Origin of the sequence: Streptomyces sp. NPDC093261 (genome assembly GCF_044753645.1) — a bacterium.
GTDB lineage: Bacteria > Actinomycetota > Actinomycetes > Streptomycetales > Streptomycetaceae > Streptomyces.
The window spans coordinates 1-57,242 of the sequence record NZ_JBIVNO010000031.1; the positions used below are offsets into that span (position 1 = coordinate 1).

Here is a 57,242-nt window from a genome sequence, read left to right on the forward strand (position 1 = left end):
CAGTGGGCCCGCGCCGTGCGGCCCATGGTCATGGTCTTCACCCTGATCGCCTTCCTCGTCACCTGGATCTTCGACGCCAACGTCGACGCCCAGGGCGGCGCCTACGCCACCGGTGTGCTGGTGCTGATCAGCTCCGCCGCGATCGCCGTGACCATCGCCGCCCGCAAGGCCCGCCAGCGGCGCTGGGCCCCCGCCTTCGCCGTCATCGCCACCGTCTTCCTCTACACCACCGTCGTCAACGTCATCGAACGGCCCGACGGTGTGAAGATCGGCGCCTGCTTCATCACCGGGATCATCCTCGTCTCACTGCTGTCCCGCCTCGCCCGGGCCTTCGAGCTGCGGGTGACCAGCGTGACCCTGGACGACCTGGCGGAACGATTCGTCCGGGACATCGCCAGCCGCCGGATCCGCTTCATCGCCAACGAGCCCGACGAGCGGGACGCCGCCGAGTACCGCCAGAAGATCGAGCAGATCCGCACCGACAACGAGCTGCCCCCGCAGGAGGACTTCGTCTTCGTGGAGGTGACCGTCACCGACCCCTCGGAGTTCGAGGCCGGCCTGACGGTACGCGGCGAGGTCCTGCACGGCCGCTACCGCGTGCTCACCCTGGAGTCGTCTTCCATCCCCAATGCCCTCGCCGCGCTGATGCTCCACGTCCGCGACACCACCGGCTGCATCCCGCACATCTACTTCGAGTGGACCGAGGGCAATCCGTTCGCCAACTTCCTGCGCTTCTTCCTCTTCGGCCAGGGAGAGGTCGCCCCCGTCACCCGGGAGGTGCTGCGCGAGGCGGAACCCGACCGCAAGCGCCGGCCGCGCGTCCATGTCGGCTGACCAACGCTACGAGGGCCTCACTCGCCCCCGGGCGCGGCTCCCCCGCCGACCGTGAACCCGATCACGGAGCCCCCGCCCTCACGCCGGTAGGCGAACGGCGCTCCCCCGTGCGAGGTCGCCACGTCCCGCACGATCGACAGGCCGAGACCCGAGCCGGGCAGGCTCCTGGCGTCCGCCGCACGATAGAAACGGTCGAAGACCCGCAGAAGGTCGCTCTCCTGGATGCCGGGCCCGCGGTCGAGGACCTCCACCCGCACGCTGCCCAGCGGCAGGCCGGTGTCCGGCTCGTCGGAGTCCTCGATCTGGGGCGGGTGCACCGGTCCGGTGACGGCGATCTCGATGGGCGCCTCACCGTCGCGGTCGAACTTGGCCGCGTTCTCCACCAGATTGGACACCGCCCGCTGGAGCGCCGTAGCGCGCCCGTCGACCGTGGTGTCACCCGTGACACGCACCACGACCTCCCGGCTCGTGCGGCGCCGGGCGAGCGTCGCCGCGTCCTCGGCGATGTCGGCGAGGGTCAGCCGCTGCACCGGTTCCGTGTCCGACTGGCCGGCCGCCAGGGCGACCAGCTCGTTCACCAGGTCGGTCAGCTCGCGGGACTCCTCGGCGAGGTCGGCGACCAGTTCCTCGCGGGCGGCGGGCGGCAGCTCGTCGATACGGCGCAGCAGCGAGATATTGGTCCGCAGGGACGTCAGCGGCGTCCGCAGCTCGTGGCCCGCGTCCTGCACCAGACGCCGCTGGTCCTCCTCCGACTGGGCGAGCCGCCCGAGCATACGGTCGAAGGAGCGGCCGAGCCGGGCCACCTCGTCGTTCCCGGTGAAGGGGACCTGGATGCCGACCCGCCGTGTGCGCGCCACGTCCTCGGCGGCACCGGCGAGCCGTACCAGCCGCCGGGTGATCCGCCGCGCCAGCCACCAGCCGAACAGGCCGGCCGCTATCACGACGCCGCCCATCAGCAGGGCGGTGCGCTGCTGAAGGCTGCGCAGCAGGTCCTCGGTGCTGCTCAGCTCCTGGGCGACCTGCACCGCGCCCTGGCGGCGGCCGAGCGCCACGGTCGCGACCCGGTAGACATCGCCGTCGACGCTGACGTTCGTATGCTCGACCAGCTTGCCCGCCTTGGCGGTCTCGGCGATCCGCCGGTCGCTGTCGTCGACGGGCAGCGCCGGATTGGAGTGGTCGACGACCATGCCACCGGGCCCGAGCACCTGCACCACCGTGCGGCTGGGCCGGATGATGTCGTCGCGGGGGGTGTCGTGGTCCTTGTCGGAGATCGCGAAGTCGTCCGGCATCAGCTGTTTCTGGCTGACCTGGTCCCGTAGATCCGCCACGACCTGCGCGAACACGGTCTGCTGGTCCACGCGCACCAGCCGGGCGGCGGCGTCGTAGCTGAGAAAGCCGACCAGGACGGTGACCCCTGCGGCCACGGCCGCGAAGGACAGGGTGAAGGTGGTCCGCAGCGACGACATCTGGCGCAGCCGGGACCGCAGGCGCAGCCGCCGGCGCAGTCCGACCGGCAGCCGCCGCCACGCACGCATCCCGAATCCGGCGTCGTCCTCGACAGCGGGGTGCGGTGGTGGAGGCACTAGTCCTCCCTCAGGACGTACCCCACGCCGCGCACCGTGTGGATGAGGGCCGGTGCCCCCGGCTCGTCGAGCTTGCGCCGCAGATAGCCCACGTAGACGGCGAGGTTCTTGGAGCCGGGGCCGAAGTCGTAACCCCAGATGCGGTCGTAGATGGTGGCGTGGTCGAGGACGATGCCGGCGTTGCGCGCGAGCAGTTCCAGCAGGTCGAACTCGGTCCGGGTGAGTTCCAGCTCCCGCTCGCCGCGCCAGGCGCGCCGTGCCTGAACATCCATGCGCAGACCGGCGACGGAGACCTGGCCGGTGGGGATCTTCTCCTCCTCCTTCGGTGCCTCGAAGGAGCCGCCGTTGGTCCGGCGCAGCAGGGCGCGCAGCCGGGCGAAGACCTCCTCGACGTCGAACGGCTTGACGACATAGTCGTCGGCGCCCGCGTCCAGTCCCGCGATCCGGTCGGCGGTCTCCACCAGGGCGGTGAGCATCAGGACCGGGGTACGGTCGCCCTCGGCACGCAGCACCCGGCACACCTGGAGGCCGTCGATGCCCGGCATCATCACATCGAGGACGAGCACATCGGGCCGGGTGCGGTGGGCCTGGGCGAGGGCCTCCACCCCATCGGCCACGGCGGTCACCTCGTACCCCTCCAGCGTCAGTGCGCGCTCCAGGGCATGACGGATGGCGCGGTCGTCCTCGGCGAGCAGCACTGTCTGGGTCACCCCACCAGTCTGCCAAGGCCAGCGCGGTGCACGACCGGGTGGACCGAGCCACGGGCGGGCTTCTTACCCGCCTCTCACCGGTGCGGGCGTGGCGGTTTACCTGGTGGGGCCACCGTGTCGGCTAGGTCACATCGCAGCGTCCTGTTCCGGGACGGGGGCGCCGGAGCCGACGAAGCCACGGAGGCGGGATCGGGCACGGCCGCGGTCATCGACGCCGCCGAACGGGTTGGGGCCCGTCGCCGGGCGCGCCGACCGCGCCCCCGGTCCCGCCGCGCCCTCGCCGGACGCCTTGCCCACCGGCTCCCCGCGTACGGCACGACAGGCGCCCTCCGCGAAGCCCACCCGGGTGCGCCGTCCCAGGGCGCGACCCGGGTGCGCCGGCCGGTCCGCAGGGGTCCACCGCGCGGAAGGGGTGGCCGGATCGGCGCGACGGCGGCGGCCCACCCCTCACCCAGGCTCGAGACCGCGGAAGACCGCGGCCGGCTGCCGCGTTCCGCTAGCTCCGCAGCGCGGCGAGCTGCTCCTCGAAGGGAACCACCCGGAATCCGTGCGCTCCGGCCCCGGACTGCTCGCCCGCCCCGCCCGCACGCTCGGGCCCGGCGGCCCTCGGTACGGAACCGGCGGCCTCGGGAAGCGAGCCGGCCACGGCCCGAGCGGGCTCGGGCACGGCCCCGGCGGAGTCCGACCCGGAACCGATGGGCTCCGCCACCGCGCCGCCCCGCTCCCGCGGGGCCCCCGCGGTCATCAGCAGGGCGAGTTCGCCCGCGGCCCGCTCGATCCGCTCGGGCAGACCCTCCGCGCCCCAGTCCTCCGAGGCCGCCTAGACACCGGTCGGGGAGACCACGGCTCGCAGATAGGAGAAGAGCGGACGCAGGGCGTGGTCCAGGACCAGCGAGTGCCGCGCGGTGCCGCCGGTCGCCGCGATCAGGACCGGCGTGCCCACGAGCGCGTCCTTGTCGAGCACGTCGAAGAACGACTTGAACAGCCCGCTGTACGACGCCGAGAACACCGGCGTCACCACGATCAGCCCGTCGGCCTCGGTCACCGCCTCCAGAGCGGCGGCGAGCGCACGCCCCGGGAAGCCGTTGGTGAAGTTGTGCGCGATCTCCACGGCGAGGTCGCGCAGCTCGATCGTCCGGACCTCGACGGGAGCCCGCCGCTCCACGGCGGCGGCCAGCCGTTCGGCCAGCAGCCGCGTGGAGGACGGGACGCTCAGGCCCGCCGAGACGACGACGAGCCTCATGCGGCGCTCACCTCTTCCGTGTCCTCCAAGGCCTTCGGCTCCTGCGCGGCGGCCAGCAGGGACTGGTGGGTCGGCGCCTCCGGCACACCGGCCGGACGGCCCTTGGCGAACTCCTCGCGCAGCACCGGCACGACCTCCTCGCCGAGCATGTCGATCTGCTCCAGGACGGTCCTCAGCGGCAGACCCGCGTGGTCCATCAGGAACAGCTGGCGCTGGTAGTCGCCGGCGTACTCGCGGAAGCTCAGCGTCTTCTCGATCACCTGCTGCGGCGAGCCGACGGTCAGCGGGGTCTGCTCGGTGAAGTCCTCCAGGGACGGCCCGTGCCCGTAGACCGGCGCGTTGTCGAAGTACGGCCGGAACTCGCGCACCGCGTCCTGGGAGTTCTTCCGCATGAACACCTGCCCGCCCAGGCCGACGATCGCCTGCTCCGGGGTGCCGTGCCCGTAGTGGGCGAACCGGCTCCGGTAGAACTCCACCATCCGCTTGGTGTGGTCGGCCGGCCAGAAGATGTTGTTGTGGAAGAAGCCGTCGCCGTAGTACGCGGCCTGCTCGGCGATCTCGGGCGACCGGATCGAGCCGTGCCAGACGAACGGCGGGACCCCGTCCATCGGCCGCGGGGTGGAGGTGAAGCCCTGGAGCGGGGTACGGAACTTGCCCTCCCAGTCCACCACGTCCTCGCGCCACAGCCGATGCAGCAGGGCGTAGTTCTCGATGGCGAGGTTGATGCCCTGGCGGATGTCCTGCCCGAACCAGGGGTAGACCGGGCCGGTGTTGCCGCGCCCCATCATCAGGTCCACCCTGCCGTCCGCGAGGTGCTGGAGCATCGCGTAGTCCTCGGCGATCTTCACCGGGTCGTTGGTGGTGATGAGGGTGGTGGAGGTGGAGAGGATCAGCTTCTGCGTCCTGGCCGCCACATAGCCGAGCATCGTGGTCGGCGAGGACGGCACGAACGGCGGGTTGTGGTGCTCGCCGGTCGCGAAGACGTCCAGGCCGACCTCCTCGGCCTTCAGCGCGATCGCGACCATGGCCTTGATCCGCTCGCGCTCGGTCGGGGTACGACCCGTGGTCGGGTCCGGAGTGACATCACCGACGCTGAAGATCCCGAACTGCATGCTCGCTCACACCCTCCAAGTGGTTTACGATTCAACTATACCCCTGAACGGCACCACCTCTCCCGGTATTCCGCACCCTGCAGACCGCGGCAGGGGCCGCCCACCAGGCCGGACGACCGGCACGGGCGACCGGCACGGGACGCCCAGAGCGGGACGCCCAGAGCGGGACGACCAGAGCGGGACCGGAGCGGGACCGGAGCGGGACGACCCGACGACCAGAGCGGGACCGGAGCGCGACGACCGGCAGGCGAGGGTCGCGGTGCGGGTCACAAGGCGGTGGACAGGACCTTCTCCACCAGGCGGGAGGTCTCCTCCCACCACACGCGCTGGACCTTCGCGCCCCGGCCGGGCGGCCAGCAGGTCAGCGGCCCGGCATCCTTGACCAAGAAGCAACCGACGCCGACGGTGACGAAGACGGGAACGATGGCCAGCCGGACGATGACGCCGGCGCCGCGCCGGGGGTCCCCGGCACCCATGCGGGTGAGCAGCTTCGCCAGGACGCCCGCCCGGGCAGGTCCCGCCCGAGACCGGTGGTGTTTGAAGCCGGGGTCGCAGGAGTTGGCCGTGACTCCGGTGCCCGCGAACCGCCGGGCGAGCTCCTCGCTGAACATGCGGACGCGATGGCGTGACGCAGTGCGTCGGCCTTCGCCCGGCTGTCGGAGCCCTCGACGACGAGCAGGCGTATCTCGCACACGCGCTCGATCCGATCGACAGAGCCGCCTGACTCCGAGGGCCCCCGGCTCACCCCGTCCCCAGCCCGGCGTACGCCTCCGCATGGCGAACCGCCCGGCCTCGGCGCCCCCCCTGGAACGCGAAGGCATCGCCTGGAACGCGAAGGCATCGCCGGCCGGACCGCCACCCCGTCCGTGCCGGTGCGCGCCGACTACGCGCTCATCCTCCTGACGACGCCCGGGCCGCACTCAGAAGGCGTATCGGTCCCCCGTTCCCAGGGCCAGCACCTGCTGGCTGCCCGGGGTGCGGTCCACCGCGCCGCTCCACGGGGAGTCGATCTCCAGCCGCACCTCGTCCGTCGACGTGTCGGCGAGGTGCACCCGCAGATGGATCTCCCTGCCCTCACCCATCGGTGCGACCACCCCCGTGCGACACAGCACCGTGCTCGTGTCGTACCGCGCACAGCCTCCCGGCAACAGCTGCTCTTCCGCCAGCGGCTTGGACCAGCGCAGCCGCACGGTGGCGTCCTGCACACCGGACGGTCCGCGGTTCCACGGGGTGAGCCGTACGTTGACCTCACCGCGGCCCATCGTCACGTATCCGTGATAGGTGAGGTCGGCCTCTCCACCCAGCGCCACGGCGGGCAGGGTCCCGCCCACCACCACGGCCGCACCCAATGCGCCGGCAATCCACTTTCTCATTGTCACTTTCCTCCATATACGGCCCGACATCACCGGATATATCCCACGTGCACGACGTGACAGGCACCGCCGGGCAGGTGACCTGCGAGCCCCGTCCGGCGCGCCGGAGCCCCCGTGCGAAGGTGACCGCATGCTGATCCTTCGCTCCGCGGCGCTCTTCGTGGTCGCCGCCCTCTTCGAGATCGGCGGCGCCTGGCTCGTCTGGCAGGGCGTGCGCGAACACCGCGGCTGGCTGTGGATCGGCGCGGGCGTCATGGCGCTCGGGGTCTACGGCTTCGTCGCGACCCTCCAACCGGACGCGAACTTCGGCCGCATCCTCGCCGCGTACGGCGGCATCTTCGTGGGCGGTTCCCTCGCCTGGGGCATGGTCGCGGACGGCTATCGCCCGGACCGCTGGGACGTCACCGGCGCGCTGATCTGCCTCGCCGGGATGGCCGTCATCATGTGGGCGCCCCGGGGCCACTGACCGCGGGCGCCCCGGGGCCACCGACCGCGGGCGGGCCGGGCCCACTGGACGCGGGCGGACCGGGGCCACCGGACGCGGGCACCCCCGCGGCACCGGCCATCCGCCGGGCACTCCGGCCGGCCGGCCACCCCGCGACCTATCCTGGGCGCACGCCGCCCCGCACCCCCGTGTGCGGCGCCGCACGCCCGAGCCCGCCGTCCGAGGAGCCTCGCCATGACCGCCGCAGCACCCTCCGCCGCCTCCCGCATCGCCGTCGTCACGGGCGCGAGCAGCGGCATCGGCGCCGCGACGGCCCGGCAGCTCGCGGCCGCCGGCTACCGCGTCGTCCTCACCGCCCGCCGCAAGGACCGGATCGAGGCGCTCGCGGAGGAACTGACCACGGCGGGCCACTCGGCGACGGCGTACACGCTGGACGTCACGGACCGGGCCGCGGTCGACGAGTTCGCGACCGCCTTCCGGACGATCGGCGTCCTGGTGAACAACGCGGGCGGCGCGCTCGGCGCCGACCCGGTCGCCACCGGGGACCCCGAGGACTGGCGCCGGATGTACGAGACGAACGTGCTGGGCACCCTCAACATCACCCAGGCCCTGCTCCCCGCGCTGACCGCGAGCGGCGACGGCACCGTGGTGGTCCTCTCCTCCACCGCCGGCCACGGCACCTACGAGGGCGGCGCGGGCTATGTCGCCGCGAAGCACGCCGAGCACGTCCTCGCCGAGACCCTCCGCCTGGAGATCGTCGGCACGCCGGTGCGGGTGATCGAGATCGCCCCCGGCATGGTGCGCACGGAGGAGTTCGCGCTGACCCGCTTCGGCGGCGACACGGCGAAGGCGGCGAAGGTCTACGAGGGCGTCGCCGAGCCGCTGACGGCGGACGACGTGGCCGACACGATCACCTGGGCGGTGACCCGCCCGAGCCACGTCAACGTCGACCTCCTGGTGGTCCGGCCCCGGGCCCAGGCCTCCAACACCAAGGTCCACCGCGAGCTGTGATGACCGACCCGGACCCGGACCGCACCGCGGAACGCGAACGCCTGACCCTGGAGAAGAAGCGCGAACGCTACGTCTGGTACTACCTGGCGTACTTCCTCTTCGGCATCCACATCGTGGCGTTCGTCATGATCTACGCGGTACGGCACGCCAAGTGAGTCCATGGGCGACCGGGGCCCCGGCTCTCGGCCGGGGCCCCTCACGTCAGCCCGTCTGTCGGAACCTGGGGGTGTCTCTTCCCGTAAATCGGTTGAGTGGGTGTCTCGCGCAGAGACCCACTGCGGCGTGCTGCCGTCGCCCCTCTGAGGTGACGAAAGTGTCTCCCGGCAGCGTCCCGGCGTAAGGCTGAGCTGAGAAATGTCCTCTGGTGTACCGGGGAACCTGCTCGGCGCCGATCGACACCACGAGACGGTGGTTCCACTCCGCCAGGCGTGACCCGGGGCACGCGGTGTCAGAACGGGGGCTCGGGGGAGAACGCGCCGGTCTGAACGGGCGTGATCGGCTCGGTTCTGTGCCTCTGAAGAAGCGATATGGCGTCCTCGACGCGGCCGAGGTCGATGAGGTGGCGGGCCAGCTGCTGGCTGTTGGCGGGTGCACACGGTTCGAGTACGGTGACGGCCTCTTCGACCCGACCGGCTCCGGCGAGCAGGTCAGAGATCGCCCAGGCCGCGTACCGGGTGTCACCCTGAGGGTGCGCCTGTGCCTGCTCGATCGCTTCGTCAAGCAGACCGCAGTCGGCCATGAGGGGAAGCCGCAGCCTGAAGAACTCCCATTCCTCTTCGCCGTCATGGCGCGCCTTGAGGGCGTCGAGATAGGCCAAGCCTTCCTGGGCGCGGCCGTGTTGGGCGTAGAGGGTGCACAGCGTGTCGATGATCCAGTCCTCCGCACCGCCGGGTGAGTCCGCGAGCGTGCGCATCACCTCGATCGCCTCGTCACCGCGACCGTGCCGGGTCAGAAGCTGAGCCAGTTGCACCGCACTGTGATGGTGGTGGACTGACGAGTCGTCCGTCTGTCGGTACACGGCGATCGCGCCTTCCACGTCACCGTGCTCCTCCAGCACCTCGGCGAGGCGTTGTGCGGCGTGCCCGAGGTCCTCGGACGCCGCGTACGAGCGGAGTTCCTCGATCCGCTCGTGCCGCGCCAACAGATCGGCCAGCTGGTCGTGGTTGTTGACGGAGGTGATGTTCCGGGTGTGCAGCAGGGCGATCGCTTCGTCGATGCGGCCCTGGCGGTCACGGACCGTGGCGAGCAGGCCGATGGCCGTGTCGGGGTCGAGGCCACTGCAGCACCACGGGCTGTCGCATTGGTGCCCGGCGGGGATCCTGGCGGCCAGCAGCGCGGCGATGTCCTCGTCGCGGCCCATTCCCTCGGTGATGTCGACCAGGGCGGTGGCAAGGAGCCAGTCCTCGATTCCGGCGCTCAGCAAGGTGACCGCTTCGTCCTTGCGTTCGTGCCGGGCCAGCAGGCGCGCGAAGAACTCCAGCGCGGTCCCTCCGACCGCTGCGTACGGCCGGGCCAGCGTTATTGCCTCCGCCGCCCGACCCCAGCTCTCCAGCAGTTCCGCCTGGGCCCGGGCGGCCGGCCACCAACCAGTGGCGACGTATGGAGCGAGCACGTCCAATGCCTGCGCTTGTTGTCCCTGAGCACCGAGCAGCCGCGCCCACTCCCGCGCACAGAACCATTCCCCGCGGCCTGCGTGGAACTCCACCTCTTTGCCGTGCCCTAGCTCAAGAAGCCGGGAGACCAGCGGTGGAGGAATGCAGCCAGACAACGTCCGGGCCCTGTAGTCAAGGTCAGCAGCGTCCATGACAGCGCACCCTAGCCACTGCCCCCCGACATCGGCTTGCGGCCCCTGAGGGAGTGGTCGAACTGCGCCACGCCGCCACGGGCCCTGGTTGACCACTGGCCGTCTTCCCAGGTCAGAGGGCACTCAGCGCATCGGACAGGGACTGAAGCGACTGGAATTTAGACATTCCAATTCGAAGCGATTCGGCATCACCGGGGGGAGTACCGCCACCTACATGACGCGAGCTGTCTGCACCGGGGCTGCCCATCGGCGCTGATCCTGCTCCATTACGGCTCAGTCGCCAGGTAGTGGCCGTAGCGGCAACACCCGTGCGTCGGCGAGGGTGCTGGGGTCCGCGACCGTGCGCAGTCGCTCGTGCAGGGCGATGGCATACGCCTGTGCATGGTGGTTCAGCTCGGCTAAGGTCGCGATCTCCTTGCGCAGGTCGGCGATGGTTTGGTCGCGCTGTGCCAGGGCATCCCGCATCCGGGCGGCCGCTGCCGGGTCGACCGGGTCGCTCGTCATGTCAGCGACGATGTGCGGCATCTTCGTCAGCAGTACGTCAAGGAGGCCGGCGTAGTGGGTGGCGGCGCTCCCGTGGGAGTAGCCGGCGACCTTGCTCATGCCGAGGCGGGTGGGGGCCGCCCCGCGCGAGCACATGACCACGGACGTGATGACGGACCGCCCGCTGCCGACCGGAACCACCGTGAGGTCCAAGTCGAGCAATGGCTTCACCACTGCGACAGTCCGAGACCCATCCGGATCCGGACCCCTGAGAGCCGCCAAAGCCTCGAACAAGGGCCTCACGTTCTCCCATCCCGGCCCCGGCGCGAAGCGCGCCAAAAAGAACGGCTGGTCACAGCCGTACTCACTCAGCTCACCGAGCAAGATGTCACCCTGCAGTAGCTGCCACTGCGTCACGACCTGCCCCCGTCCTCGACCGCTCAGTCGCGAAGGCATCCTCGCAGCGCACAACCACTCGGCCAAACGTCATTCTGAAACGATCAGTAAGCAGCTAGCCTCGCCAGCATGGATGCGAGCCCGTTCGAACCGAGCGAGTCAGAGGAGATCGCCAAGCACTTCGTGCAGGTGTGGGCGGAGGCTGTCATGCGCCAAGCCGAGCGCGCGCGAGCCATCCGCAAGAAGGCCGCGATCGACTCGCGCAACTACGACCGCAATGAGGAGTGGAGCCCTGACGAGCACCAGCTCACGGCCAACTACCGTGTCTGGTGGGCCGAGGAGCACACGCTCGTGTGGTCTGCGTATCAACTGGAGCAGTGGCGTGCTCGTCTGGCGACGGAGCGAGGAGAGCCGGCGCCTGCGGAGAACCGGGATCTCAAACTCGCTCGCGATGCTCTGGAGCATCTCAGCGAAGCTCGCCTCGATGAAGATGCCGCCACACCTCCCTCCGACAAGGGTTATTCGGGAAGGGCGCTGCGGAGTTTCCCGGACAAGATGCTGCGCCTTTCACTTGGTGGCAGGAAGCTCTTCGAGCTTCTCGATCCCCTGCAACTGGACGAGGAAGCCCTCAAGGTCGTGAAGTCGATCGAGGACGAGCTCGACGACCGGGCCCAGGCCGCATACGAGGAGCTGATGAGGGGCCGATGACCTCCCTCTGACCAACTCCAGAGCCGCTCAAGGTTCGATGAGATCGGTGAACCTTCGATGCGACAGGGCAGGGGAACAGTGCTTCGCCAGCGCTTCACAGATGTCCTGTCTCGAAGGATCTGGTTTCCGTCTCAAGTGACCTGGTCTGACTCGTCGTTGATCTCAGTTGATCTGGTTCGTCATCCTGATCGCTGCATTACTCTGTCGAGCCATGAACGCGGACCGCTGGTTGGCAGACACCCGGACCTCCTACGACACGGTCGCGGTCAGCTATGCCGACCAACTACGCGAGGCTCTGGCCGGGGCGCCGTATCTTCGGGCGGCCCTGGCGTTGTTCGCCGACTTGGTGCACGCCGCTGGCGGTGGGCCGGTGGCGGACGTGGGCTGCGGACCTGGACACGTCACCGCTCACCTGCACGAGCTGGGTGTGGACGCTTTCGGCATCGACCTTTCACCTGTGATGATCGACGTGGCTCGGCGTGACCACCCCCGCCTGCGGTTCGAGGTGGGCTCGATGACCGACCTCGACCTCGCCGATGCTTCAGTCGTCGGCCTGTTCGCCTTCTGGTCGTTGATTCACGTCCCCGACGAAGCCGTACCCACGGTCTTCGGCCACTTCCGGCGCGTGTTGCGTCCCGGCGGACCACTGCTGCTCGGCTTTCACGTCGGCGACGGGTCGAGGCTGAAGACGCAGGGCTACGGCGGCCACCCGATGAACGTCCACGTTCACCGCCGCCAGCCTGACCAAGTGGCGGCCTGGCTACGCGATGCCGGGTTCACCGTCGAGGCCCAAATGCTGATCGCCCCGGACGAAAGCGTTCCAGGTGCGATCCTCTTCGCACGCCGCCAGTCCTAGCTTCGCCAGCGGTCCGGTTGCGGCCGACGGCACAGCGAAGTCGGACCACATCAACTGAGACAGCCTCCGGCATCCGCTCGTCCAAGACCACATCACTTGAGATTCCTGGCTCCCCACGTCTCCACTGAACTGGTCGCCGCAGGTCAGCGACCCGACTCGGAACCAGATCATTTGAGACCGGACAACAGACGGAACAGGCAACTGGCCCTGACGTCCCAAGTTCCGGTAGCACCGGAACTGCCGCGAGGTGGCCGTCGGCGCACAGGTAGCGTTCTGGCGCTCCTCGTGGTAATCCCCTGGTGCCCTACAAATGCGCAGCATCAGAACAGTCAGCGGCGCGACCATGCGTCGGTCCAGTGCAGCTTGACCACCCCACGAGCGCCCGCCGGCTTACACCGGGCGTCTCCTGGCGTAAGCCACGGGGTGGATGTCTACCTCTTGCGAGTCGATACAGCATTCGCCTGTATCGACTTCTTCGGGTTCCGAGAAGTGCCAGCTGACGACGAACGAGAACGTACCCAAGACCACTGCGTCACCCTGCAGATCGTCGAGCGCGCTACCGTCGGGGCTGCTTTGGACCAGGGAGGTGGACAGACTCTCCTCGAAGTTGCCCTTGAGGGTGAACTCGACCGACTCCCCGGTGTTCGCGTAGTCGATCGAGTCGACGTCGACCCTTGTGAACACGCTTGTCGGCCAGGCCGCGGTGACCGGCCCAGATGGCCCGTAGCCAGCTTCGAACCTTGCCCGGACGTCCTCACGGATCATGTGCAGCAGCTCTGGGATCCGCTCTTGGAGAATGCCATCGAGTTCGCAGCCGCATAGATCCTTGAGAACGGACACCGCCGTACGCCCTCGGGCGTTGAGCGAGACACCTACATCAAGGAAATCCGCACCGCCGCCCAGCATGACCTCGACCGTCCGAAAAGACGCGACGTCAATTCCTGATACGTCCAACAGCGCCAACTTCTGCGCAACTGCAGGTGCGTACTGCTCGAATGCCTGTCTAATGTTCTTGTCCTTGAGGTCTGCCCTGCCCACTGCCAGCAGGTGCCCAGCGACCGTCATCGAGTTGCCGAAGTTCTGAACCTGCTTGATCACCATCGGCCGGAGCCTGCGAGCCCGCTTCAGTAGGGTGAGCAGGCGAGGGACGGGTCCGTACTCGTCGTTGCCTTTACCTCGTGGTCCATTGCATCCAGAGCAGCACGGGGCGAGGTTCTGCGGGTCGTTGATGTCGAAGTCCGCGGGCAGGCCGTAGACGATCTTGAGCTCTTCCAAGCGCTTCGCGCCGGCGTCCTTCGGAAGGATGTGGTCGATCTGGATAATGTTGAAGTCCGCGGGCCGCCCACACCAGTAGCACCGCTGCTTCCACAGGTTGAACAGGACCCAGCACAAGACTGCGTTGTCCCCGCTGCCGTACCTAACGCCGCTGGCCATCGCGCGCCCCCTCTTCAATCCGCCCCGACAGTTCTACAGCAGAGCGGAGACAAGCCACCACTGGCCGATATCAGAGCTCGACCGGTCCCTTATTAGAGGCATACTCGTCTCTGCTCGTCGCTGAAGCTCGACCGAGCGAGGCTGCCCGCCTCGCCGCAAGGTCGATTACCTGACCGCTCTATCCCGGCTCACTGTCGGCACGAATCGGACGTTGCGACCGTTGCGGTACCCTCCGGCCGGGAATAACGGGGCAAGATGCGCATCTCCTCATACTATTCCATTCTTCAGTCCCTTCAGTCCCTCCCCGCTGCGGCATATCGGCCTTGAGCTGGGAAGATGCGGAGGGACCGAGTGACGGTACCCGAGCCAGACGAGCCGCCACGGCAACCTACAGGCCACCCGGGATTAGTCGACCGAAGAAGCGAAGATGGCCGTGCACCTCGCCGCTTCATTGGTGGAGTGGTCCTGCACCGGAGCTGTCCGTCGTCGCTGATCCCGCTCCCCGGTCACACGGCGGCCCACGTAGCAAGGACGACTGGCCATTGCGGCTGACGCCGTCGACTGTAGGCGGCACGAGTCCATTGCTCGGCTGAGATGCCCACGTCATGACCGCACGCTGGCTGAAGTCCAGCTCAGAGGCTTTGGGGCACTGTTGTCAGTGGGTGGCTCTAGCGTGGTCTCGTGTCGAGAGTTGAGTGGACCCGCCTGAGCGGTGAAGAGGTAGAAGAGGTCGTTGCCGTCCTGCTGTCCCGACGGCATCCGGACTGCGTCCGCATCAGGCCTTCACGAGGGGACGGCGGAATTGACCTCCTGCTCCCGCAGTCGGACGGCAGCCACCACGTCCTGCAAGTCAAAAAGTTCGCTGAGAACCTCAAGGCCAGCCAGAAGACGCAGATCGAGAAGTCACTGAAACGCCTGACCACATACGCTCAAGCGCAGGGGGTCCGGGTCTCCCGATGGGACCTCGTGACTCCACTAGATCCGACGAAGGAGAACCTGCAGTGGCTGCAAGGTCTGCCTACCCTGCCCGACGTGACGGTGGGCTGGCGCGGCCTCATCTTCGTAGAAGGGCTCGTCTCCGAGTTCCCTGACGTCGTCGACTACTACCTGCGGGGCGGCAAAGAACGCCTTCAGGCCGCGGTCGCCGACCTCACCGCGCTCGTTCGTCAGCAGAGCGGGGCAACCGACGGGGCCGAACCGCTCAGCGCAGCCGACGCAGGCAAGACGCTGACCACCTTGTCGAAGCAGATCAACGGCTACGATCCGCACTATTCATACGACTTGCACGTGACAGAGCGGCCACTCGAGCCCAACGCATTCGACCCTGAGCGCCTCATGCTCGTATGCCAGGCGCTCGACACAAACCCCTCGGTGGCCATCGCCGTGCGCGCCCGCTTCGCCGACGCTCCGAGTGTCCGCCCCATTCCGTTGTCCCTGAACATCCACGTACCCCAGGGTAGTGATCTTGAGCAGGACGTGCTCGACTTCCGCGACTACGGAACCGACCTTGTCCTGCCGGCTGAGAACTTTGACCTGACCGCCGACCTTCCCGGCGGCCTCTCCCCATCTCCCGGCACATCAGCGCTGCTCAAGATCACTGCTAATCCAAAGCCGAGCACGGCCCCCCAGGAAGTTCAGTTCACCATCACTGCGCCGGATGGGGAGGAACTGGCGAGCACACTCGTCGTACTGACGTCCAGCACAACCGGGGCGACCGGGGTCGGTGCCGTACTGCATGGCGTCGAGATCGGTGAGGTATTCGACGTCACCTTGCGACTCAACCTCACGACACAGAAGATCAACATCACGACCAGCACCCGCGACCTGGCTGGCAAGCGGTTGGAGAGCGTGCGTGCAGGGGCGGAATTCGTGGCTCACTTCCATGCGCCGAACCGGCTTACGGTCCATAACCCCTACCGGCCCCAGCCTACTCAGGGACCGATGCCGATCGATCATGCCCGCGACCTCGGTGCTGTGCTCCAGCGCGACATCGTCGAAGCACTGCTGGAGATCCAGCGAGCTGCAGGCCGCACTATCCGTGTCCCGCCCCTGCTTGGGCGGCCAGTCGAAGAGTTTGAGACATGGCTGGAGGCTGCGCATCTGCTGCGGGGAGAGGAGTTGCGCGTGCCGTGGAGTGAATTGGCGTTTACGACCGACCAGGAACCGCCACAGGATCTCTTGGCTAACCTGCCGGGTGCCTTCATCGTCCATCAACCGCTGACGGTGTCCATCGGCGGTGAAGTGCTCGACCTCGGGTTGCGACAGTTCTACTCACCCGGCGTGCAACTGAAGGCGGACTCGGAGCGGCAAGCGGACCCAGGAAGTCAGGTGGTGCTGGTGCCTGTGGAGGATCCGATAGCCATTTTCCGCTGGATTCCGCCTGAAGCATCCTGACGGGCTCAGTACCGTCCGCCGTGCCCGAGGCGGCCCGGCCGAGTGCGGCTGCATCTGTGGCTCAGTCGTCAGGTAGCGGCCGCAGCGACAGCACCCGCGCCTCGGCGAGGGTGCTGGGGTCCGCGACCATGCGCAGTCGCTCGTGCAGGGCGATGGCATAGGACTGTACGTGGTGGTTCAGCTCGGCCAGGGTCGCGATCTCCTTGCGTAGGTCGGCGATGGTTTGGTCACGCTGTGCCAGGGCGTCCCGCATCCGGGCGGCCGCTGCCGGGTCGATCGGGTCGCTCGTCATGTCAGCGACGATGTGCGGCATCTTCGCCAGCAGTACGTCAAGGAGGCCGGCGTAGTGGGTGGCGGCGCTGCCGTGGGAGTAGCCAGCAATCTTGCTCATGCCGAGGCGGGTCGGTGCCGTCCCGCGCGAGCACATGACCACTGACGCGATGACCGCTTGAAGCGGCACTGGTAGGGAGTCTCCGTCGAGGGCTTCCCGAAGGGCTTCTGCGAGTTTGCCGCTGGTCACGGTGTCTCCCCGGGCTCGTCTGCCTTGTCGGTGGCGTCGGAGGCGGCTCCTCGGGCGGCGGAGGCGTACCGCGTGGGGAGCGTGTCCAACAGCAGGTGGCGCAGGGCGGCGTCGTCGAGGTGAGCAAACTCTGCCGCGAGGCCTGGATTGTCCTGCTCGATCTTTCGGCGGGCCCGGTCGAACACGCCCGGTCGGGACCAAGCTCGGCGCCGCAGTTCCATGCGGGCCCGGTGGGCGACGGATGTGGCCGAGTTGCCGCATGCACCGGGGCGGCAGAGGGTGAAGTCCGCCTCTGCCTCGCTGCCGCACAGGCCCCCCGGGCCGAAGACGCAGAAGGTGAGCTCGCCGACGAAGATCTTGCCCTGGCTCTCCCTTGCGAGGGCCGTGACCTGCTTCTGGGTGACCGGGCCTGTCGCAAGGGAAGTGGCACCGGAGTCGTCGAGGAACTGGGAGAGGCGGTGTGCGCCCTTGCCGGCGAAGGCGTCGGGGTCGGTCTGGAGATCGGCGGCCGCCTCGAGCAGGGCGGTGACACGGGCCTGATCGCCCGCCTCGGCGATCGCGCCCGGGTCAGCGAGGAAGACATTGCGGGGTAGGTGAGCGAGATAGCCCTCGGCAACGCGGCGGCTGGACCAGTGGGCTTGGCGTGCGGCCAGCGCGTCGCCGTACTCCCGACTGGCGTATGCGTCGATGGCCGTAATGCGGAGCGTTCGGTGTGCCAGCCAGGCCGGCAAGTCCGGCAATGCTGGGACGAGTCCCCGACTGGCAAGATGCGCGCCCGAAGCTCTGAACCAGCGCAGCCACCCGTAGGCGAGCGTGAGTGTCTCGGCCTTCTTGTCGCCGGTCAGGCTCCGACCGAGGCCGGGGTGCAGCAGCACCTCAGTGCCAGTGAGGGGGTGGAGCCGCGGCTCGAGTCGGAGTGCGGTCTTGAGACGGTGCAGCACATGGACGGCGCGCACGACGTCGTCGGCGACGACCCACGTGGCGGGCTGCGGCTCGTCCCGGTTCTTGACCAAGTAGCCGCGCATGTATGTCACGGGCACCTTGATGTCACCTCGGTCGTAGCTGCCCTGGCGCAGGCAGTCATGGGGCAGCGCAGCGAGTTCGCGTTCCCGGACAGTGGTCAGCATGGTGATGACCAGGGCACAGGCGTAGGCGAGTGCCGAGGACCAGTGGTCGAGTCCGAGTTTGAACTTGGTCGGCGGCAAGGAGTCCACCCAGCGGACACGCTCGCCGTCGAGTGTCGGGACGGTGGCGATGGGCAGCGCGAAGCCGTCCTCGGCCGCGTCGACAGCGCGGGTTCTTTTGAGTCGCTCCCACACCGGTGCAGCGGTGAACTTTGGGTTGGAGCACAGTGCGCGGTCCACGCCAGCGAGCCGAGTGAAGACGGCCCAGCCCGGCGCGAGGCCACCCCCGCGGAGGTGGGGCATGCCGGGCAGCGGGCGCCCGGTCTCCTCGTATTGCAGCAGCAGGTCCCGGACCGCTGCATATTGCTCCTCGCGTGGTAGTCCGCTGCGGTCAGGGACGGTGGCAAGCACCTCCAGGCGGGCAATCACGTCGTCGGCGATGTGGTCAAGCATCCACAGCGACAAGCCGAGCAGCGGGCCACAGAGGCCGGCGTCGGGGCCGACACGATTGGCCAGTCGGTCGGGAACGCCGAACAGCGACTCGACGGTCTGGCCATCGAACGGACGGCCGCCGAAGAGGTCCTGCGGCAATCGGAGGAGTCCCCGGTAGCGCCATACCGAGGTGAGCGGCCGGGCGTATCCGGCCAGACTACTGGCGGTCGCCTTTGGCCAGGACACGCGTAGCCGCTGCGCGAAGGTCTGCCAGTAGTCCGGACGCAGGTGCGGGGGCAGGCCGTCCAGCACGCGCAGGCTCTCGCCCAGGCCATGCACATAGGCCATGCCACTGGGAACTCGCAGCCTCCGCTCGGCCGCGGCCGAATCGGCCATGACGTCTGTGGTGTCAAGCCCGGACTCACCTGTGCGGGCCAGGATGGGGTTGAGTCGTAGCAACAGCCAGTCCTGGACTGTGTATAGCCAGCGGGCGGGCACCGCTGAGAAGTCGATGTAACGGACGGTCTGGTTGACCAGCGGGTAGCCCTCGAACTCCCAGCGCCGATCCCCGTAGCGAATGGGGTGGGAGACCTGGTCGCACTCGGGGATGAGCGACCGCAGGTCAGTACCCAGCGGCAGCGTCGGAACAGCTCCCTGTACCGGCAATGTCCGTACAGTGGCGTCAGTCACGGCGGCGACCCTCCAGGTAGACACAGGCGATGAGCGCTCGGGCGTTGTCGACGTCCGTTTGGCTGGCAGCGGCGACGAGTGGGCGGGGGAACTGGAGGAGGGCCTCGCTGGCAAGCCGGTGCAACACGGGAGCCTCGCCAGCCAGCCACTCCTGTGGCGAGTGCTGCTTGATGCCGTCGGTGAATTGCACGGCGGCCAGCAGGCCTGGGATGGTCTCGGGCGTTCGGTAGCCGTTAGGGCAGACGAAGCAGGCCACGGGTCCCAGTCCGCACGGCTTTGCCGGGTCGGTCGGCGACTGCCCGTTCGTGGTGCAGGCGGCGACACCAACGTCGAGGACGGCGGGCGCACGGCGAAGTTCTTCCGCGGCTTCCAGCTCATCTGGGGTCGGGATGTGCACTGTCTGCCCGCGCCAGTACTCAGTCACACTGTTCTGCACGTCCAGCAGCCCGGGAATGAGCAAGACGTCAGGCAAGGCATCGGCCAAATACAGCCGAGCGGTGCGCTGGGACTGCCCGACAATCGGCAGGCCGAGTTCCCGTCGGCTACGCAGCAGCGCGGCCTTGCGTAGCCGTTGAAAATGGAGTCGCCGAGGGCGCGGCACAGCGGGGTCAGGCCAGGCCCTGTCAGTCGTATCCCACCAGGCTCGAACGTGTTCAGAGTCGATCACACGCCTACCTTCGGTGGGCACGAAAAGTAAGCGGGCGAAGTCGCTGCCGTCGTCGCGCAGGTGCCGTGCGACGCGCGTCGCCGCAGTGACAAACTCCAAGAGCCCGCCGTAGGAAAAGAGTCCGCCGGCCGGGGCGGGGCTGCGCTGCACTCGCCGATTGCGCGCCTTGACGCCAGTAGCGAAAGCGGCATCGTCACCGGCACGCTCCACCGAATCGGCGGTGTAGGAGACGATGACCGACCAGTTCGGCCCCTTGTTGTCGATCAGGCTGAGCAGGGCGGCTGCCGCCGCGAGATCGGCGCTGCCGACCACAAAGGCCGACTCCTTCCCACTCACCAAGAGTTCGGTGGCGGATCGGTGCAGCCAGTCCCGGGGCAATCCACCGAGCGCCTGACGCACCGCGGCTCGGTGGCGCTGGTACCAGTCCCCGATACGTCGCCGAGCCACCTTTTCGATGGCGTTGGCGACCTGTGGGGCGTAGCCCTGGACGTCCGCGACTTCGACGGGCAGGGCTCGGCCGTACAACGCGGAGGCGAAGACCTCGCCGTCAGGTCGGAGCAACTTGAGCGTGTCGGCGAGAAAGCTGCGGAAGTTGCGCTGTCGGATGGGACGCCGGTTGCTGGCTAGTACTCCTTGCCATGCGTCGGCGGGGGTGAAGTCCGGACTGGCCAAGTCGTCAACGCCGCTGTGGCTTCCCAACCAGTCGAGGAAACGCCGCGCGGCGTGCACCTGATTCTCCAGCGTCTGGGATGAGGTCCACGTGCCGCCGTGCACGTGGAGGCGGTCCAGGGCGGCTTGGGTCAGTTGACGTCCGGCCTCTCCGGGCAGGGGCGAGAAGATGCACGGATCTACGCTGCCGCGCGTACGGACGGTGATGCGACCTTGATCGTCGGTGGTCGCCTCGGTGATGAAGTGCACGTGTACGCCGCCGTCGCCGGCGGTCCGGCGACGTGGTACGTGCCGGTCGGAGCGCGTGGGCATTAAGTCCGTCCCAGGAAGTCGCTGGTGGTGTACCCGGCTGCGACCATGAGGCCGACCTGTTGGATGTACAGGTGCGTCGTGGCCTCGTCGAGGTGCCCCAGACCTACGCTTGCCATCTTGACGGCCGAGGCGACGTCTAGGCGGGGGCGCTCGCCGTGAAGGTCACGGCCGGCGGTGACGTCGCCGAGCAGGAACACGGCCGCCAGATGAGTCGCGTAGGTGTGCCGGAGATCGTGGGTGTGGACGTGTGGGAACCAGCGTTCGTCCTGTTCGGCCACGGCCTCTGCTCGGCGTGAGACATCGGCTGTGATCTCCCCGACGCTGGTCGCGGCCATCGGCCCGCCGCTGGTCGCGGACAGGAACAGCGTCGCCGGCTCGCCGCCAGGGGTGAGTAACCTGCGCCGGTCGTCGTTGGTCATGTCGTTGAAGGGCAGGAATCGGCCATCGCTCGTGGTGACCCCTGCGGCTGAACGGCTGCCTGGCGGGGTCGCATGGACGACCTGGATCGGGTCGGCCGGGCGCCATCGGCGGAGCAGGGCACGACGTGAGCCGCGCTGCGGATTGGCGTAGTCCCAGACATGCTTCAGGTGGGTGCGGAAGGCGGGGAGGCGGACCTCGCGCCGGTTCTTGTTGACCAGCGCCGGGACTCGCATCTCGATGAGGTCGCCCTGCTGATTCGGGTCTGGGACTTCCCAGATAGTCAGGTGCGCGAGGACGTTGGCGCGGGCTCCGCAGGCCAGGCCGAGGCCGATGACGGCCGCGTCTCGAGGCGCGGTGAGGCTGTCACCGATGACGCCGCCGAGGCCGAGTCGCCAGGCAGCGGCGAGCAGGTAGGGAATCTGGGCGGGCGTGAGCGGGGTGCCCGCCGCAGCCACACGGGCGACGTTGCGCCCCTCACGCATGGACTCCACGCTGCCTCGAGCGGTGGGGATCCGGTCGAGGGTGAACGGCAAGGCGATGCCGTGGGTCTCGCGCAGCCACAAGTAGAACTGCTTGATCGCGCGCCGGTCGATCTGCCAGGTATTGCCCGACACGCGTGTCGCGGCGTCCACGGTCCGGTGGTTCACGTAGGCGACCACGTGCTCGCGGATTGCCCCGCGCAGCGTGGCATTGCGGTCCAGAAGGAAATCGGCGAAGCCTCTGAGCGCCTCGGCGTACGTCGGCGCGGTCTTGGTCCCGCCGGTGCGACCCCAGACCTCCGCTAGCCACTGTGAGGCGTCCGGTTCGACACGGCCGTCGATGAGCAGGACCGGTGACATGACGGACTCCGCGGGAAGCGGGTCAACCCCGAGGGCCCGCTGCACGACCTCAGCGTTCCAGCCGTGCTTGGACTGCCAGACCCGAACCCGGTTCACCCCGCCCACTGCCCGAGAGTGGTACGGGTTGGGGCGAGAGGCATCTCGCCTCTCCCCCCAACCCATCGCATGTTCGGCACCACGTTCTTGCCTCCAGTCTCCTCCGACGGCGCCGCTGCACAGCAGCGGCTACCAACTCGGAGAACGACCGCGAAGGAGACAGGTTTCGCTCCATTCCTATGGCCTTCGGCATGCCGGAAGAGCCACCAGGTTGGAGACACCTCAAGGTTCCGAGAATTCAGCCCTTCACGCACACGAACTGCTTCAGCTTCGCCACCACCTCGACGAGGTCGCTCTGCTGCTGCATCACCTGGTCGATGTCCTTGTAGGCACCCGGGATCTCGTCCAGCACACCGGAGTCCTTGCGGCACTCCACGCCCCTCGTCTGCCGCTCCAGGTCCTGGACCGTGAAGCGGCGCTTCGCCGCGTTGCGGCTCATGCGCCGACCCGCGCCGTGCGACGCCGAGTTGAACGCCCTCTCGTTACCGAGGCCCTTCACGATGTACGAGCTGGTGCCCATGGAGCCGGGGATGATCCCGAAGTCGCCGGCCCCCGCACGGATGGCGCCCTTGCGGGTCACCAGCAGATCCATGCCCTCGTACCGCTCCTCGGCAACGTAGTTGTGATGGCAGGAGATCTCCGGCTCGAAGGCCGGCCTCGCCTTCTTGAACTCCTTGCGGACCACGTCCTTCAGGAGCGCCATCATGATCATGCGGTTGTACCGGGCGTACTCCTGAGCCCAGTACAGGTCGTTCCGGTAGGCCGCCATCTGGGGGGTGTCCGCCACGAAGACGGCGAGGTCGCGGTCGACCAGCCCCTGGTTGTGCGGAAGCCTCTGGGCCACGCCGATGTGGTGTTCGGCCAGCTCCTTGCCGATGTTCCGGGACCCGGAGTGCAGCATCAGCCAGACCGACCCCGCCTCGTCGAGGCAGAGCTCGATCATGTGGTTTCCGCTGCCCAGGGTCCCCATCTGCCTGGTGGCGCGCTCCTCGCGGAATCTGACCGCCTCCGCCACCCCGTCGAACCGCCCCCAGAAGTCGTCCCACCCGGCGGTGGCCAGTCCGTGGAGGCGCCACGGGTCCACGGCGTCGTCGTGCATACCGCGTCCCACCGGGATCGCCTGCTCGATCTTCGAGCGCAGACGGGTGAGGTCACCGGGGAGGTCGTTCACCGTCAGGGACGTCTTCACCGCCGACATGCCGCAGCCGATGTCCACGCCCACCGCCGCCGGGCACACCGCGTCCCGCATCGCGATCACCGAGCCGACCGTCGCGCCCTTGCCGAAGTGGACGTCCGGCATCACCGCGAGGCCCTCGATCCACGGCAGCGTCGCCACGTTCCGCAGCTGCTGCATCGCGGCGTCCTCGACCGTCGCCGGATCCGTCCACATACGGATCGGGACCTTGGCGCCCGGCACCTCTACATACGACATATCAGCCTCTTTCCCCCGGATTTGAACATAAGTCTCTGATCGCAAAACCGGCGCCAAGGTCGACGTATGGGACAACGGACCGGCGTCCACGGCAGCGCGTGCGATAGACATTGTCTCCAGGGAGCCGCCGAGGGCGGCAACCGATTAACCAGGGGCCCCGCACGCCCACGGAACCGTCGAGAGGACCCTCACCGTGCAGCGGAAGGCGTACGTACCGGGCGCCGCCGTGCTCCTCGCGGCCCTGCTGAGCGCCTGCACCTCGGGCTCCGGGAGCGGTGGCGCGGCGAAGGACTCCAAGGCGGGCGACTCCACCGCGAGCGCCACCGCCGCCCAGCCCGGCAAGTACCGCTCCCTCTCCGACGCCTGCGGCGCGGTGAGCCACAACACCCTCGACTCGCTGCTGCCGGGCATCCGGCAGATAGCGGACCAGGGGCAGCGTGACAACGCCTACCAGGGCGACGCCGCGCTGACGTACAACAACGACCGCCGCTCCGGCTGCCGCTGGAAGTCGGAGTCGGCGACCGCCACGGACCATCTGTTCGTCGACTTCGAGCGGGTGGTGTCGTACGACAACACGGTCAGCGACGACGACCGCGCCCATGAGGTCTACGACTCCAAGCAGCGGGCCGCAGGGCTCCCTGAGGCCGGTTCCGCTTCCGGTTCGGCCTCTGGTTCCGCTCCCGCCTCTGGCTCCGGTTCCGCTTCCGGTTCAGCCTCCGGCTCCGCGTCCGCTTCCGCTTCCGGCTCTCCTTCCGCCTCCCCGAGCGGCGGCAGCAGCCCGCACGCCGGTGGGCCCCCCTCCGCCTCCGCGCCCGTCTCCGGGAGCCCGTCCGCCGACGAGACCGAGGCCGATCTCCAGCCCCGCACGCTCGACAACCTCGGCGACGAGGCGTTCCTCGACGACCAGCTCAGCACCTCCCAGCAGCGCACGGTGACTGTGGTGTTCCGCACGTCCAACGTCATCGTCACCATCGAGTACGACGAGCAGCCGGCCGCTGCCGGAATCGCCCCGAGCAGCGAGGACATGCAGGACAAGGCCCGGAAACTGGCCCAGCAGCTGGCCGGTTCCCTCGGCTGAGGCACCCCCGTCGCCCGCCCCCGCGGGGGAACCGAATCCCGCACCGCATGCGTCCCCACCGCGTACCGTGGCCCCTCGGACCCGATCCGACCGCACGAACCACGAGCGTCATTGAGTGAAGGAACCATGCACCGACCTGCACAGCGAGACATGGGGGTACCTCCCACACCGTTCAGGCAGCGGGGGAGAGAGCAGCACGATGAGGGCGTTCAGCGCGTTCAGAACGTTCAGGGCGGCAGTGGGACGGGCGCACGCCTGCGCCGCCTCCTCGTCTGCGCGGCGGCCGTTCCGGCGGTGCTCGTCGCCGCCGGCTGCTCCTCGGACTCCGGTTCCGGCTCGGGCGGCGACGCCAAGCCGCAGGCGCAGGAGCAGCACACCGCCGACGCCAAGCCCTCGCAGAGCGCCTCGGGGAACGCGGTGCAGCCCGCCGCGTACACCACGTTGCCGAAGCCGTGTGCCGTGCTGTCCGACAAGACCCTGGGCGACCTTGTGCCCAAGGGGGTCAAGTCCGGCAAGCAGGGCACGTCGGATGCCGCGGGGACGCGTTCGAGCTGCTCGTGGAGCAGCCTCCAGAACAACGGCGTCAAGGGCTCCCAGTTCCGCTGGCTGAACGTCTCCCTGCTGCGCTTCGCGTCGGACGCCGCACGCGGCACGGGCAACAAGCTCGCCGAGGAGTACTACGGCCGGCAGGTGCAGGACGCGCAGTCCGTGGACGGCGCGAAGAACACCAAGTCGGCGCCGGTCGCCGGGGCGGGCGACCAGGCGACGGCGGTGCGCTACGACCTGACGAAGAAGGAAGGCGCCTTCAGGCAGGAGACGATCGTGGCGCGGGTGGAGAACGTCGTCATCACCGTCGACTACAACGGCGCCGGACTGGCCGGTGACAAGACCCCGGACGCCGACGACCTGGCGAAGGCGGCGGAGAAGGCCGTCAAGGAGGCCGTGTCCTCGGTGGCGGCGGCGAACCACGACGGTGCGAGGTCGGGCTCGTCCCCGGCGCAGGGCGCCTCGAAGAGCCCCTCGCCGTCGAAGAGCGCGTCCGCGAGCCCGTCGAAGAGCGCCTCCCCATCCGCGTCGGCCTCGAAGAAGAGCTGACCCGGACGGCGCCGCAACTGCCCGCGCCACCAGGGATGTCGCGGTAGCCCGGTCCCGTGCGGACCGGGCTACCGCCACACCGGCCGCCCGAGCGCCGCGGGCGTGTGCCACCCTGTTGCGCGCAACAACACGCAACGGGAGGGGAATACAGTGGCCGGGCCACTGCAGCTGACACGGATGCACCGGGTTCTGATCGGCGTGGTCGTCAGCGGTGCCGTCATCATCGCCGGGATCGGCTTCGCGGGCTCGTACGCGGCCGTCCGTGCGCTGGCCCTCAAGAAGGGCTTCGGGAACTTCAGTTATGTCTTCCCGGTCGGTATCGACGCGGGCATCTGTGTCCTGCTGGCCCTGGACCTGTTGCTGACCTGGATCCGCATCCCCTTCCCGCTGCTGCGCCAGACGGCGTGGCTGCTGACGGCGGCGACGATCGCGTTCAACGGCGCGGCGGCCTGGCCGGACCCGCTGGGCGTGGGCATGCACGCGGTGATCCCGATCCTGTTCGTGGTCGCGGTCGAGGCGGCGCGCCACGCGATCGGCCGGATCGCGGACATCACGGCGGACAAGCACATGGAGGGCGTGCGGCTGACCCGCTGGCTGCTCTCCCCGGTTCCCACGTTCCTGCTGTGGCGCCGGATGAAGCTGTGGGAACTGCGGTCCTACGACCAGGTCATCAAGCTGGAGCAGGAACGTCTCGTCTACCAGGCCCGCCTGCGCTCCCGCTTCGGTCGAGCCTGGCGCCGCAAGGCCCCGGTGGAGTCGCTGATGCCGCTGCGGCTCGCCCGCTATGGCGTACCGCTGGCCCAGACGGCCGGGGCGGGGCTCGCGGCGGCGGGCATAGAACCGGCGCTGATACCCCCGGCGCCGCCGCTCCAGGCGGCCGCCGGCACTGCCGCCGCCGGTGCCGCCCAGGCACCGGGACGGGCGCCCGCCGGCGAGCAGCGCCCCCAGCTCGAGGGCAACCGGAACCCCGGGCAGCCGGTCCCCGAGCCGGACCCCGAGCAGAGCCCTTGGTTCACCACCCCCTCGCAGGCGGAATACCACGGCGGCTATGACCCCTCGTTCGAACCGGAGCCTTCCTACGAGCCCGAGGAAGAGCACTGGCAGTGGTACGAGGAGCAGCAGCCGCAGCAGTACCAGGCCCCGTACCCGGACCAGCCGCAGCAGTACCAGGCCCCCGTCCCGGAGCAGTCCCAGGGGCCCTCTTCGGAGGAGACCGGCAGCTTCCCCATCCCGGTCACCGGCAACCGCACCCGTGAGCTGGGGGAGGGCGGGGGAACCCCGGAGCCGGACGAGGAGTCGTACTACCAGGTCTTCAAGCAGTCGATCAACGGCAGCTACCCGACCCCGCGCGAGTTCAGCGACAACGTCGAGGCCGAGTTCCGCATCACCCTCCCCGCGGAGGATGCCAAGCGCATGGTCAACCGGTTCACCAACCGCCACACGGCGGAACTGGAGGAGGACCACATCGCGTAGACGGCCCGGCGGCGACCGCACACGAAGGGGGCGCCCGGTGGTCACCGGGCGCCCCCTTCGTGTGCGCGGACTCCTAGCTCGCGTGCGCGGAACTACTCGCTCGCGTGCGCGGAACTACTCGCCGAGCAGCCTCCGCACCCGGTCCTGCCCCACCGCGAGCAGCAGGGTGGGCAGACGCGGGCCGGTGTCACGGCCGACGAGCAGGTGGTAGAGGAGCGCGAAGAACGACCGCTGGGCGGTCTTGATCTCCGGGGGCAGCTCCTTGGGGGTCGCGTCCGCGGAGAACCCGGCCTGGACCTTGGGCACTCCGTAGACCAGGTGGGTGAGCCCGTCCAGCGACCAGTTCTCCTCCAGGCCGTCCAGCAGCAGCCGCAGCGACTGCTGCGCCTGCTCGTCGAGGGACTTCAGCAGCTCGGCGTCCGGCTCGTCGCGCACGATGGTGCGCTGGTCCGCCGGGACCTGGGTGTTGATCCAGGCCTCGGCCCGGTCGTACCGCGGCCGGACCTCGTCGAGCGAGGCGAGCGGGTTGGCCGGGTCGAGGTCGGACAGGATCCGCACCGCCTGGTCCTGGTGGCCGGCGGTGATGTCGGCGACGGACGCGAGGGTCCGGTAGGGCAGCGGGCGCGGGGTGCTCGGCAGCTCGGCGGCGGCGGTGCCGACGGCCCGGGTGTACGCGGCCACGTCGCCCGGCAGGGCCGACCCGTCGGCGACCTTGCCCGCCAGCTTGTCCCACTCGTCGTAGAGCCGCTGGATCTCCTGGTCGAAGGCGATCTTGAAGGACTGGTTGGGCCTGCGGCGGGCGTAGAGCCAGCGCAGCAGCTGCGGCTCCATGATCTGGAGCGCGTCGGCCGGGGTCGGAACCCCGCCCTTGCTGCTGGACATCTTGGCCATGCCGCTGATGCCCACGAAGGCGTACATCGGGCCGATGGGCTGCTTGCCGCCGAAGATCCCGACGATCTGCCCGCCGACCTGGAAGCTGGAGCCCGGGGAGGAGTGGTCGACGCCGGAGGGCTCGAAGACCACACCCTCGTAGGCCCAGCGCATCGGCCAGTCGACCTTCCAGACCAGCTTGCCGCGGTTGAACTCACTCAGCCGCACCGTCTCAAAGAACCCGCAGGCCGAGCACGAGTACGTCATCTCGGTGGTGTCGTCGTCGTACGCGGTGACGGTGGTGAAGTCCTTGCCGCACCGACCGCAGTAGGGCTTGTACGGGTAGTACCCCGCGGAGCCGGAGCTGCCGTCGTCCTCGGCGGCGGCGCCGGAGCCCTCCTCGGCCTCCAGCTCGGCCTCGTCGACGGGCTTGTTCTGCTGCTTCTTCCCGGCGGCCTTCGGCTTGGTCCGGTACTGGGCGAGGACCGCGTCGATCTCCCCGCGGTGCTTCATCGCGAACAGGACCTGCTCGCGGTAGACGCCGGAGGTGTACTGCTCCGTCTGGCTGATGCCGTCGTACTCGACGCCCAGCTCGGCCAGCGACTCGATCATCGCGGCCTTGAAGTGCTCCGCCCAGTTCGGGTACGCGGAGCCCTTCGGGGCGGGCACGGAGGTCAGCGGCTTGCCGATGTGCTCGGCCCAGGACTCGTCGACGCCCGGCACACCGAAGGGGACCTTGCGGTACCGGTCGTAGTCGTCCCAGGACAGCACGTGGCGCACCGTGTACCCGCGCCGCCGGATCTCGTCGGCGACGAGGTGGGGCGTCATGACCTCGCGCAGGTTGCCCAGGTGGATGGGCCCGGAGGGGGAGAGCCCGGACGCGACGACGACCGGTTTGCCCGGGGCCCGGCGCTCCGACTCCTCGATGACCTCATCCGCGAAACGGGAGACCCAGTCGGTGGTCTCGGTGCTCTGAGCCACGATCGGCACGTCCTCTTTTTCTGGGGGTTCCTCAGGATCAGCCGCGCGGTCACACGGCTGTCCGATCCATTGTCCCTGCCGAAACCGCATCCACGAAAACCGCTTTTCAAGCTCTTACCCGCGCGTCACCGCCCACGCCGCGCCGCTCACGCGCGGCCGCACCCGGAAAAACCGCTTTACCCCCATGGGATACTGGCCACATCCATCCGCACGCACGAGGAGAACGGCACCCACCTCATGGCCTCGGTCACGTCCCTCACCGCCTCCGTCCACCAGCACCTCGCGAACGCCCTCTCGGCCACCCTGCCGGAGGCCGCCGCCGCGGACCCGCTGCTGCGACGAAGCGACCGGGCGGACTTCCAGGCCAACGGGATCCTGGCGCTCGCGAAGAAGGCGAAGGCGAACCCGCGGGAGCTGGCGACCCAGGTCGTCTCCCATGTCGTCACCGGTGACGTGATCAAGGACGTCGAGGTCTCCGGACCCGGCTTTCTCAACATCACGGTCACCGACAAGGCGATCACCGAGAACCTCGCCGCCCGCGCCGCCGACCCCGAGGGCCGCCTCGGCGTGCCGTACGCGGAGAACCCGGGCACCACGGTCATCGACTACGCCCAGCCGAACGTGGCGAAGGAGATGCACGTCGGCCATCTGCGCTCCGCGGTGATCGGCGACTCCGTGGTCAAGCTGCTGGAGTTCACCGGCGAGAAGGTGATCCGCCGCCACCACATCGGCGACTGGGGCACCCAGTTCGGCATGCTCATCCAGTATCTGGACGAGCACCCGCACGAGCTGGACCACAAGGCCGCCGAGGTCACGGGCGAGGAGGCGATGTCGAACCTCGACCGCCTCTACAAGGCCGCGCGCAAGCTCTTCGACTCCGACGAGGAGTTCAAGACGCGCGCTCGGCGCCGGGTGGTCGACCTCCAGGCCGGCGACCCGCACACCCTCGGCATCTGGCAGAAGTTCGTGGACGAGTCGAAGATCTACTTCTTCTCCGTCTTCGAGAAGCTGGACATGGAGATCCGGGACCCCGACATCGTCGGCGAGTCGGGCTACAACGACATGCTCCAGGAGACGTGCCGGCTGCTGGAGGAGTCCGGCGTCGCGGTCCGCTCCGAGGGCGCCCTGTGCGTCTTCTTCGACGACGTCAAGGGCCCGGACGGCAACCCGGTCCCGCTGATCGTGCAGAAGTCCGACGGCGGCTTCGGCTACGCGGCCACGGACCTCTCCGCGATCCGCGACCGTGTCTTCAACCTCAAGGCGAACTCGATCATCTACGTCGTGGACGCCCGCCAGTCGCTGCACTTCAAGATGGTCTTCGAGACCGCGCGGCGGGCCGGCTGGCTGAACGACGACGTGACGGCGTACCAGCTCGCCTTCGGCACGGTCCTCGGCAAGGACGGCAAGCCGTTCAAGACCCGTGAGGGCGAGACGGTCCGGCTGGTCGACCTCCTCGACGAGGCGATCGACCGCGCCTCCGCCGTCGTACGGGAGAAGGCACAGGACCTGTCCGAGGAGGAGATCGCCGAGCGCGGCGCCCAGGTGGGCGTCGGCGCGGTGAAGTACGCGGACCTGTCGACGTCGGCGAACCGCGACTACAAGTTCGACCTGGACCAGATGGTGTCGCTGAACGGCGACACGTCCGTGTACCTCCAGTACGCGTACGCCCGTATCCAGTCGATCCTGCGCAAGGCCGGCGAGGTGCGCCCGGCCGCGCACCCCGAGCTGGAACTGACCGACGCCGAACGCGCCCTGGGCCTGCACGCGGACCAGTTCGCGGAGACGGTCGCGGAGGCGGCGGCGGAGTACGCCCCGCACAAGCTGGCCGCGTACCTGTACCAGCTTGCGTCCCTGTACACGTCGTTCTACGACAAGTGCCCGGTCCTGAAGGCCGAGACCCCCGAGCAGGTCGAGAACCGCCTCTTCCTGTGCGACGTCACGGCCCGCACGCTGCACGAGGGCATGGCCCTGCTGGGCATCAGGACGCCTGAGCGGCTCTGACGCCGCGCCACCGTCGCGAAGAGCCCCGCACCCCGGGCCGGTTCCCGGGGTGCGGGGCTCTCGCGCGTCAGGCGACCGGCCGGGTGATCCACTCCGCGCCGCCGAGCGGGAAGTCATAGCCCGGCCGCCCCGTGTTTCCGCTCGTCCGGAACGGCCTGCCGTGGTCGTCGATCCGCACGGTGCCGTGCCGCGCGCCGCTGGACCACTCCAGTTCCAGGTACCAGCGCACATCGTGCGCGGCGGTTCGGGCCCGGACCTGGAAGACCTCCGGGTCGGACTCACTCACCTTGAACGGGAAGTCGCGCTGTCCCTGGGCGGGCGCCGCCGACGGGCGCCCCGCGTCCAGGTCGACGTCGAACCCGTTGGTCTCCACACCGCCGCCGCAGCCCACGCCCATGGCGTAGTCGCTCCAGGCCAGGGGTGTGTCGGACGAGATCACCCGGACCCTCAGGTCCTCCAGGACCACGGTCGACGCGCCGGTGCCCTGCACCGTGAGCACCACGTACTGCTCCCCGGACGACACCGCGCCGAGCGCCGACACCCAGCCCGGTGCGTCCTGTTCGGCGGGCGGCGGCGGTACCCGCTGCGGCGCCCGGTCGATCAGGTAGTGCTGGCTGCACGGGTCCTCAAAGGCGTACGGACGGGTGTTGACCGTCAGCGGTACGGCGGGGACGGCGGCCGGGGACGTGGCCGGACCGGTGCTCGGGGCCCCGGGCCCGGCGCTCGGCCCCGGGTCCCGCTTCCCGTCGGCCTTCTCGCCCGCGCCCTGACCGGACCGCGACGGCGAGGGGCCCGCGGGGCGTGCCGTGCCGCCCCCGTCCACGGTTCGCCGCACGCCGGACGACGCCCCCGTGGGGCTCTTGGCGTGGTCCCCTCCGAGGCCGAAGGAGGGGGCCCACGCCAGTACGGCGGCGCCCAGCACCGCGAGTGCGCCGACCGGGACGAGCACCGCGGATCGGACGCGCCGACGGCCGCCGGGAGTTGCCGGGGCGCTCGCCCCCACAGAGACGGTCTCCGGACCGGGCTCCGGCTCCCCGGTGCCACCGGACTCCGGTTCCGTCCTGCCGCCGGGCTCCGATCCTTCCGTGTCACCAGGCCGTACGGCGGCCGCCTTGCCCTTCCTCTCCCGCACCGCGTCGGCCAGCACCCATCGCCGGTGCAGCTCGACCAGTTCCTCGGGTGACGCCTTGCAGAGCCGGGCCAGCCGCTCCACGGGCGCGTAGTCCGTCGGTACGACGTCCCCGGTGCAGTACCGGTGCAGCGTCGACGTACTCAAGTGGAGCCGCCTGGCCAGCGTTCCGTAGCTCAGCCCGGACCGCTCCTTCAGTTCCCTCAGCAACTGCCCGAACGCGCCTGCCGCATCCGCCCCCGACACCGTTCCTCCACCCCCCGTGTCCCTGCGCGCGTCCCAGGAACAGCACGTTTCCCCAGCTCAGAGCAGTGCGGGCGTCCCAGCGTCCCTGAAGGTGCGCCGGTCGTGGCGGCTGGGACGGATCACCCCGCAGGCTCCTTGCCATCCAAGCACGCCGCCCCGCCGACCGGCCCGGCGGCACGCACCGACCGGATCCGCGAAGAGGTTTCCCTTCATGCGCACCTTCCGCACCGCCCGCTCCCGCACCGGGCTGCTCACCACCACCGTCGCCCTCGCGGCCCTGTCCCTCACGGCGTGCCAGAGCGGCACGGGCACGCAGGACGAGGGGGCGTCGGCGCCCGCCGCACAGAGCGCCCAGGCCTCGCATACCGCCTCCGACTCCCGCTCCGGCTCGTCGGCCGCGCAGGGCACGGACACGGCGTCCCACACCGGCACGACGGCCGGCAAGGGCACCGGCATGTCCACGGGCCGCGCCTCCGGCTCCGGTTCGGGCCATGGGGCGACGTCCTCGACTCCCGTCCTCTGCAACGGCGCCAACACCCGGGTCACCGCCCAGCAGGTGTCCCGCCCCCTGAACCACATGCTGCTCACCGTCAAGAACACCGGCTCCCGGCCGTGCGACCTGACGTACTTCCCCTATCTGCGGTTCGACGAGATGCAGTGGGCGCCCGGGGCGTTCGAGGAGAGCCGGCCGCAAGCCGTGGTCACGCTCGCCCCCGGCGAGTCGGGCTACGCGGGCGTGCGCCTCTCCGCCGCCGACGGCAGCGGAGAGAACGGAACCACCGGCCACAGTCTGAGCGTCATCTTCCAGGGACGCACCCCGCGCAGCGACGCAGGCCCCACGGCCACCGTGACGCTGCCGGCCAAGGGCGTGTACTACGACAGCAAGCTGACCGCGACGTACTGGCAGTCCAGCGCGGCCGACGCCCTCACCTGGTGACGCCTCCGGGTGGTGCGGTGGCGAACTCGCACCACACCACCTTGCCGGGGTCCCGCTCGTCGACACCCCACTTGTCGGCGAGCGCGGCGACCAGCAGCAGACCGCGCCCGCCCTCGTCCGCCTGCTCCGGGATACGCGGCTCACCGCCACCGCTGTCGTGCACCTCGACGCGCAGCACGGCACCGTCGTACCGCAGGAACACCCGGAACTGGCGGCCGGGCGGCACCCCGTGCACCAGCGCGTTGGTCGCCAGCTCGCTCACGCACAGCAGCACGTCGTCGCCGCGGCCTGCTTCCGCCAGGCCCCAGCCGGCCAGCGTCTCCCGGGCGAACCGCCGGGCGGCGGGGACGGCTCGGCGCTCGCGCCGGAAGAACCTCTCGCGCAACGGCGGGAGTTGAATCGTTTCGTTCACGAGACGAGTGTTGCGGAGAGTGACTAGCGTGGATCACCGAGTGAGCCCGTACAAATTATTTGTACGGGTTCGTTCGGGGTCGCGTACGGGCACGTCTGGGGAGTTGGTCCAGCATGAACTCCAGGAAGCTTTACCCCCCAGGAGTCGAAGCGCCTGCTGGACCGTCTGCTAGGAGAGCAATGAGCACCGCACTTCAGTGGTTCAAGTCGTCCTACAGCGGCAGCGAAGGCGGCGAATGTCTCGAAGTCGCCTATACGTGGCGCAAGTCCAGCTACAGCGGTGACGAAGGCGGCCAGTGCCTCGAAGTCGCCACCTGCCCCCACACCGTCCACGTCCGCGACTCCAAGAACCCCATCGGCCCCACCTTCACCGTCTCGCCGGAGGCCTGGGCCGCGTTCACCGAGTACGCGGCCCGCTAAGGGCGTTGTCAGTGACTGGCCCTACAGTCACTGCCATGGCGACACTTCCCAATCCGCTGCCCAAGTTGGCGGCAGATCCGAGCGGGCGCGCGCTCGGGCTCGAACTCCCCCCGGGGAGCCTGATCGACGCGACGGACGAGGGTCCGTGGCACGAGCCGCTGCTGTGGCATGCCGGGCGCCCCGCGTCCTCCGGGAACTGGGCGCGGCTGGGCGCGCCCGGCGCGCGGGTGGGGCTGCTTCCGGTGCTCGTCGACGTCGGCGGGGAGGGGGGCGCGCCGCAGGAGTGGCTTCTGACGCCCGGCAGCATGTCGTATCCCGGCGATCACGACGCCGAGGAGGTGCTGGCCGAGCTCTGGGACGAGTACGTGGCCGACGCACCCGACGAGGACGAGGACGACGACCTCGCCGAGACGCTCGCGCCCCACGGCCCCGACTGGCCCGGCCTCGCCGAGGCGCCCCGGCTGGAGGCCGACCCCGACAGCCGCGCCGCCGAGGTCGCCGACCGTCTTCTGGACGACGGCTCCTGGTTCAAGGAGCCGCGCCTCGCCCTGGTCCCGGCCCGCCGTTCCGCCGACCTCCCCGCCGCCATCGGCTGGACCGGCCCGGTCAACTACGAGAACGACACGGCCGTCCTCTGCGCCGTGCTCCGCTCCTGGGAGGACCGCTTCGGCATACGGGTCGTCGCCCTCACCTACGACCGGCTGTTCCTGTCGGTCGCGGCGCCGCCCACCACCCAGGCCGAAGCCGAGGCTGTGGCCGCCGAGCACTTCGCCTTCTGTCCGGACAACATCACGCAGGGGTACCGCGAGACCCTGCGGGAGTACGCCGAGCACGAGGTCCTGGGACAGCGGGTGTGGTCCTTCTGGTGGGACTGACCGTCGCCCGTCCCTGCGGTGGAGCCGGCCCACAGCTCGGTGCTGTGGGCCCGGACGAGAGCGCCGGCGCGGAAATCCCGTTTCGTCCTGCGGACGGCCCCGGCGGGGCCTAGCATGCGGCGCATGCTGCCCACCGTGGACACGTACGAGGAGCTGGAAGCGATCGTCTCGGACGAGACGGTGCTGCGTCCGGCGGCCCTGGACCTGTGCGATCAAATGGGTCTGGTAGGGCTTGCGCTGCGGCGCTTCGACGACGGAACCCTGCCGGTGTACGCACTCGGCGGCGACATGGTGCTGAAGCTGTATCCGCGGATCAGGACGGCCGAGGCCATACGCGAGGCACGGGTGCTGAGCCATCTGTGGGGCCAACTGCCCTTGCCGACGCCCCGATTGATCGCCACCGACGAGTATGTGAACGGCTGGCGGTTCGTGCTGATGTCCCGGCTGCCCGGCAGGAGCGTCGCCGAGGCCTGGCCGATGCTCACGCCGGCCGACCAGGACCGGATCGTGACCGAGTCGGCCGAGGCGCTGGCGGCGCTGCACGCGATGGCGTGGAAGCCGCTGACGGACATCGTGGGCCCCTCGGAATGGTCCTCGTTCCTGCGCCGCCAGCGCGCGTGCGTGCTCGAAAGACACCGTGGCACCGGTGTCACCGAGCCCTGGCTCGGCCGCATCACCGGCTTCCTGGACTCGGTGCCTCTGCCCGCCTCCACCGAACTCGCGCTGCTGCACACCGAGTTCATGCTGGAGCATCTGACCATCGACATGCGGGGCGGCCGCCGTCTGACCGGTCTGTTCGACTTCGAACCGGCGATGATCGGCGACCCGGCCTACGACTTCGCGAGCGTCGGCCTGTTCGTCACCCGCGGCGACCCGCGCCAGTTGCGGCGCTTCTACGAGGCCTACGGGCGCGCCCCGCACGACCCGGACCAGCTCCTCGCGTACACGCTGCTGCACGTGTACAGCGATCTGCCCTTCTATCTGCGTGAGCTGCCGGTACCGCCCGAGCCCCGGCTCGACGCGCTGGCCGAGCTGTGGTTCGGCACGAAGGGCTGACGCCCGGAGGCCGGTCACGGCCTCCGGAACCAGGTGAACGGTGGCCGTGGGCTACGCCTTCCTGCCGGTGGCCGCGTACACGTTGATGTCGGCGTCGGTGACGTCGTTGATGTCGTGGTAGCGGACCTTCTCGATGTCGTCGAGGCCGGCGATACGGGCCGGGTCCACCCTCTCCGGGGCGGGCGCCGCGCCGTCCTGGTGCCAGTGGTGGACCGGGACGACCCCCGGCTCGTCGAGCGTCAGGCCCGGGGTCCCGGTGAAGAACCGGGCGACCTCGTCCTGGGAGCGCAGCACGAAGGTGAAGCCGCGCTCGGTGTAGGTGCGCTGGACGGCGCGGATGTTGTGGGGGTTGAGGTCCTCGGTGAGGTGGGAGAGCACGACCCGGCTGCCGGCGGGCAGCGCCTCCACCAGTTCGCGCACGATCGGGTACGCCTCCTCGTCCTCGACGAAGTGCAGGACAGCCACCAGCACGAGGGCGACCGGCTCGGCGAAGTCGAGTGTCCTGGCGGCCTGTTCGAGGATCTGCGCGGGGTCCTTGAGGTCGGCGTCGATGTAGTCCGTACGTCCCTCGGGGCCGCTGGTGAGCAGGGCCCGGGCGTGGGCGAGGACCACGGGGTCGTTGTCGACGTAGACCACGCGTGAGGCGGGGGTGATCCGCTGGGCGATCTGGTGGACGTTCTCCGCGGTCGGCAGGCCGGTGCCGATGTCGAGGAACTGGCGGATGCCGTCCTCGTGGGCCAGCCGGGTCACCGCGCGGCGCAGGAAGTCGCGGTTGTGCCGGACGTCGAGGTATCCGCGCGGGTTGGCGGCGAGCGCGGCGGCGGCGGCCTCCCGGTCGACCGGGTAGTTGTCCTTGCCGCCGAGGAAGACGTCGTAGACACGCGCCGGGTGGGCCTTGGTGGTGTCGATCCGCTTTCTCAGCTCGGCCGGGTCGCGGCTGAGGGCATCGCCGGGCATGGGACTCTCCCTGAAGGTCGGCGTAAGGAGTCGGTCAATCAACGAGCAACCGGTGGTCAACACCGTAACTTCCGAGGCGAGTTGGACGTGCCCACTTCGGCCTCGGGAGATCGCGCGAACCGTCGTCCGCGTCCCGGAGACCGTTCCCGGGGGACGGCGTCTGCCCAGCTCAGCCACCGTCCCCCGATCCCGGCGTCCCGAAAACGGCGGTGGATGTGGCGCCCGGGGCGGCGTTCCGTTCAAGCTGTGACCATCGAGACGTCCGCTCCCGCCCACCGGTCGAGCGGCGGCACCCCCCAGCTCCGCATGTCGAAGGACCGTCCCATGACCGCTGTCACCGCCGTCCGTACCCGTCTGCTCGCCGCCACCACGGTCGCGCTCGCCGCGCTCGCGCTCACGGCCTGCCGGAACGGCGAGGGCGTACGGGACGAGGGGCCCTCGACGGCAGCGTCCTCCGCCTCCCCCCGGCACACGGCGGCGCCCGCGGCCGCCCCCTGCTCGGGCAGCCGTACGAGAACGACGGCGACGGAGGTGAGCCGCCCCGTGAACCACCTGCTGCTGCGGCTGACCAACACGGGGACCGCGAACTGCGCCCTCACCGGCTACCCGAGGGTCCGCTTCGGCGAGGGGCCCTCCGTCGTGCGGCCCGCCGAGGAGACCAAACCGCGCACCGCCCTCACCCTCTCCCCCGGGGAGTCCGCCTACGCGGGTGTGCTCCTGTCGTCGGCGGACGGCGGCGCGGCGCACGCCCGCACGGCACGCACCCTCACTCTCACCCTCCCCGCGGGCCCCGCCGCCCACCCGTCCCTCCCGGCGCGGGGCGTCCGTGTCGACGACGCCGTGACGGTGACGTACTGGCTCTCCAACGGGGAGGCGGCCCTGATGTACTGAGGCACACACACGGGCGCGAGGGGAGGACGACGGCGGAACGCGAGGAGTACACCCGGCTGTCCGCCCGGCGGATCGCCGCACGGGTTCTGGCCGGGGAGGTGTCGGCCCGCGAGACGGCGCACGCGGCCCTGGAGCACATCGCCCGTCTCGACGGCGCGGTGCGGGCGTTCACCGAGCTCTGGCCCGAGCGGGCCGTGGCCCACGCCGCCGGCGTCGACCGCCGGGTCCGGGCCGGCGAGCGGCTTCCGCTGGCCGGGGTGCCGCTCGCGGTCAAGGCCACCGAGGGGCTCGGCGCCCGCCAGACGGCCCGTCTGCTGGCCGCCGGCTGTGTCCCCGTCGGCGCCACCGCCACACCGGGCCGCGGTACCGCCTGGCAGACTTGGGGCGCCACCGACCGCGGCCCCACACTCAACCCCTACGACCCGCGCTGGAGCCCCGGCGGCTCCTCGGCCGGCTCGGCCGCCGCGGTGGCCTGCGGGATGGTGCCCCTGGCCACCGGAAGCGACGGCGCCGGATCGGTACGCATCCCGGCGGCCTGGTGCGGGGTCATCGGCCTGAAGCCGACGAACGGCCTTGTGCCCGCCCGCGATCGCGCCGGCCTGAACGTATCCGGCCCGCTCGCCCGCACCGCCGAGGACGCCGCCGCCTGCCTCGACGCCATCGCCGGCACCGCGACCCTGCCCGGCCTCGCGCCTCCCCGGCGGCCGCTGCGGACGGCCTGGTCGGCCACGCTGGGCTTCGCCGACACGGCCCGGCGGATCGCCGCCACCGCCCGTGCCCACCTGGACGATCTCGCGGACGCGGACGCCGTCGCCCCGAGGGACGTCCCGCTGCGCCTGCCCGACCCGGCACCCTGCTGGACCGCGCTGCGCGGCGGCGGGAACAGCGGCAAGGACGCGGCGAACGCGACGGAGACCCGAACCGCCCTGCTGCACGCGCTGGAGGGACTCTTCGCCGGGTACGACCTTCTCGCCACGCCCACCACGCCCAACCCCCCGCACCCTCACCAGGGGCCGGGAACCACCCTGAGCGTCGCTCTGACATGGGCCTTCAACATCACGGGACACCCCGCCATCAGCATTCCGGCGGGGCGGACCGAGCAAGGCGAGCCCGTCGGCCTCCAGCTGATCGCCCCGCCGGGCCGGGAGTCCGACCTCCTGGCCGTCGCCCTCCGCGCCGAGGCGCTCCGTCGATCCCCTGGCGCCGGTCCGTAGCCCCGCTCCCTGGCGCCGATCCCGAAGCGCCGGTCCCGTGGCCCGCTCCGTAGCGCCGCGAGGCCGTACGGCCTAGCGCAGCTTCCGCGCGGCCTCGACGGCCCAGTACGTCAGGATGGTGCGGGCGCCGGCCCGCTTGATGCCGGTCAGCGTCTCCAGGATGGCCCGGTCCCGGTCGACCCAGCCCTTCTCGGCGGCGGCCTCGACCATCGAGTACTCGCCGGAGATCTGGTACGCCGCCACGGGCACCTCGACCGCGTCCGCGACCCTGGCCAGGATGTCGAGGTAGGGCCCGGCCGGCTTGACCATCACCATGTCGGCCCCCTCCTCCAGGTCCAGGGCCAGCTCCCGCAGGGACTCGCGCCAGTTGGCGGGGTCCTGCTGGTAGGTCTTCCGGTCGCCCTGGAGCGAGGACCCGACGGCCTCGCGGAAGGGCCCGTAGAAGGCGGAGGAGTACTTGACGGTGTAGGCGAGGACGGCGACGTCCTCCCGCCCGATCTGGTCGAGGGCGTCCCGGACGACCCCGATCTGACCGTCCATCATGCCGCTGGGCCCGACCACATGGGCGCCCGCTTCGGCCTGGACCTGGGCCATCTCGGCGTACCGCTCCAGGGTGGCGTCGTTGTCGACCCGGCCCTTCGCGTCGAGCACCCCGCAGTGCCCGTGGTCGGTGAACTCGTCCAGGCACAGGTCGGACATGACGAGCAGCTCGTCCCCGACCTCGGCCCGCACATCCCGGAGGGCGACCTGGAGAATCCCGTCCGGGTCCGTGCCGGCGGTGCCGAGCGCGTCCTTCTTCGACTCCTCAGGCACGCCGAAGAGCATGATCCCGGAGATCCCGGCCTCGACGGCCTCCGCCGCCGCCTTCTTCAGGCTGTCCCGGGTGTGCTGGACGACACCGGGCATGGCCGCGAGCGGCACCGGCTCGCCGACGCCCTCCCGCACGAACGCGGGGAGGATGAGGTCGGCCGGGTGCAGACGGGTCTCGGCGACCATGCGCCGCATGACAGGCGTCGTCCGCAGCCGACGGGGACGCGTACCGGGGAAGGAACCGTACTTCGTCATGACTTCTACGCTACGCCTGCCTGACGAGCGCCTTTGCCGACGCCCTGTCGGCCTGGGGCCACCGGATGTCCTGGCCGGGGCAGAGCGGCAGAGCCCCGGCCACGGGGCGCGGAAGGCACGGCCAGAGCGATGACAGACGGTCCCGAACGCGTCTCCAGGCACCGACGTCTCGGCTAGCCGACCAGTACGGCACGAGAGAGTTCACACGATCGTCGTCAGGGCGGAACTGCCCTGCTGACTGCGGCGGAGCCTCCGTGGGTGTTGCATGGCCGACAGCAACCAGATCGGTCCGTTCGACGGCTGAACGCCGTCCAAGCAGCGGGGTCACTTACGAATGAGCGTTGCGGAGTGCTCCGGTAGGGAGCACTCCGCCATACCTCAGGTAGTCGTCCGGCGGCGCCGCGCCCCCGGCCGCCGCTCGCTCGGGCGGGTCGCCGGGTCCCCGGCCTCCAGGGCGGCGGCGCGGCGCTTGAGGCCGAAGTCCGCCAGGGCCTCCGCCAGCTTGTGCACCGACGGCTCCGGGGCCATCACATCCACTCGCAGGCCGTGCTCCTCCGCGGTCTTCGCGGTGGCGGGGCCGATGCAGGCGATCACCGTCACGTTGTGCGGCTTGCCCGCGATGCCCACCAGGTTCCGGACCGTCGAGGACGACGTGAACAGGACCGCGTCGAAGCCGCCACCCTTGATCGCCTCGCGGGTCTCGGCCGGCGGAGGCGAGGCGCGGACCGTCCGGTAGGCCGTCACGTCGTCGACCTCCCAGCCGAGTTCGATCAGGCCGGCGACCAGGGTCTCCGTGGCGATGTCCGCGCGCGGCAGGAACACCCGGTCGATCGGGTCGAAGACCGGGTCGTAGGGGGGCCAGTCCTCCAGCAGGCCGGCGGCGGACTGCTCCCCGCTCGGCACCAGGTCCGGCTTCACACCGAAGGCGACCAGCGCCTTGGCCGTCTGCTCGCCGACCGCGGCCACCTTGATGCCCGCGAAGGCCCGCGCGTCGAGGCCGTACTCCTCGAACTTCTCCCGGACCGCCTTCACCGCGTTGACCGACGTGAACGCGATCCACTCGTAGCGGCCCGTCACCAGGCCCTTGACCGCCCGCTCCATCTGCTGGGGCGTGCGCGGCGGCTCGACGGCGATCGTCGGCACCTCGTGCGGCACGGCCCCGTACGACCGCAGCTGGTCGGAGAGCGACGCCGCCTGCTCCTTCGTCCGCGGGACGAGAACCCTCCAGCCGAACAGCGGCTTGTTCTCGAACCAGGACAGCTGGTCGCGCTGGGCGGCGGCGGAACGCTCACCGACCACGGCTATGACCGGCCGCCAGCCGTCGGGGGACGGCAGGACCTTCGCCTGCTTGAGCGTCTGCGCGATGGAGCCGAGCGTCGCGCTCCAGGTGCGCTGCCGGGTCGTCGTGCCGCCGACGGTCACCGTCAGCGGCGTGTCCGGCTTGCGGCCCGCGGCCACCAGCTCCCCGGCGGCGGCCGCGACCGAGTCCAACGTCGTGGAGACCACGACCGTGCCGTCGGAGGCGCCGACCTCGGTCCAGCAGCGGTCCGAGGCGGTCCGCGCGTCCACGAACCGTACGTCCGCGCCCTGCGCGTCCCGCAGCGGCACACCCGCGTACGCGGGCACGCCGACGGCGGTCGCGATACCGGGCACGACCTCGAAGGGAACGCCCGCGGCGGCGCACGCCAGCATCTCCTCGGCGGCGTACGCGTCCAGGCCGGGGTCGCCGGTCACCGCACGGACGACCCGCTTGCCGCCCCGCGCAGCCTCCATGACAAGATGTGCGGGATCCCTCAACGCAGGGACACCAGCGGCTGTTGACTCGCCGTCAACGGCCGCGAGCTGAGCCGTGCCCGTGCCCGGATACGTGCCCGCAGAGGGGTCCGGACCCGTGTTCAGGACGGCGACGCCCGCTCTGGCGTGCGTGCGTACCACGTCGAGCACCTCGTGCTCGCCGACGAGGACGTCCGCGTTCGCCAGCGCCTCGACGGCGCGCAGTGTGAGAAGTCCCGGATCCCCGGGTCCGGCACCGAGGAAGGTGACGTGCCCGTGGTCAAGGCCGGCGGGAAGGGTGGTGGGGCTCAATGTGCTCGCTCCCCCATCAGACCGGCCGCGCCCTTGGCGAGCATCTCGGCGGCGAGTTCGCGACCGAGCGCCATTGCCTGGTCGTGCGTCTCGGGCACGGGACCGGTGGTGGACAGCTGCACCAGCGTCCGGCCGTCGGCCGTGCCGACGACGCCGCGCAGGCGCATTTCCTTGACAATCTGCTCGTCGGCCTGGGGGTCCCACCGCTCGAGCGGAGCCGAGAGTGGGGGAAGGTCGGCCAGCGCGCCCACAGGGGCGCTGCAACCGGCCTCCAGGGCGGCGAGCAGGGACCGCTCGGCGGTCACGGCGGCCCGGGTGAACGGGTCGTCGAGCTCGGCGAGCGCGGCGATGAGGGCAGTGTCTTGGGCGGTGTTCCCCGCCCTGCACTCGATCGCGAGGGCCCCCTGGCCGGGGGCGGGCAAAACCGTGTCGGCCGACAGGAAGTCGGTCACTTCGTCGATCCGGCCCATCCGGTTCAGTCCGGCCGCCGCGAGGACCACGGCGTCCAGCTCGCCACTGCGGACGTATCCGATCCGGGTGTCGACGTTGCCCCGGATCGGGACCGTCTCGATCTCCAGGCCGTGACTGCGCGCGTACGCGTTCAGCTGCGCCATGCGGCGTGGCGCGCCGGTGCCTATCCGGGCCCCGCGGGGCAGGTCGGCGAACTTCAGGGCGTCCCGCGCCACGATCACGTCCCGCGGGTCCTCGCGCTCGGGCACGGCGGCCAGCACCAGGTCCTCGGGCTGCGTGGTCGGCAGGTCCTTCAGGGAGTGCACCGCGAAGTCGACCTCGCCGCGCAGCAGCGCGTCGCGCAGCGCCGTCACGAACACACCGGTGCCGCCGATCTGGGCGAGGTGCTCGCGCGAGACATCGCCGTACGTCGTGATCTCCACGAGCTCCACGGGCCGTCCCGTCACGCGGCGCACGGCGTCCGCGACCAGCCCGGACTGGGCCATGGCCAGCTTGCTGCGCCTGGTACCGAGCCTCAGTGCCCCTTCTTCTCGGGGGGCGCGCCCCTTCGGCTCACGTGGCTCACTCATGCTCGCCCTCGGTTCTCGGCGTTCTCGGGGTTCTCGGGGTTCTCGTCGGCCCGGGAGACGGAGGCGACCGTCTCGGGGTCCAGATCGAACAGGGTGCGCAGCGCGTCCGCGTATCCGGCGCCGCCGGGCTCGGCGGCGAGCTGCTTGATCCGTACGGTCGGCGCGTGCAGCAGCTTGTCGACGACACGCCGCACGGTCTGTGTGATCTCCGCGCGGTGCTTGTCGTCCAGCCCCGGCAGCCGTCCCTCCAGGCGCGCGATCTCGTTCGCGACCACGTCGGCGGCCATGGAGCGCAGCGCGACCACGGTCGGCGTGATGTGCGCGGCGCGCAGGGCCGCGCCGAACGCGGCGACCTCGTCGGAGACGATGCCCCGCACCTGATCGACGTCGGCTGCCATGGGCGCGTCCGCGGACGCCTCGGCGAGGGACTCGATGTCGACGAGCCGCACGCCGGGCAGCCGGTGCACGGCCGCGTCCACGTCCCGCGGCATCGCGAGGTCGAGCAGCGACAGAACGGGCTCGGGCCGGGGAGCCGGCACGACCGCCTCGGGGCGGCGGCGCTCGGGGATACGGCCGACGGTGGCCACGGTCGCGGCGAGCGCCGTGATGACCTCGGCCTCGGCCTCGGGGTCCGGTACGACACCGCCGGCCGGGCGGGCCGTGCGCTCCGCGGCGCCCTTGTCCACCCACGCCGCGTGCTGCTCCAGCTCGGCGGCGTCCATCCCGGCCACGGCCGCCTCGCCCAGCACCGAGAAACCGGCCGTGCCCTGCACGGCCGACAGGTCCAGCGGGCAGTCGTCGTCGGTGCCGGCGCCGAGGAGCGCGAGACCGTCGCGTACGACGGCCGATGCGGTCGTACGCGGGGACTCCGCGTCGTCCGTACGGCGGGGCCCGGCTCCTGCGGGCCTCGGGAGCGAGGGAGCCACGGGGCCCTCCACGCGTCCCTCCAGGGCCTGGGCGACCGCCTCGGCGGTCAGCACCAGGCCGGTGGCGCCGGTGCAGGACACGGCGACGTGGGCACGTGTCAGCTCGTACGGGACCGACTCCATCGGTACCGCACGGGCCACCACGTCCGTGTCGTCGGCCTCCGTCAGGACGCGCGCGAGGCGCTCGGCGCGCTCGAGGGTGCGGTTGGCGATCACGACCTCGGCAACCCCGGCGCGCGCGAGGGTCGCGGCGGCCAGCGAGGACATGGAACCGGCGCCGATCACGAGGGCGCGCTTGCCCGCGGCCCAGGTCGCGACCGGCGTACCGGCCGCGAGCTGCTCCAGGCCGAAGGTCACCAGCGACTGCCCGGCGCGGTCGATGCCGGTCTCGGAGTGGGCGCGCTTGCCGACCCGCAGCGACTGCTGGAACAGGTCGTTCAGCAGCCGTCCCGCGGTGTGCAGCTCCTGCGAGGTGGCCAGGGAGTCCTTGATCTGACCGAGGATCTGGCCCTCGCCCACGACCATCGAGTCCAGCCCGCAGGCCACCGAGAAGAGGTGGTGGACGGCCCGGTCCTCGTAGTGCACGTAGAGGTAGGGGGTCAGCTCGTCCAGGCCGACCCCGCTGTGCTGGGCGAGGAGGGTGGACAGCTCGGCGACGCCCGCGTGGAACTTGTCCACGTCGGCGTACAGCTCGATGCGATTGCAGGTGGCGAGCACCGCGGCCTCGGTGGCCGGCTCGGCGGCGACCGTGTCCTGGAGCAGCTTGGCCTGGGTGTCCGCGGTCAGCGCGGCCCGCTCCAGGATGCTCACAGGAGCACTGCGGTGGCTCAGTCCGACGACGAGGAGGCTCATGCCGGCATCACGGCGGGGACGTCCCCGTCAGGCCCCTGGTCGGCGGAACCCTTGGCCGCGGCGGCGGCCGGCAGGCCTTCGGCGATGGCCTCCATGGCTTCCTCGCCGGCCTTGCGCTGCTCGTGGAAGGCGAGGATCTGCAGCTCGATGGAGAGGTCGACCTTGCGCACGTCCACGCCGTCCGGCACGGACAGCACGGTCGGCGCGAAGTTCAGGATGGAGGTCACGCCCGCGGCCACGAGCCGGTCGCAGACCTGCTGGGCGGCGCCCGCGGGGGTGGCGATGACACCGATGGAGACCCCGTTGTCCTGGATGATCTTCTCCAGGTCGTCGGTGTGCTGGACCGGGATGCCCGCGACGGGCTTTCCGGCCATCGCCGGGTCGGCGTCGATGAGCGCGGCGACCCGGAAGCCACGGGACGCGAACCCGCCGTAGTTGGCCAGCGCCGCGCCGAGGTTGCCGATACCGACGATCACAACCGGCCAGTCCTGGGTCAGGCCCAGCTCACGGGAGATCTGGTACACGAGATACTCGACGTCGTAGCCCACGCCCCGGGTGCCGTAGGAGCCGAGGTAGGAGAAGTCCTTGCGCAACTTCGCGGAGTTGACCCCCGCGGCGGCGGCCAGCTCCTCGGAGGAGACCGTGGGTACCGAGCGCTCCGACAGTGCGGTCAGGGCTCGGAGGTACAGCGGAAGCCGGGCGACGGTGGCCTCGGGAATCCCTCGGCTGCGGGTCGCCGGTCGGTGAGTTCGGCCAGTTGCCACGGTGCTCCTGCGGGTAGCGCGGGGCTGCAGGCGGTCACACGTCCCCAGACCGCCCCGTCGAATGCAGGCTATGTCTTTGTGAACGCGTGCACAAAGATGGTGTCCGATTTGCCCGGCCAACGTGACCGGGGTCACGCGCCTCCGGCGCACCGGAGGGGAACCGGCGCACGGACCCAGCCGTTCCTTTTCTCCTGGGGGCAAAGCCGCCCACTCTCCTCGACAATCCACGCCCCCGAGACCAATCGCCGACGATCCTAAGCGACTCTCCGCCTCAGTTGGACTGATCAGTCAGTTCGGTGGGGCCGCTCAGCCGGCCGCCGTCAGGGCTTTGCGCAGGCGTTCTTCGTTCACACGCCAGAACGTGTGCTGGGCGCCGTCGACCAGCACGACCGGGATCTGCTCCCAGTACCGGCGATGCAGCTCCTCGTCCTCGGTGATGTCCTTCCGCTCCCAGGGGACCCCCAGTTCGCCGCAGACCTTCTCGATGACGGTCTGTGCGTCGTCACACAGATGACAGCCGGGCTTCCGGATGAGGGTGACGAGACGGTCCTGGGGGTCGCGGCCCTGGGTGCTGTTGCGCCGAAAGATGGGACTCATGTCGGCCATTTTCACTCCGGAAGACCCCTGCGCGAGCCCCCCGCCCCTAACGTGCGACCGCCGGTGACCACCACGCCGCCACGCCGACCGGCCCACTCCTTTAACGGCGCGGTCGCACAGAGTTCACAGCCTCCCAACCTCTCGACTCCGGAACCACCGAACAAACTGGCTATGCTCGCGTCATGGCCGCTCTCGGATGGCTCACTCCCCGTAGGCGCTCCGCCACGGCGCGGAGCGTGTTGGCAGGCGAGGCCTCGGCGGAGGCAGCGCGCAAGACCTCGCAGGACGCCGTCGCCCAGGACGTCACCAGGGAACCGGAATTCCCGGTCCTCGGCGATGAGAAGGCCGCGGCGTTCTTCGACCTGGACAACACCGTGATGCAGGGCGCCGCGCTGTTCCACTTCGGCCGCGGTCTGTACAAGCGGAAGTTCTTCGAGACGCGCGACCTGGCGAGGTTCGCCTGGCAGCAGGCGTGGTTCCGGCTGGCCGGGGTGGAGGATCCCGAGCACATGCAGGACGCCCGGGACTCCGCGCTGTCGATCGTGAAGGGCCACCGGGTCTCCGAGCTGATGTCGATCGGCGAGGAGATCTACGACGAGTACATGGCCGAGCGGATCTGGCCGGGTACGCGGGCGCTGGCACAGGCACACCTGGACGCGGGCCAGAGGGTGTGGCTGGTCACGGCGGCGCCGGTGGAGATCGCCACGGTGATCGCCCGCAGGCTGGGCCTGACCGGAGCCCTCGGCACGGTGGCGGAGTCCATCGACGGCGTCTACACCGGCCGCCTCGTGGGCGAGCCCCTGCACGGCCCGGCCAAGGCGGAGGCGGTGCGCGCGCTCGCGGCGGCGGAGGGCCTGGACCTGCCCCGCTGCGCGGCGTACAGCGACTCCCACAACGACATCCCGATGCTGTCGCTGGTGGGTCACCCCTACGCGATCAACCCGGACACCAAGCTCCGCAAGCACGCCCGCGCCCAGGACTGGCGCCTGCGTGACTACCGCACGGCCCGCAAGGCCGCCAAGGTCGGCCTCCCGGCAGCGGCCGGGGTGGGTGCGGTCGCGGGCGGCACGGCAGCGGCCATCGCCCTGCACCGCCGCCGCCGCTGAGACGCCGCCGAAACCGCCGCCGGCGCCGGGCCGCCACCACCGCCCGATCACCACCAGCCGCCTGCCACTGTCACGGCCGGATCATCGCCACCGCCGGATCATCGCCACCGCCGCCCAATCCCAACGCCGGGCCGCCACCACCGCCCGATCGCCATCAACGGCCTGCCACTTGTCACGGCCGGATCATCGCCACCGCCGGATCATCGCCACCGCCGGACCGCGCCGCCGCTGACGCGCCCGACAGGGCACCCGCGCCGGGCGAGGCGTCCGCATGGCCATCACACTCCGTGACCACCCCCGCCTTCCCTCGTACGGATCACGGGTGGACCGCCGGCGGACCGCGTACGGATCACGGGCCGACCGCCGGCGAAGCGACCGCGAAGCGCGCTCAAAGCCGCGCTCGAACCGTTTCGCCCCCGGAGGACACCCGCATTCGCCGCGTTCTACCCCACACCCCTCCCCACCACTCCCCTCGCGCGCACCCGGCCACAACACGCCCCGCAACCAGACGGAAGACGAACTCATTCGAGCAACAAACGGTCATCGTGCGGCACTTGAGCGGGCGTCAACCGGTTACAGAAGCGACGTAATCGATGATTTGAGCAACTGGGTGTAGTGCTGCCTGTACTAAGCGTTATTCTCCTCAGACGCAAACCGGTACCCCTCCGTCGCTACGACGGGTGAACGGTCCCGTACTGCACGTGATGGAAGCTCTGCCTCTGGGAGTCCCGTGTACCCACACGTCGGGGTTGACGCCTCGGGCCTGGCTACGCTGCGCGCGACGGTCCACGACCTGTTGCGCGGCTTCGTCCCCACCGCGTACGCCGTCCCCGCCTTCGCCACCGCCGCGCCCGTCGGCCCGTGCTACGCACTGGCGGACGGCAGCGCCGCCGTCGGCGGCAGACGGGGTCGTTCCGGTCCGGCGACCACCGCACGCCGCCCGGCTGCGGACAGTGACAGCGCCCGCATGATGGACCTCGTGGAGCGCGCCCAGGCCGGCGAGGCCGAGGCTTTCGGGCGCCTGTACGACCAGTACAGCGACACCGTGTACCGCTACATCTACTACCGGGTGGGAGGCCGGGCGACAGCCGAGGACCTCACCAGCGAGACCTTTCTGCGTGCCCTGCGGCGGATCGGCACCTTCACCTGGCAGGGGCGCGACTTCGGCGCCTGGCTCGTCACGATCGCCCGCAACCTCGTCGCCGACCACTTCAAGTCCAGCCGCTTCCGGCTCGAGGTCACCACCGGTGAGATGCTCGACGCCAACGAGGTCGAGCGCTCCCCCGAGGACTCCGTCCTCGAGTCCCTCTCCAACGCCGCCCTCCTCGATGCCGTACGGCGGCTCAACCCCCAGCAGCAGGAGTGCGTGACGCTCCGCTTCCTCCAGGGCCTCTCCGTCGCCGAGACCGCGCGCGTGATGGGCAAGAACGAGGGGGCGATCAAGACCCTCCAGTACCGGGCCGTGCGCACCCTGGCCCGGCTCCTGCCCGAAGACGCCCGCTGAGTCCCGCCGACCGCATCCCACGGGACCGCACCCCGGGCCCGTCCAGCCGCCCCCGTCCCCCACGCCGCCCCACACCGACCCCGGCACCATCCCCCACCGAGCCGTCCCACCACCGCGCCGCCCCTCCGCCGCGCCCCCTTTCCGTCCCTCCACCGAGCCGCCCCGCGGCTGTGTCCGCCGCACCGCCGTACACACACCGCCACCGCCAACTCACCTTCCGTACAGGTGCGTTGAGTTCGCGGTCCGATCATCCGTCGTCCGTAACCCAAGTGCCGAGCCGCTCGTTGTGCGGGATACAGGCTCCCTGTGGTCACCCCTGGCCGCCTCCGATCACACGATCGTGTGTATGCGGTCAGCGCGTGCAACCCTCAGGACCCCCTGGGGAGTCGACCGTCATGACGAGAGGAGGTGCCGCCAGTGATCGCGAACGTATCGGCACACCGGCGGGCGAACGCCTTCGCCCAGGCCCTGGAGGAGCAGTCCGACGACCGGGGTACGGCGGCCGGGCAGCCCGACGGATCGGCCCCGGCTGCCGCGGAACAGACCGAGTACGCCCGCCTGTTGGCCCTCGCGACCGGCCTCGGCGAGCTGCCCGGGCCCGTGCTGGACCCCGAGGTCAAGGTCGTCCAGCGCGCGCGGCTGGTGGCCGCGATGGAGGCCATGCTCCAGGACGGCGCGCGAGGCGAGGCGGCGGATCCTTCCGTGCCCGAGCAGCGCAGCCACCGGGCCCGGGGCGCTCACCGGGCGCGCCCGCTGGGGAAACTGCGCCCGCGTACCCGGCTCACCAAGGGCCTCGCCGCGGGCGGGCTCAGCGTCGGTGTGGCCGCGGCCTCCTTCGGAGGAGTGGCCGCCGCCAGTTCCGACGCCCTGCCCGGTGACTCCCTCTACGGCCTCAAACGCGGCATCGAGGACGTCCGGCTCGGCATGGCCGACGGGGACAACGAGCGCGGGCAGCTCTACCTGGACCAGGCCTCCGCCCGGCTGAACGAGGCCCGTCGGCTGATGGAGCGCGACCGCGCCGGCCACCTCGACCACGAGTCCATCGGAGAGATCCGGCGCACCCTGTCCGGCGTCCAGCACGACGCGTCCGAAGGTCACCGCCTGCTGCACGCGGCCTACGAGCGGGACGGCTCCCTCGCCCCCATCCAGGCCCTCTCCGCCTTCTCCGCGTCCCACCGCACGGCCTGGGGCGCCCTGCGCGACCGACTGCCGGTCCAGCTCGGCGACGTCAGCCGCCAGGTCTCGTCGGTCTTCGACGCCATAGACCAGGAGGTCGCCCCGTTGCAGTCGCTGCTGCCGCAGCCCCCGTCCAAGGGCGGCTCCAGCACGCACCGGAGCTCCGGTTCGACCCCCACCGGCTCCGACGGTACGGGCGGCGTGGCACCCAGCACCCCCGGCGGCTCCGCCGGCACCAGCCGGTCCGGCAGCGGCACGCCCGAGCCGTCCGCGTCCCAGAGCGGCGGTGAGGGTCTGCTCGGCGACAGCACCGGTGGCCTGCTGGACCCGCCGAAGAACTCCGCCGGCAGTTCACCGTCGTCGAGCAAGAGCCCGTCGACGGAACCGAACGTGACCCTGCCCCCGCTTCTCCCGGGCCTGCTGCCGGGCCTCGGCATCGAGGGCGAAGAGAACAGATAGGGCACACAGGGCCCGTACGACGACGGGGGCGCCCCTTGCGAGGCGCCCCCGTTGTCGTACCGAAGTTCCCTTCGCGCCGCCGGAAGAACGTTTCACGTCCGAGGCGGGACGGGTCCCGCGTCAGAAGAAGACCGACCTGCGCTGCACCAGCAGCTTGTACAGGGTGTGCTGGATCTGCTCCCTGACCTGGTCCGTCAGGTTGAACATCAGCATCGGGTCCTCGGCGGCCTCCGGCGGATAGCCGTCCGTCCGGATCGGCTCACCGAACTGGATCGTCCACTTCGTCGGCAGCGGGATCGCGCCCAGCGGCCCCAGCCACGGAAACGTCGGGGTGATCGGGAAGTACGGGAACCCCAGCAGCCGGGCCAGGGTCTTCGCATTGCCGATCATCGGGTAGATCTCCTCGGCCCCGACGATCGAGCACGGAACGATCGGCGCCCCCTGACGCAGCGCGGTGGAGACGAACCCGCCCCGGCCGAAGCGCTGGAGCTTGTAGCGCTCGCTGAAGGGCTTGCCGATGCCTTTGAAGCCCTCCGGCATCACCCCGACCAGCTCGCCCTGCGCGAGAAGCCGTTCGGCGTCCTCGGCACAGGCGAGGGTGTGACCGAGCTTGCGGGCCAGTTCGTTGACCACCGGCAGCACGAAGACCAAGTCGGCCGCGAGCAGCCGCAGATGGCGGTCCGCCGGGTGGTTGTCGTGTACGGCGACCTGCATCATCAGGCCGTCCAGCGGCAACGTGCCGGAGTGGTTGGCGACGATCAGCGCCCCGCCCTTGGACGGGATGTTGTCGATGCCCTTGACCTCGACCCGGAAGTACTTCTCGTACATCGGCCGCAGCAGCGACATCAGGACCTGGTCCGTGAGCTGCTCGTCGTAACCGAAGTCGTCGACCTCGTAGTCGCCCGTCAGCCGGCGCCGCAGAAAGGCCAGGCCCCCGGCGAGACGCTGCTCCAGACCCCCGCCCTGGCGCCGGTCGGGCAGTTCCTCCTCATGCGCCGCAGGAACGTCACCCAGGGGATCCTGTGGACTCTGAGGGGCCGGACGGTCCTGTGGAGCCTGAGGGTCCTGTGGAGCCTGAGGGTCCTGCGGCGGGCTGCTGCCGGGCAGCGGCTGCACCTCCCGGACCGCCGCGGGCTCGCCCTTGCGCCGGTTCCCCGTGCTCCGGCGCCGCTGCGGCCGCTGCACGGCAGCCCCGCGGGACCGGTCGTCGTCGAACGGAATGACCTTGGCGTCCGCCATCGTTGATGCGCTCCTCAGTTGGCGCTCTGCGTCGGGGGGTGGCCACCGCCCAGGGCGGGCAGTGCGGCGATCCGGTCCACGGCCTCCGCGAGGGCCTCCGGCGGCAGCAGTCCGGGCCCGCGGCTGCGCGCGAAGTCCGCGAACGTCTCGGCGGTCGTGTACTTCGGCTCGTATCCCAGTGTCTCGCGCATCTGGTCCGTCGACACCACCCGGCCATGGGTGAGCAGCCGGATCTGCTCGGGCGAGAAGTCCGTCATGCCCAGGGTGCGCATCGCCGAGCCGACCCAGGTGACCGCGGGCAGCAGCAGGGGCACGGTCGGCCGGCCCAGACGCCGTGCGCACTGCGACAGCAGCAGCACACCGTCTCCGGCCACGTTGAAGGTGCCGCTGTTGAGCGTGCCGCGCTGCGGCTCGTGCGAGCCGATCCGAAGCACCTCGATCACATCGTCCTCGTGCACGAACTGCAACCGCGGGTCGTAGCCGAGGACGGTGGGCAGCACCGGCAGCGAGAAGTACGACGCGAGGGGCGAGTCGGCGTTCGGACCGAGGATGTTGGCGAAGCGCAGCACACAGACCGCCACGTCCGGACGGCGCCGCGCGAAGCCCCGTACGTACCCCTCGACCTCGACGGCGTCCTTGGCGAAGCCCCCGCTGGGCAGGGACTTGGGCGGGGTCGTCTCGGTGAAGACGGCCGGGTCGCGGGGCGCCGACCCGTAGACGTTGGTGCTGGACTTCACCACCAGCCGCTTGACCGACGGGGACTTCTGGCAGGCACCGAGCAGTTGCATGGTGCCGATGACGTTCGTCTCCTTGACCGTGGCCCGGCTGCCGCTGCCCAGCGGGGTGCCGGTCACGTCCATGTGGACGACCGTGTCGACGGCGTGCTCGGCGAGCACGCGGGCGATGGTGGGCTGGCGGATGTCGGCCCGGACGAAGTCGGCGCCGCCCAGATGATGCTCGGGCGGCACCACGTCCACCGCGACCACCCGATCGACCTCCGGGTCACGCTGGATCCGTCGTACGAACCGGCCGCCCAGCCGGCGGGCCACCCCGGTCACGAGCACGACCTTGCCCAAGATCAGCGCCTCTCTTCCCGTCCCGTCCAGTCCTGGACGTAGCTCTGCCCTCAGCCTGCCGCGTTCCCCGTGTGCGGCCAACTTAGCCGGTCGGTGTTGCGCTGTGATGACCGCCTGATGCACGAAGTGACGACACCCCCGTTCGTACGACCAGACCCAGCCATTCGGCCCCAGGCATACGCACAGCGGCTTCCGGCCAGGAGAACGCCCGGCGTCCGGCAGACGGCCTCTGCCCGGCGTCCGGCAGACGGCGTCCGGCAGACGGCGACGACCCGGGAACGGCACCCGGAAAAGGCAGAGGCCCCCCACCGTTGGTGGGGGGCCACAACGCGCGTGCGCGCAGAAGAGGCAAGGGCGCCCCTTGCGGGGCCGCGCCTTACTTCTTGTTGCGACGCTGAACGCGAGTGCGCTTGAGCAGCTTGCGGTGCTTCTTCTTCGCCATCCGCTTGCGCCGCTTCTTGATAACAGAGCCCACGACTACCCTCGCTCACTTCTCATCACTCGGTGCTGGGCGCCATGGGCCCACACGACCTACGAGGGGCTAGCCTACCCGCCCGAGGGCTGAGGTCGTAATCGAGGTGACCCGGCAGGCCCCAACGGGCCCCACCGGGCCGCCGTCAGGCCGTCTCCACCCCCACATAGCTCTCGCGGAGGTACTCGTGAACCGCTTGCTCCGGCACCCGGAAGGACCTCCCCACCCGGATCGCCGGCAGATGACCGCTGTGCACCAGCCGGTACACGGTCATCTTCGACACGCGCATCACCGAGGCGACTTCCGCCACGGTCAGGAACTGAACCTCGTTCAGAGGCCTCTCGCCAGCTGCAGCCATGACACACCTGAACCTTCCGCACTCGACGGCCACCGGCTTCCCCTTCCGGTGACTCTTCGTCGTTGCGTGCTCACTCCCCAGACTAGGTGCGGGTGATGCAAGTGGGGAAGAGGGGATGCCATCCGCGGCCTACTGTGACAGACACGCTCGATTGAGTACATAGCGAGTAAGCGGCCGGTAGTAATCAGACCGCACAGCGTCATCGAGTGGAACGACGACGGACACGCGCCCCTCCGCCTCCCCGACGAAGAGCGCCGGATCGTCCGTGTCGGCCAGCCCGATCGCCTCGAACCCCAGCTGACCTGCCCCGCAGACCCAGCCGTGGTCCCCGATCACCAGGTCCGGCAGCGGCCCGCCGGCCTCCGCCGCGGCGGCCAGCGCGATACGAACCGGCAGCGGAGAATGCGTGTGTGCGCCGGGCTCACAACCGGCTCGTCCGTGATCCTGTTTCCGCACGAGGGCGACTCCCCGTACGTAATCAAGGTTGTACGTGCGTAGGCCGAACCGGGTCAATATGTCGACACAGCGGCCCTTCGCCGGTGTGAGGACGGCACATCCCGCCGCCGACAGGGCATGGGCGAGCTCGGCGTAGAAACCGGTCAGCCGGTGCGGATGGCCGGTGCCGAGCAGCACCCTTTCCCCGCGCCGCGCGGCCCCGCCGACCCGGTCGGCGAAGGCGTCCAGGGCCTCCAGCGTGCGCTCCGGGTCAATCACATCATGGCCGGAGGTATGACGAGGATCGGCCGAAACCCCGCACTTGTCCGCCATCAATTCGATCAGGTCTCTGGCGCCCCATGTCCATTCGGGATCGAGTCCGATCAGTACGCGGGGATCGCGAGCGGCGAAAAGCCGATAGCTGCGCAGGCTGTCCTCGCGCGACGTGGCCACGGGTCCGGCCAGCCGGGCGGCCAGCAGATGCGCACGCAGTGCTCCGGTGCTCAACACTCCAGCGATGCTGGCCCAACCACCCGCCCCGCATGACCGGAATGCGGAAAACACCCCACAGTCGGCCTAATGGTGCGATCCTGCCGACGGCTGGGACGCTGCCCGGGCGCGGCCCGCTCCCCGCCTCGGGGCGACGCCGTCGCGCGACGCCCCGCTCGTGCGGCCCGCTAGGGCAGCAGGCCACGCAGCGGATACACCGCCTTGCGGGTCGCGAGCACCGCCTGGTCCAGCCGGTCCGCCGGGTCGTACCCCGCCTCCCAGTCCGCGTACCCCACCGGCCACCGCCCGTCCGTCATCCGGGCCGGCGCCAACTGCCGGGTACGGGCGAAGACTTCCCTCCGCCAGCTCTCCGGAACCACGGTCTCAGGCTCGATCGGCCGCCCCGCCGCGATGGCGACCAGATGCGTCCATGAGCGCGGTACGACCTCCACCACCGCGTACCCGCCGCCGCCCAGCGCGACCCAGCGCCCCTCGGCGTACTGGTGCGCCAGGTCGTGACACGCCATCTGCACGGCTCGCTGGGCGTCCAGCGACACGGCGAGGTGCGCGAGCGGGTCCTCGAAGTGGGTGTCGGCACCGTGCTGGGTGACGAGCACCTGCGGCCGGAAGTCGGCGATCAGCTCCGGGACGACGGCGTGGAAGGCCCGCACCCACCCCGTGTCCCCCGTCCCGGCCGGCAGCGCCACGTTCACCGCGCTGCCCTCGGCATCCGCCGCGCCCGTCTCCTGCGGCCACCCCGTCTGCGGGAAGAGGGTCCGCGGATGTTCGTGGAGCGAGACGGTGAGGACTCGGGGGTCCTCCCAGAACGCGGCCTGCACCCCGTCCCCGTGGTGCACGTCCACATCCACATACACGATCCGCTCGGCACCCAGCTCCAGCAGCCGGGCGATGGCGAGGGCGGCGTCGTTGTAGATGCAGAACCCGGAGGCACCGCCCGGCATCGCGTGGTGCAGCCCCCCGGCGAAGTTCACGGCGTGCAGGGCGTCCCCGCGCCACACGGCCTCGGCCGCGCCGACCGACTGCCCGGCGATCAGGGCGGACACCTCGTGCATCCCGGCGAAGGCGGGGTCGTCCACGGTCCCGAGTCCGTACGACCCGTCGGCCGACCGCGGGTCCGCGGACGCGGCCTTCACCGCCTGCACGTAGTCCTCGCGGTGCACCAGCCTGAGCGTCGAGTCGCCCGCGGGCTTCGCCCCGACCACCCGGATGTCCTTCTCCAGCCCGAAGGCGTCGACCAGCTTCCTGGTCAGCGCGAGCCGGACCGGATCCATCGGATGGTCCGGGCCGAAGTCATAGCCCGTTACTGCCTCGTCCCACATCAGTTGTGCGCGGCCGCTCATGCCCGCCACCGTATCGGTCCGCGGCGGGCGCGAACGAACGGGCGTACACCAGCGTCACCAGGACCAACACCATCGGAACAAGCATGGCTCCCCGGTAGCTCCAGGCGTCGCCGAGCGCGCCCACCAAGGGCGAACCGATCAGAAAACCGACGTAGTTGAAGATGTTGAGGCGGGCGACGGCCGCGTCCGAGGCCCCGGGGAACAGCCGCCCGGCGGCCGCGAACGTCTGCGGCACGAGCACACACAGTCCAAGGCCCAGCAGAGTGAACCCCAGCATGCCCACCCAGGCGCCGGGCGCCCCGGCCACCACCGCGAACCCGAGTGCCGCGACCAGCGCACCGGCGCGGACGACTCCCGCGGCCCCGAACCGCCGCACCCCGAAGTCACCGATCGACCGCCCGAGCAGCGTGGTGACCATGTAGACGTTGTACGGAACGGTCGCCAGCTGCTCCGAGCTGCCGAGGGTGTCCTGCAGATACTTGGCGCTCCAGTTGGAGACGGTCGAGTCCCCGATGTACGCGAAGGTCATCACCAGACACAGCGGCAGCAGCAGCCTGAAGACGACACTGCCGGTGCCGGCCCCGCCCGGCTCCTCCTGCGCAGCCGGCCCCGCACCGTCGACGTACCACCTGCTCCCCACCAGAGTGGCCGGCAGCAGCACCGCCACGACGGGCAGATACGACACCCACAGCGCGAGATGCCAGTGCGCGCCCGCCCAGGCCAGCGAGGCGCCGAGGATCCCTCCGAGGCTGTACGCGGCATGGAAACCGAGCATGATGCTGCGTCCGTAGGCCCGTTGCAGGCTCACCCCGAGCATGTTCATGGAGGCGTCGAGCGCCCCCACCGTCAGCCCGAACGCGCCCAGCGCGGCGGCCAGCTCGGCCGTACGGTCCCCGGAGCCGACGCCGAGGAGGGCCAACAGCACCACGGGCTGAGACCAGCGCAGCAGCCGACTGGGCCGGGCACGCTTGACGAGTTGCTCGGTGATGACACTGCCGACACCCGCGAGGATGGGCA

General features: G+C 70.3%; 50 protein-coding genes and 2 pseudogenes (1 of these 52 running past the window's edge). 20 read left to right on the forward strand and 32 right to left on the reverse strand.

The window, feature by feature from the left end; translation table 11 throughout:
• Positions 1–834, forward strand: a pseudogene (locus tag ACIP94_RS36300) (amino acid transporter); the annotation flags it as partial.
• A 17-nt stretch (positions 835–851) separates the two neighbouring features.
• Here ACIP94_RS36300 and ACIP94_RS36305 read toward each other — a convergent pair.
• From ACIP94_RS36305 to ACIP94_RS36335, 7 genes and pseudogenes are all read right to left on the reverse strand, one after another.
• Positions 852–2,300 (reverse strand): ATP-binding protein, encoded by a 1,449-nt coding sequence (locus tag ACIP94_RS36305; protein ID WP_402435847.1) that lies wholly within the window; start codon positions 2,298–2,300, stop codon positions 852–854.
• A gap of 116 nt (positions 2,301–2,416) precedes the next feature.
• A complete protein-coding gene (locus tag ACIP94_RS36310) occupies positions 2,417–3,127 on the reverse strand; it encodes a response regulator transcription factor (RefSeq protein WP_402435712.1) in 711 nt (236 codons plus the stop codon).
• A 496-nt stretch (positions 3,128–3,623) separates the two neighbouring features.
• Entirely contained in the window at positions 3,624–3,872 is a 249-nt protein-coding gene (locus ACIP94_RS36315; RefSeq protein ID WP_402435853.1) for a hypothetical protein, read from the reverse strand.
• A pseudogene (locus ACIP94_RS36320) lies at positions 3,864–4,370 on the reverse strand (FMN reductase); the annotation flags it as partial. The pseudogene ACIP94_RS36320 and the gene ACIP94_RS36315, both read right to left, overlap by 9 nt.
• Positions 4,367–5,482 carry an LLM class flavin-dependent oxidoreductase gene (locus ACIP94_RS36325; RefSeq protein WP_402435715.1) on the reverse strand — a complete coding sequence of 372 codons (1,116 nt, stop codon included), beginning with the start codon at positions 5,480–5,482 and terminating at the stop codon, positions 4,367–4,369. The pseudogene ACIP94_RS36320 and the gene ACIP94_RS36325, both read right to left, overlap by 4 nt.
• Before the next feature lie 266 nt (positions 5,483–5,748).
• The gene (locus tag ACIP94_RS36330; RefSeq protein WP_402435718.1) at positions 5,749–6,093 is read right to left on the reverse strand and encodes a hypothetical protein; all 345 of its coding nucleotides are present in this window, start codon (positions 6,091–6,093) and stop codon (positions 5,749–5,751) included.
• Between the two features lie 309 nt (positions 6,094–6,402).
• Positions 6,403–6,855: a hypothetical protein gene (locus ACIP94_RS36335; RefSeq protein WP_402435720.1), complete on the reverse strand. Its 453-nt coding sequence runs from the start codon at positions 6,853–6,855 to the stop codon at positions 6,403–6,405.
• 130 nt (positions 6,856–6,985) lie between these two features.
• On the opposite strand from ACIP94_RS36335, the gene ACIP94_RS36340 reads away from it, so the two are divergent.
• The 3 genes from ACIP94_RS36340 to ACIP94_RS36350 all read left to right on the forward strand — a co-directional run bounded on the left by ACIP94_RS36340 (position 6,986) and on the right by ACIP94_RS36350 (position 8,466).
• The gene (locus ACIP94_RS36340) at positions 6,986–7,321 is read left to right on the forward strand and encodes a YnfA family protein (RefSeq protein WP_402435723.1); all 336 of its coding nucleotides are present in this window, start codon (positions 6,986–6,988) and stop codon (positions 7,319–7,321) included.
• Between the two features lie 213 nt (positions 7,322–7,534).
• Complete coding sequence (locus tag ACIP94_RS36345; RefSeq protein WP_402435726.1) at positions 7,535–8,311, forward strand: SDR family NAD(P)-dependent oxidoreductase; 777 nt, start codon at positions 7,535–7,537, stop codon at positions 8,309–8,311.
• Positions 8,311–8,466, forward strand: a complete 156-nt coding sequence (locus ACIP94_RS36350; RefSeq protein ID WP_402435729.1) for a hypothetical protein — start codon at positions 8,311–8,313, stop codon at positions 8,464–8,466. Before ACIP94_RS36345 ends, ACIP94_RS36350 begins: the two co-directional genes overlap by 1 nt.
• Before the next feature lie 293 nt (positions 8,467–8,759).
• Here the strand turns inward: ACIP94_RS36350 and ACIP94_RS36355 are convergent, their stop codons facing one another.
• Positions 8,760–10,016, reverse strand: a complete 1,257-nt coding sequence (locus ACIP94_RS36355; RefSeq protein WP_402435731.1) for a tetratricopeptide repeat protein — start codon at positions 10,014–10,016, stop codon at positions 8,760–8,762.
• 372 nt (positions 10,017–10,388) lie between these two features.
• The gene (locus ACIP94_RS36360; RefSeq protein WP_402435734.1) at positions 10,389–10,829 is read right to left on the reverse strand and encodes a hypothetical protein; all 441 of its coding nucleotides are present in this window, start codon (positions 10,827–10,829) and stop codon (positions 10,389–10,391) included.
• 294 nt (positions 10,830–11,123) lie between these two features.
• Here ACIP94_RS36360 and ACIP94_RS36365 point away from each other — a divergent pair, with 294 nt between their 5' ends.
• Together ACIP94_RS36365 and ACIP94_RS36370 are read left to right on the forward strand one after the other, a co-directional pair.
• Positions 11,124–11,702: a hypothetical protein gene (locus ACIP94_RS36365; protein ID WP_402435737.1), complete on the forward strand. Its 579-nt coding sequence runs from the start codon at positions 11,124–11,126 to the stop codon at positions 11,700–11,702.
• Positions 11,703–11,913: 211 nt separating this feature from the next.
• Positions 11,914–12,558, forward strand: a complete 645-nt coding sequence (locus ACIP94_RS36370; protein ID WP_402435739.1) for a class I SAM-dependent DNA methyltransferase — start codon at positions 11,914–11,916, stop codon at positions 12,556–12,558.
• A 390-nt stretch (positions 12,559–12,948) separates the two neighbouring features.
• On the opposite strand, the gene ACIP94_RS36375 is transcribed toward ACIP94_RS36370, so the two are convergent.
• Positions 12,949–13,992 carry an HNH endonuclease gene (locus ACIP94_RS36375; RefSeq protein WP_402435742.1) on the reverse strand — a complete coding sequence of 348 codons (1,044 nt, stop codon included), beginning with the start codon at positions 13,990–13,992 and terminating at the stop codon, positions 12,949–12,951.
• A 681-nt stretch (positions 13,993–14,673) separates the two neighbouring features.
• On the opposite strand from ACIP94_RS36375, the gene ACIP94_RS36380 reads away from it, so the two are divergent.
• Positions 14,674–16,386: a hypothetical protein gene (locus tag ACIP94_RS36380; RefSeq protein ID WP_402435745.1), complete on the forward strand. Its 1,713-nt coding sequence runs from the start codon at positions 14,674–14,676 to the stop codon at positions 16,384–16,386.
• Positions 16,387–16,447: 61 nt separating this feature from the next.
• Here ACIP94_RS36380 and ACIP94_RS36385 read toward each other — a convergent pair whose 3' ends face one another.
• The 5 genes from ACIP94_RS36385 to ACIP94_RS36405 form a co-directional block, all read right to left on the reverse strand.
• The gene (locus ACIP94_RS36385) at positions 16,448–16,777 is read right to left on the reverse strand and encodes a hypothetical protein (protein WP_402435748.1); all 330 of its coding nucleotides are present in this window, start codon (positions 16,775–16,777) and stop codon (positions 16,448–16,450) included.
• A gap of 125 nt (positions 16,778–16,902) precedes the next feature.
• On the reverse strand, positions 16,903–19,152 hold the full coding sequence (locus ACIP94_RS36390) for a hypothetical protein (RefSeq protein WP_402435751.1): 2,250 nt from the start codon (positions 19,150–19,152) through the stop codon (positions 16,903–16,905).
• The gene (locus tag ACIP94_RS36395) at positions 19,145–20,737 is read right to left on the reverse strand and encodes a hypothetical protein (protein WP_402435754.1); all 1,593 of its coding nucleotides are present in this window, start codon (positions 20,735–20,737) and stop codon (positions 19,145–19,147) included. The genes ACIP94_RS36390 and ACIP94_RS36395 overlap by 8 nt, the downstream gene beginning before the upstream one ends.
• 62 nt (positions 20,738–20,799) lie before the next feature.
• On the reverse strand, positions 20,800–22,155 hold the full coding sequence (locus ACIP94_RS36400) for a hypothetical protein (protein ID WP_402435756.1): 1,356 nt from the start codon (positions 22,153–22,155) through the stop codon (positions 20,800–20,802).
• 238 nt (positions 22,156–22,393) lie between these two features.
• Positions 22,394–23,587, reverse strand: a complete 1,194-nt coding sequence (locus ACIP94_RS36405; protein WP_402435759.1) for an RtcB family protein — start codon at positions 23,585–23,587, stop codon at positions 22,394–22,396.
• A gap of 193 nt (positions 23,588–23,780) precedes the next feature.
• Here ACIP94_RS36405 and ACIP94_RS36410 point away from each other — a divergent pair, with 193 nt between their 5' ends.
• The 3 genes from ACIP94_RS36410 (at position 23,781) to ACIP94_RS36420 (ending at position 27,233) form a co-directional block, all read left to right on the forward strand.
• Positions 23,781–24,665, forward strand: coding sequence for a DUF3558 domain-containing protein (locus tag ACIP94_RS36410; RefSeq protein ID WP_402435762.1), 885 nt, complete (start codon positions 23,781–23,783; stop codon positions 24,663–24,665).
• Between the two features lie 150 nt (positions 24,666–24,815).
• Positions 24,816–25,760, forward strand: a complete 945-nt coding sequence (locus tag ACIP94_RS36415; RefSeq protein WP_402435765.1) for a DUF3558 domain-containing protein — start codon at positions 24,816–24,818, stop codon at positions 25,758–25,760.
• Positions 25,761–25,937: 177 nt separating this feature from the next.
• A complete protein-coding gene (locus ACIP94_RS36420) occupies positions 25,938–27,233 on the forward strand; it encodes a DUF2637 domain-containing protein (protein ID WP_402435850.1) in 1,296 nt (431 codons plus the stop codon).
• 114 nt (positions 27,234–27,347) lie between these two features.
• Here the strand turns inward: ACIP94_RS36420 and lysS are convergent, their stop codons facing one another.
• The gene (gene lysS / locus ACIP94_RS36425; RefSeq protein ID WP_402435768.1) at positions 27,348–29,093 is read right to left on the reverse strand and encodes a lysine--tRNA ligase; all 1,746 of its coding nucleotides are present in this window, start codon (positions 29,091–29,093) and stop codon (positions 27,348–27,350) included.
• A 228-nt stretch (positions 29,094–29,321) separates the two neighbouring features.
• Here lysS and argS point away from each other — a divergent pair, with 228 nt between their 5' ends.
• Positions 29,322–31,085 carry an arginine--tRNA ligase gene (gene argS, locus ACIP94_RS36430; protein WP_402435771.1) on the forward strand — a complete coding sequence of 588 codons (1,764 nt, stop codon included), beginning with the start codon at positions 29,322–29,324 and terminating at the stop codon, positions 31,083–31,085.
• A 67-nt stretch (positions 31,086–31,152) separates the two neighbouring features.
• Here the strand turns inward: argS and ACIP94_RS36435 are convergent, their stop codons facing one another.
• The gene (locus tag ACIP94_RS36435; RefSeq protein ID WP_402435774.1) at positions 31,153–32,460 is read right to left on the reverse strand and encodes a helix-turn-helix domain-containing protein; all 1,308 of its coding nucleotides are present in this window, start codon (positions 32,458–32,460) and stop codon (positions 31,153–31,155) included.
• A gap of 211 nt (positions 32,461–32,671) precedes the next feature.
• On the opposite strand from ACIP94_RS36435, the gene ACIP94_RS36440 reads away from it, so the two are divergent.
• Complete coding sequence (locus tag ACIP94_RS36440; protein WP_402435777.1) at positions 32,672–33,397, forward strand: DUF4232 domain-containing protein; 726 nt, start codon at positions 32,672–32,674, stop codon at positions 33,395–33,397.
• On the opposite strand, the gene ACIP94_RS36445 is transcribed toward ACIP94_RS36440, so the two are convergent.
• On the reverse strand, positions 33,387–33,809 hold the full coding sequence (locus tag ACIP94_RS36445) for an ATP-binding protein (protein ID WP_402435780.1): 423 nt from the start codon (positions 33,807–33,809) through the stop codon (positions 33,387–33,389). The two genes, ACIP94_RS36440 and ACIP94_RS36445, sit on opposite strands and share 11 nt — an antisense overlap.
• Before the next feature lie 179 nt (positions 33,810–33,988).
• On the opposite strand from ACIP94_RS36445, the gene ACIP94_RS36450 reads away from it, so the two are divergent.
• From ACIP94_RS36450 to ACIP94_RS36460, 3 genes are all read left to right on the forward strand, one after another.
• Positions 33,989–34,228, forward strand: a complete 240-nt coding sequence (locus ACIP94_RS36450; protein ID WP_402435783.1) for a DUF397 domain-containing protein — start codon at positions 33,989–33,991, stop codon at positions 34,226–34,228.
• Between the two features lie 35 nt (positions 34,229–34,263).
• Complete coding sequence (locus ACIP94_RS36455) at positions 34,264–35,103, forward strand: DUF4253 domain-containing protein (protein ID WP_402435786.1); 840 nt, start codon at positions 34,264–34,266, stop codon at positions 35,101–35,103.
• Positions 35,104–35,226: 123 nt separating this feature from the next.
• Positions 35,227–36,159: a phosphotransferase family protein gene (locus tag ACIP94_RS36460; protein ID WP_402435789.1), complete on the forward strand. Its 933-nt coding sequence runs from the start codon at positions 35,227–35,229 to the stop codon at positions 36,157–36,159.
• A 51-nt stretch (positions 36,160–36,210) separates the two neighbouring features.
• On the opposite strand, the gene ACIP94_RS36465 is transcribed toward ACIP94_RS36460, so the two are convergent.
• A complete protein-coding gene (locus ACIP94_RS36465; RefSeq protein ID WP_402435792.1) occupies positions 36,211–37,116 on the reverse strand; it encodes an SAM-dependent methyltransferase in 906 nt (301 codons plus the stop codon).
• 324 nt (positions 37,117–37,440) lie between these two features.
• Between ACIP94_RS36465 and ACIP94_RS36470 the strand changes: the two genes are divergently transcribed.
• Both ACIP94_RS36470 and ACIP94_RS36475 read left to right on the forward strand, forming a co-directional pair.
• Complete coding sequence (locus ACIP94_RS36470; RefSeq protein ID WP_402435795.1) at positions 37,441–38,007, forward strand: DUF4232 domain-containing protein; 567 nt, start codon at positions 37,441–37,443, stop codon at positions 38,005–38,007.
• A gap of 98 nt (positions 38,008–38,105) precedes the next feature.
• Positions 38,106–39,221, forward strand: a complete 1,116-nt coding sequence (locus ACIP94_RS36475; protein WP_402435798.1) for an amidase — start codon at positions 38,106–38,108, stop codon at positions 39,219–39,221.
• A 72-nt stretch (positions 39,222–39,293) separates the two neighbouring features.
• Here the strand turns inward: ACIP94_RS36475 and hemB are convergent, their stop codons facing one another.
• The 6 genes from hemB to ACIP94_RS36505 all read right to left on the reverse strand — a co-directional run bounded on the left by hemB (position 39,294) and on the right by ACIP94_RS36505 (position 46,559).
• Positions 39,294–40,286, reverse strand: a complete 993-nt coding sequence (gene hemB / locus ACIP94_RS36480; RefSeq protein WP_402435801.1) for a porphobilinogen synthase — start codon at positions 40,284–40,286, stop codon at positions 39,294–39,296.
• Between the two features lie 378 nt (positions 40,287–40,664).
• Positions 40,665–42,371, reverse strand: coding sequence for a uroporphyrinogen-III synthase (locus tag ACIP94_RS36485; protein WP_402435804.1), 1,707 nt, complete (start codon positions 42,369–42,371; stop codon positions 40,665–40,667).
• Entirely contained in the window at positions 42,368–43,411 is a 1,044-nt protein-coding gene (hemC, locus tag ACIP94_RS36490; RefSeq protein WP_402435807.1) for a hydroxymethylbilane synthase, read from the reverse strand. Before hemC ends, ACIP94_RS36485 begins: the two co-directional genes overlap by 4 nt.
• The gene (locus ACIP94_RS36495) at positions 43,408–45,189 is read right to left on the reverse strand and encodes a glutamyl-tRNA reductase (RefSeq protein WP_402435809.1); all 1,782 of its coding nucleotides are present in this window, start codon (positions 45,187–45,189) and stop codon (positions 43,408–43,410) included. Before ACIP94_RS36495 ends, hemC begins: the two co-directional genes overlap by 4 nt.
• Positions 45,186–45,953: a redox-sensing transcriptional repressor Rex gene (locus ACIP94_RS36500; RefSeq protein ID WP_402435812.1), complete on the reverse strand. Its 768-nt coding sequence runs from the start codon at positions 45,951–45,953 to the stop codon at positions 45,186–45,188. The genes ACIP94_RS36495 and ACIP94_RS36500 overlap by 4 nt, the downstream gene beginning before the upstream one ends.
• 306 nt (positions 45,954–46,259) lie before the next feature.
• Positions 46,260–46,559 carry a glutaredoxin family protein gene (locus ACIP94_RS36505; protein ID WP_402435815.1) on the reverse strand — a complete coding sequence of 100 codons (300 nt, stop codon included), beginning with the start codon at positions 46,557–46,559 and terminating at the stop codon, positions 46,260–46,262.
• 173 nt (positions 46,560–46,732) lie between these two features.
• On the opposite strand from ACIP94_RS36505, the gene ACIP94_RS36510 reads away from it, so the two are divergent.
• From ACIP94_RS36510 to ACIP94_RS36520, 3 genes are all read left to right on the forward strand, one after another.
• On the forward strand, positions 46,733–47,656 hold the full coding sequence (locus ACIP94_RS36510; RefSeq protein ID WP_402435818.1) for an HAD family hydrolase: 924 nt from the start codon (positions 46,733–46,735) through the stop codon (positions 47,654–47,656).
• 730 nt (positions 47,657–48,386) lie between these two features.
• Positions 48,387–49,160, forward strand: a complete 774-nt coding sequence (locus ACIP94_RS36515) for an ECF subfamily RNA polymerase sigma factor, BldN family (RefSeq protein WP_402435821.1) — start codon at positions 48,387–48,389, stop codon at positions 49,158–49,160.
• 417 nt (positions 49,161–49,577) lie between these two features.
• Positions 49,578–50,795 carry a DUF5667 domain-containing protein gene (locus ACIP94_RS36520; RefSeq protein WP_402435824.1) on the forward strand — a complete coding sequence of 406 codons (1,218 nt, stop codon included), beginning with the start codon at positions 49,578–49,580 and terminating at the stop codon, positions 50,793–50,795.
• Positions 50,796–50,915: 120 nt separating this feature from the next.
• Here ACIP94_RS36520 and ACIP94_RS36525 read toward each other — a convergent pair whose 3' ends face one another.
• The 7 genes from ACIP94_RS36525 to ACIP94_RS36555 form a co-directional block, all read right to left on the reverse strand.
• The gene (locus tag ACIP94_RS36525; RefSeq protein ID WP_402435827.1) at positions 50,916–52,034 is read right to left on the reverse strand and encodes a 1-acyl-sn-glycerol-3-phosphate acyltransferase; all 1,119 of its coding nucleotides are present in this window, start codon (positions 52,032–52,034) and stop codon (positions 50,916–50,918) included.
• A gap of 14 nt (positions 52,035–52,048) precedes the next feature.
• Positions 52,049–53,110: an NAD-dependent epimerase/dehydratase family protein gene (locus tag ACIP94_RS36530; RefSeq protein WP_402435829.1), complete on the reverse strand. Its 1,062-nt coding sequence runs from the start codon at positions 53,108–53,110 to the stop codon at positions 52,049–52,051.
• Positions 53,111–53,486: 376 nt separating this feature from the next.
• Positions 53,487–53,585, reverse strand: a complete 99-nt coding sequence (locus ACIP94_RS36535) for a 30S ribosomal protein bS22 (RefSeq protein ID WP_003948845.1) — start codon at positions 53,583–53,585, stop codon at positions 53,487–53,489.
• A 142-nt stretch (positions 53,586–53,727) separates the two neighbouring features.
• Entirely contained in the window at positions 53,728–53,940 is a 213-nt protein-coding gene (locus ACIP94_RS36540) for a helix-turn-helix domain-containing protein (RefSeq protein WP_004984898.1), read from the reverse strand.
• 129 nt (positions 53,941–54,069) lie between these two features.
• Positions 54,070–54,885, reverse strand: coding sequence for a phosphatase (locus tag ACIP94_RS36545; RefSeq protein WP_402435832.1), 816 nt, complete (start codon positions 54,883–54,885; stop codon positions 54,070–54,072).
• Between the two features lie 167 nt (positions 54,886–55,052).
• A complete protein-coding gene (locus ACIP94_RS36550) occupies positions 55,053–56,225 on the reverse strand; it encodes an acetoin utilization protein AcuC (protein ID WP_402435835.1) in 1,173 nt (390 codons plus the stop codon).
• On the reverse strand, positions 56,176–57,242 hold the 3' portion of the coding sequence (locus tag ACIP94_RS36555; protein WP_402435838.1) for an MFS transporter. 151 nt of this gene lie beyond the right edge of the window; only the last 1,067 of its 1,218 coding nucleotides appear in the window; its start codon lies off the right edge, out of view; the stop codon is at positions 56,176–56,178. The genes ACIP94_RS36550 and ACIP94_RS36555 overlap by 50 nt, the downstream gene beginning before the upstream one ends.

What these genes read in the sequence shown, in the direction of transcription:
- hemB (WP_402435801.1), bottom strand. Translation starts at nt 40,286, where the DNA reads ATGACGAAGTACGGTTCCTTCCCCGGTACGCGTCCCCGTCGGCTGCGG.
- ACIP94_RS36305 (WP_402435847.1), bottom strand. Translation starts at nt 2,300, where the DNA reads ATGTCGTCGCTGCGGACCACCTTCACCCTGTCCTTCGCGGCCGTGGCC.
- ACIP94_RS36315 (WP_402435853.1), bottom strand. Translation starts at nt 3,872, where the DNA reads ATGACCGCGGGGGCCCCGCGGGAGCGGGGCGGCGCGGTGGCGGAGCCC.
- ACIP94_RS36415 (WP_402435765.1), top strand. Translation starts at nt 24,816, where the DNA reads ATGGGGGTACCTCCCACACCGTTCAGGCAGCGGGGGAGAGAGCAGCAC.
- ACIP94_RS36330 (WP_402435718.1), bottom strand. Translation starts at nt 6,093, where the DNA reads ATGTTCAGCGAGGAGCTCGCCCGGCGGTTCGCGGGCACCGGAGTCACG.
- ACIP94_RS36370 (WP_402435739.1), top strand. Translation starts at nt 11,914, where the DNA reads ATGAACGCGGACCGCTGGTTGGCAGACACCCGGACCTCCTACGACACG.
- ACIP94_RS36405 (WP_402435759.1), bottom strand. Translation starts at nt 23,587, where the DNA reads ATGTCGTATGTAGAGGTGCCGGGCGCCAAGGTCCCGATCCGTATGTGG.
- ACIP94_RS36470 (WP_402435795.1), top strand. Translation starts at nt 37,441, where the DNA reads ATGACCGCTGTCACCGCCGTCCGTACCCGTCTGCTCGCCGCCACCACG.
- hemC (WP_402435807.1), bottom strand. Translation starts at nt 43,411, where the DNA reads ATGAGTGAGCCACGTGAGCCGAAGGGGCGCGCCCCCCGAGAAGAAGGG.
- ACIP94_RS36440 (WP_402435777.1), top strand. Translation starts at nt 32,672, where the DNA reads ATGCGCACCTTCCGCACCGCCCGCTCCCGCACCGGGCTGCTCACCACC.
- ACIP94_RS36450 (WP_402435783.1), top strand. Translation starts at nt 33,989, where the DNA reads ATGAGCACCGCACTTCAGTGGTTCAAGTCGTCCTACAGCGGCAGCGAA.
- ACIP94_RS36455 (WP_402435786.1), top strand. Translation starts at nt 34,264, where the DNA reads ATGGCGACACTTCCCAATCCGCTGCCCAAGTTGGCGGCAGATCCGAGC.
- ACIP94_RS36550 (WP_402435835.1), bottom strand. Translation starts at nt 56,225, where the DNA reads ATGAGCGGCCGCGCACAACTGATGTGGGACGAGGCAGTAACGGGCTAT.
- ACIP94_RS36510 (WP_402435818.1), top strand. Translation starts at nt 46,733, where the DNA reads ATGGCCGCTCTCGGATGGCTCACTCCCCGTAGGCGCTCCGCCACGGCG.
- ACIP94_RS36465 (WP_402435792.1), bottom strand. Translation starts at nt 37,116, where the DNA reads ATGCCCGGCGATGCCCTCAGCCGCGACCCGGCCGAGCTGAGAAAGCGG.
- ACIP94_RS36335 (WP_402435720.1), bottom strand. Translation starts at nt 6,855, where the DNA reads ATGAGAAAGTGGATTGCCGGCGCATTGGGTGCGGCCGTGGTGGTGGGC.
- ACIP94_RS36420 (WP_402435850.1), top strand. Translation starts at nt 25,938, where the DNA reads ATGCACCGGGTTCTGATCGGCGTGGTCGTCAGCGGTGCCGTCATCATC.
- argS (WP_402435771.1), top strand. Translation starts at nt 29,322, where the DNA reads ATGGCCTCGGTCACGTCCCTCACCGCCTCCGTCCACCAGCACCTCGCG.
- ACIP94_RS36525 (WP_402435827.1), bottom strand. Translation starts at nt 52,034, where the DNA reads ATGGCGGACGCCAAGGTCATTCCGTTCGACGACGACCGGTCCCGCGGG.
- ACIP94_RS36340 (WP_402435723.1), top strand. Translation starts at nt 6,986, where the DNA reads ATGCTGATCCTTCGCTCCGCGGCGCTCTTCGTGGTCGCCGCCCTCTTC.
- ACIP94_RS36365 (WP_402435737.1), top strand. Translation starts at nt 11,124, where the DNA reads ATGGATGCGAGCCCGTTCGAACCGAGCGAGTCAGAGGAGATCGCCAAG.
- ACIP94_RS36540 (WP_004984898.1), bottom strand. Translation starts at nt 53,940, where the DNA reads ATGGCTGCAGCTGGCGAGAGGCCTCTGAACGAGGTTCAGTTCCTGACC.
- ACIP94_RS36325 (WP_402435715.1), bottom strand. Translation starts at nt 5,482, where the DNA reads ATGCAGTTCGGGATCTTCAGCGTCGGTGATGTCACTCCGGACCCGACC.
- ACIP94_RS36460 (WP_402435789.1), top strand. Translation starts at nt 35,227, where the DNA reads ATGCTGCCCACCGTGGACACGTACGAGGAGCTGGAAGCGATCGTCTCG.
- ACIP94_RS36350 (WP_402435729.1), top strand. Translation starts at nt 8,311, where the DNA reads ATGACCGACCCGGACCCGGACCGCACCGCGGAACGCGAACGCCTGACC.
- ACIP94_RS36495 (WP_402435809.1), bottom strand. Translation starts at nt 45,189, where the DNA reads ATGAGCCTCCTCGTCGTCGGACTGAGCCACCGCAGTGCTCCTGTGAGC.
- ACIP94_RS36505 (WP_402435815.1), bottom strand. Translation starts at nt 46,559, where the DNA reads ATGGCCGACATGAGTCCCATCTTTCGGCGCAACAGCACCCAGGGCCGC.
- ACIP94_RS36385 (WP_402435748.1), bottom strand. Translation starts at nt 16,777, where the DNA reads ATGAGCAAGATTGCTGGCTACTCCCACGGCAGCGCCGCCACCCACTAC.
- ACIP94_RS36375 (WP_402435742.1), bottom strand. Translation starts at nt 13,992, where the DNA reads ATGGCCAGCGGCGTTAGGTACGGCAGCGGGGACAACGCAGTCTTGTGC.
- ACIP94_RS36345 (WP_402435726.1), top strand. Translation starts at nt 7,535, where the DNA reads ATGACCGCCGCAGCACCCTCCGCCGCCTCCCGCATCGCCGTCGTCACG.